This window comes from Sphingomonas faeni (genome assembly GCF_030817315.1).
GTDB lineage: Bacteria > Pseudomonadota > Alphaproteobacteria > Sphingomonadales > Sphingomonadaceae > Sphingomonas > Sphingomonas faeni_C.
The window spans coordinates 2501-60171 of the sequence record NZ_JAUSZF010000001.1 but is presented as its reverse complement, the minus strand read 5'-3'; the positions used below and the strand labels follow the sequence as shown (position 1 = coordinate 60171).

Sequence of the window (57671 nt, the reverse complement as noted above, 5' to 3'; positions counted from 1 at the left end):
GCGCACCGTAACGGGAGCATGAGCATGTTCGGTTTAGGCACCACCAACAGCATGACGATGGACAAGCCGCATCCGGACAGTCTTCTGGATACGGGCGTCCAGGGCGTCATCGGCAAGCCGCTCGACCGGGTCGATGGGCCGCTCAAGGTCACCGGCACCGCGACCTACGCGGCGGAATACGAGTTCGCGAACATGGCGTTCGGCGTGCTGGTCGGCACGAAGATTTCGTCGGGCAAGGTCGTGTCGATCGACGTCGATGCGGTGAAGAGCATTCCCGGCGTGATCGACGTCGTGACCGACTTCGACCGGTTCATCCGCGTTGCGGCGCAGGGTGGCGCTACCGACGCGCCGACGCAGGGCGTGAAGGACATCGCATTCTTCGGTCAGATCGTCGCGATCGTGCTCGCCGAGAGCTTCGAGGTCGCGCGCGATGCGGCGGCTCGGCTGCCGATCGAGTATCAGGCGAGTGAGGGCCAGTACGACTTCGCCGCGCACCGCGACGAGACCCGCAAGCCCGCCGATGACGCGACGCAGGCGCACTTCGCGCAGGGCGACGTGGACAAGGCGATGGACGACGCACCGGTGACGATCGACGCCACCTATGTCACGCCGAGCCAGAATTCGGCGGCGATGGAGCCGCATGCCTCGATCGCGGTGTGGGACGAGGACGGCTCGCTGGCGCTGTACGGTGCGTACCAGATGCCGACCTCGGACGCGCAGCAGTTGGCGAAGTCGCTTGGCGTTTCAGAAAAGAAGGTGCGGATCATCGCGCGCTATATCGGCGGCGGGTTCGGTTCCAAGCTTGGGATTGCGCCCGAGAGCGTCGCGGCGGCGATCGCGGCGAAGCAGCTTGGCCGACCGGTCAAGGCGGTGATGTCGCGGCCGCAGGTGTTCGAGGCGACCGTGCGGCGGTCGAACACCGAGCAGCATATCCGGCTGGCGGCAGGCGCGGACGGCAAGCTGACCGCGATCGGGCACGAGACCTTGGTGTCGAACCAGTCGACCGAGGATTATTTCGAGCCGGCCGGGATCGGCACGCACATGCTGTACGGCGGTGAGAACCGGATGATCACGCATGACATCGTCGACGTGAACCTGGTCGTGTCGGGCTCTATGCGCGCGCCGGGCGAGGCAGTCGGCATGATGGCGCTCGAAAGCGCGATGGACGAGCTGGCGGAAAAGCTCGGCATCGATCCGATCGAGTTGCGCCGGATCAACGACGTGACGATCGATCCGGAAAAGGACGTGCCGTTCACGTCGCGCAACCTGACGCGTGCGCTGGACGAGGGTGCGGCGAAGTTTGGCTGGGACAAGCGCCAGAAGGCCGGCACGCGGCGCGAGGGCGAGTGGCTGATCGGGACTGGCGTCGCGGCGGCCGTGCGCGGCAACATGATGCAGGAATCGTCCGCAAAGGTGGAGATCCATCCGGACGGCTCGGCGACGGTGTCGTCGGCGATGACCGACATCGGTACGGGCAGCTACACGATCCTGGCGCAGATCGCGTCGGAGATCCTGGGCATTCCGGTTGCCAATATCACGATGGCGCTTGGCGATACCAACGATCCTCCCGCCGCTGGTTCGGGTGGCTCGTGGGGCGCGACCTCGTCCGGGACCGCGGTGTATCTCGCGTGCGAGATGCTGCGGGGGAAGCTGGCCAAGGCGATGGGTGTCGACGAGGACAATCTGACGCTGAAGGACGGTACCGCGATCGGCGACAACCGGTCGACGCCGATCGGCGAACTGGTCGGCAAGGGTCTGGAGGCTACCGGGCACATCAAGCCGGGCAAGCAGGAGAAGGACCATACGCAGGCTTCGTTCGGCGCGCATTTCGCCGAAGTCGCGGTGAACGCGGTGACGGGGGAAGTGCGGGTGCGGCGGATGTTGGGGTCGTTCGCAGCCGGGCGTGTGCTGAACGCCAAGACGGCGCGGTCGCAGTGCCTTGGCGGGATGACGTTCGGGATCGGCGCGGCGTTGACGGAGGATCTGATCCACGACCTGCGTACCGGCAAGCTGGTGAACCACGATCTCGCGGAATATCACGTGCCGTCGAACGCCGACATTCCGCAGATGGAGGTGCATTTCGTCGACGAGCGCGACATCCATGCGAACCCGATCCACGCGAAGGGGATCGGCGAGCTGGGGATTTCGGGCGCGGGTGCGGCCGTGGCGAACGCGGTGTATAATGCGACGGGGATCCGGGTGCGGGAGTTCCCGATTACGCTGGATAAGCTGCTGGATCAGTTGCCGGCTGTTTGAGGGCGGAGGCACCCGGCCGCCTGCTAGTTCCCCCGCGAAAGCGGGGGCCCAGGAGCCACGGAAGATAACGCCCGTAACCCTGGATCCCCGCCTTCGCGGGGAAACTGAAAAGGTTGCGGGCGTTTTCTTTGACGTGTGGAAGCGCGGTCCGTCTCGTCAAAAGCCCCCGCCATCCCTATCTCAAACCCTCCACCCGAGGACCGCAGAATGAACGAACACGTGATGGATGCGGCGTTTCGGCCGGGTGGTCTCGACCGCGCGAAACAGGGCGTTCTGGGGCTTGGGCTCGACCGGATCGAGGGGCCGGCGAAGGTCACCGGCGTGGCGGACTATGCGTATGAGGGCACGCCAGAGGGCATCGCCTATGCCGCGATCGTTGGCACCCCGGTCGGCAGCGGGCGCATTCTTGGTATCGACGTGAGCGCCGCGGAAGCTTTGCCTGGCGTCATTGCGGTCATCCACGACGACCCGCGCATGCCGGCTGGCGAGTCCAATTCGCGGGCGATGCCGAAGTTCGATACCGACGTCATTCTCCATCTCGGCCAGCCGGTCGCGATCGTCGTTGCGGAGGATCAGGCGATCGCGCGCGATGCGGCTGCGCTGGTCGTGGTTCGCACCGAGGCGGGCGAGGATCGGTTCGACGTCGAGGCCCAGCCGGTCGATACCAAGCCCGAGATCGGCTTCCTGCCGCCGGTCGACAACGGCAATCTCGACGCGGTGATGGCGGATGCGGCGGTGACGTTGGACCGGACTTACACGACGCCCGTGCATTTCCCTGCCGCACTGGAGCCGCATGCGACCACCGCGTGGTGGGACGGCGACAGGCTTACCGTTCGCACCAGCAACCAGGTTATCGGCGGCGCGCGTAAGACGATCGCCAAGGCGCTCAAGATCGATGCGGACAAGGTGCGTGCGCTCGCTCCGTATGTCGGCGGCGGGTTCGGGGGGAAGACCGGCGTCGGCGCGGAGGCGATCTTGGCGGCGATCGCGGCGGAGGTCGTCGGGCGGCCGGTGAAGGTCGCGCTGCCCCGCCGCCAGACCGCATATATGGTGCATCACCGCTCGCACACGACGCAGCGGATCCGGATCGCCGCGGACGAACACGGCGTGATCCTCGGCATGGGGCATGAGAGTGTCGTCGCGCAGAACGACGATGGCGAGTTTCTCGAGCCGGTGCCGTTCGGGACGCTGCCGCTGTACCGGGGCGATGCGCGGCGGTTCAAGACCGACTTGGTGCGCGTCGACCTGCCCGCGAGCGGTGCGGTGCGTGCGCCGGGCGAGGCTGTGGGCACGTTCGGGGTCGAGTGTGCGATGGACGAACTGGCCGAGCAACTCGGGATGGATCCGATCGAATTGCGGCGGCGTAACGAGCCCGAGACCGATCCGGTGAGCGGCAAGCCGTTCTCCACGCGACGGATGCTTGATTGCTATACCCAAGGCGCCAAGCGGTTTGGTTGGCCTGCGAGCGTGCCGGCGCCGGGGTCGGCGCGTGACGGCGAGTGGCTGGTCGGGATCGGCATGGCGGCGAGCCTGCGTGGCAACTTCACCGTAGAGGCCCAGGCGCGCGTGCGGCTGGAGGCGGATGGCCGCGCGACGGTCGAGTGCGACATGACGGACATCGGTACCGGGACGTACACCATCCTTGCGCAGACCGCCGGCGAAATGCTCGGGCTGCCGGTGGCGGACGTGACCGTGCGGCTCGGCGACAGCGACTTGCCGGCGAGCGCTGGGTCGGGCGGATCGTTCGGTGCTGGCAGCGCATGTTCGGCGGTGGTGCTGGCGTGCGAGGATATCCTTGGCGAACTGGCGTTGCGGATGAACGCCGCGCCGGAGGATCTGAGCCTGCAGGATGGGTGCGTGAGCGCGGGCGGACGGTCGGTGACGCTGGCCGATCTCGTGCGCGGCGAGGCGATCGTGGCGATGGGCAAGACCGGGCCGGGTGCGGAGAGCAAGCGGACCAGCCAGGCGAGCCACGGCGCGCATTTCGTCGAGGTCGCGGTGAACGCCGTGACGGGCGAGACGCGGGTGCGGCGGATGCTGGGCGTGTTCGATGTCGGGCGCGTGCTCAATCGCAAGACCGCGACGAGCCAGATTACCGGCGGGATGGCATGGGGAATCGCCTATGCGCTGAGCGAGGAGGGGATCGTCGACACGCGGACCGGGGCGTTCGTGAACCCCGATTTCGGCGAGTATCATGTTGCGGTAAATGCCGACATTCCTCAGCTCGAGGTGCATTTCATCGAGGAGGTCGACACGTCCGCGAACCCGGTTGGGGCGAAGGGCGTTGGCGAGCTTGGGATATCCGGCGCGGGCGCCGCGGTGGCGAATGCGATCTACAATGCGACGGGCATAAGGGTTCGGGACTTTCCGGTGACGCTCGACAAGCTGCTCGAAGGATTGCCCTCGATTTAAGAGCTGTTCCCCCGCGCAAGCGGGGGTCCAGGATACCAAACGGAGCGTTCGTTGCTCCTGGGCTCCCGCTTTCGCGGGAGAACGACAAGAGAGACAACATGGCCGAAAACGATAGCGTGATTGCCGCGGCGAAGAGCTGGAAGGGCGAACCGATGGCGATCGCCACGGTCGTCTCGACCTGGGGATCCGCGCCACGGCCCAAGGGGAGCCATATGCTCGTCCATGCCGATGGGCGGTTCGAGGGATCGGTGTCGGGCGGGTGCGTCGAGAGCGACATCCTCGCCACCGCCGCCGAGGTGATTGCGGGCGCGCCGTTTCAGGTGCGCAACTACGGCGTGGCGGATGCGGCGGCATGGGAAGTCGGGCTGCCGTGCGGCGGCGAGATCGCGGTGATGGTGCAGCCGGTGTCGGCCGAGGGGTTCGATCCCGAACTGTTCGACCGGATCGCGGATGCTCGTGACCAGGGCGATGCGCTGACGGTGACGACCGATCTCAAGACCGGGCACAGCGATGCGCGGCCGTTGGAAACGGGAGAGATGTTCGTCAACCGCTACGATCCGCCGCGCCGGCTGTTGATCGTCGGGGCGGTGCAGATCGCGCAGGCGTTGGCGGGGCTCGCGCGCGAACTCGGGATCGAGACGGTGGTGATCGACCCGCGCGCGCGATTCCTGACCGAGGAGCGGTTTCCGGGCGTGACGCTCGACGATCGCTGGCCCGATGAGGCGATCGCCGCCTATCGCCCGGGTCCGTCGACCGCGGTCGTGACGCTGAGCCACGACATCAAGATCGACGACCCCGCGCTGATCGCCGCACTCGCGTCCGATGCCGCCTATGTCGGTGCGCTCGGCAGCCGCAAGAGCCACGCGGCGCGGCGCGAGCGGCTTGCCGCGGAAGGCGTTTCGGCCGAGAATATCGACCGGATCGATGCGCCGGTCGGGCTCGACATCGGCGCGATCGGCCCTTCGGAGATTGCGCTGTCGGTCGCGGCGGCGATGATAGGAGCGTTCAATGATCGCCGCTGAAGACGTCTTCCTCATCCTGCTCGCCGCCGGTCGTTCCGAGCGTTTCGGGATTCCGAACAAGCTGGAAGTACCGTTCCTCAACAAGCCGCTTGGGATGCACGTCGTCACCGCGTTCGAGAATATTCCGTTCAAGCGGCGGCTGGTCGTCACAGACGGATGCAAGCTCGACTTCCTCAGCCATCATTTCGAGGTCGTGCATAACGAAGACCCGTCGTCGGGGATGTCGCAGTCGGTGAAGCTGGGCGTGCAGCGCGCGAAGGACGAGGGGGCACAGGCGGTGCTGATCGCGCTCGCCGACATGCCACGCGTGACCGCGGCGCACATCTACCGGATGCTCGATGCCGCCGACAGTGCCGATGCCGTCGTCGCGTCGAGCGATGGCGAGAAGCCCTCGCCCCCTGCCCTGTTTGGGCGCGACCGGTTCGATTTCCTGCTGACGCTGGACGGCGATGCGGGCGCGCGCGACCTGGTGAAAGCGGGGCGGCACGTCGTGACTGCGCCCGCCGAGTTGATCGATATCGACACGCCCGAGGATCTGGACCGGCTGCAGGCGCTGGTCCACGATCCCAAGGCGGCGATCACTCGTGCCTTAACGCGTCGATAGGGTTCATCGCGGCAGCTCTCCGTGCGGGGAAATAACCGAACACCACGCCTATCACCGCCGAGATGACGAAGGCGAAGATGTTGATTTCGGGCACGAAGATCCACTGAACCTTGATCAGCGGCGCGATGATCGCGATCGCGAGCTGCGCGATGACGAGGCCGATGACGCCGCCTAGGCACGACAATGCTATCGCCTCGACGAGGAACTGCATCAGCACCTCGCGCGCGACCGCGCCGATCGCGAGGCGGATACCGATCTCGCGCGTACGCTCGGTCACCGACACCAGCATGATGTTCATGATGCCGATCCCGCCGACGACCAGGCTGATCCCCGCGACCGCGGCGACGATGCCGGTGAGCAAGGTCGTGGTGCCGGTCAGCGTGTCCGAAATCTGCTTCGTATCGAAGATGTTGAAGTCGTCTTCCTTGCCCGCGGTGATCGTGCGGCGTTCGCGGAGCAGGTCGGTGATCGAGGCCTGGACGGTCGCGGTCGAGAATTTCTGGTCGACGCCGACGAGCATCAGGCGGATGTCGCGGCTGCCGGTGAAGCGGCGCTGGACCGCCTTGATCGGCATGATGACGACGTCGTCCTGATCGCCGCCGAACCCGGCCTGGCCGCGGGCGGAGAGTATTCCGACCACATCGCAGCTGATCGCGCCGATCCGCATGCGCAGGCCGACCGCGTCTCCACCGCGGAAGAGGTTGGTGCGGACCGTGTTGCCGATGATGCAGACGGCCTTGCCCGCGGCTTCCTCGACTGGCGAGAAGATGCGGCCCGCGGCTAGTGGCCAAGGCTGGACCTGGAAATAGGCGGAGGTGGTGCCGTTGATCGTGGTCGACCAGTTCGCGCCTTCGTAGATTGCGGTCGCGGTGGCCTGTGCCTGCGGGGCGACTGCGGTGACGCCGGCAGTCTGCTTGGCGATGGCCTCGACGTCCTCGGGCTTGAAGTCGGGCGGACGCGGCCCGCCGCCGCCGCGGCCGAAGCCTTGTCCGGGGCGGATCTGAAGGATGTTGGTGCCGAGTGCGGAGATCGACTGCTGGACCGCCGCCGTCGTCGCCTTGCCGAGGGTCACCATCGTCACGACCGCGCCGACGCCGATGACGATGCCGAGGATGGTGAGGAACGACCGCAGGAGGTGGCGGCGGATCGAGCGGAGCGCGAGGGATAGGGTGGTGCCGAACATCAGACTGGTTCCCCGCGCGAGACTTCTGCCCCCCCGCCCGCTTGCGGGAGGGGGTTGGGGGGTGGGCTCGCGGGTGCGGCGGATACTGCCGTCGATGTTCGCGCGACTATCGCCGGCGGTGCGCTTGACGTGAGCGCGTGCCCACCCCCGGCCCCTCCCGCTTGCGGGAGGGGAGAAGATGGCGCCCCTCCCGCTTGCGGGAGGGGGGAAGAAGTGGCGGCGCTCACGATTCTACGCTTTCGCCTTGGCGGTGTTGGCTTTCGATGCGTTCCACCAGGCCGTCCTTGAAGTGGACCACCGTCCTCGCGAACGCCGCCATGTCGGGTTCGTGGGTGACCATCAGTACCGTGATGTTCTTCTCCGCGTTCAACCGCGTCAGCAATTGCATGATCTCGACCGAGCGTTCGCTGTCGAGGTTGCCGGTCGGTTCGTCGGCAAGCAGCACGTCGGGGCTGGTCACCAGCGCGCGGGCGATTGCGACGCGTTGTTGCTGGCCGCCGGACAGTTCGGCCGGGGTGTGGTCCCACCAGTCCGCCAGGCCGACCGTGTCGAGGCTCGCCATCGCCGCGTCCCTGCGCGCGCGCTTTTCGTCGCCCCGGTAGAGCAAGGGGAGTTCGACATTCTCCAGCGCGGACGTGCGCGAGAGGAGGTTGAAGCCCTGGAACACGAAGCCGAGATATTTGCGACGGAGCAGCGCGCGCTGGTCACGGTCGAGCGTCTCGACATGGTAGCCGCGGAACAGGAAGGTGCCGTCGGTCGGCACGTCGAGGCAGCCGAGGATGTTCATCGTCGTCGACTTGCCCGAGCCCGACGGCCCCATCACCGCGACGAAATCGCCCGCCGCGATGTCGAGATCGACGCCCTTGAGCGCCTGGAACATCGTCGCGCCCTGCCCGTACGTCTTGGTGACGCCGCGCAGGGAGATGAGGGGGGGCGAGATCAGAGGGGGCGGATTACTGGCCACCGCCCCCACCCTTGCTCGCGCCGCCCGAACGGCGTGCGCCGCCGCCGCTGCGCTTGGTGTCGTCCGACCCGCTCGCCAACTGCCCGGTGATGACCTGCGCGCCGGGCTGGAGATTGCCCGACAACACTTCGGTCATCGTGCCGTTGGTGTCGCCGGTGGTGATCTGCACGGCTTGCGGCGTGCCGTCCGCACCCTTGACGTAGATCGTCTGCTGCGCGCCGCGGCCGAGCGTTGCGGTCCGCTCAGCCCCGCCGCCGCCACGACGCGGGCGGAAGGTCAGTGAGCCGGCGATGCCGCCACCTGCATCGCCGGTCGCAGCGGTCGGCTTGAAGCGCAGCGCGGCGTTGGGGACGAGCATCACGTTGCGCTTGTCCGAGGTGACGATGTCGGCGGTCGCGGTCATGCCGGGGCGCAGCGTCAGCGACGGGTTCGCGACGGTGAGGTCGGCCGCGTAGGACACGACCTGACCGGTGGTCGACGTCGTGGTCGTGGTGCTCGACGAGGTCGCCGAGCTGACCGTCAGGTTCGAGCCGAGATCGACGCGGCTGATCGTCGCGGGGAAGGTCTGGCCAGGGAACGCGTCGACCGTGAAGCTGGCCTTCTGGCCGATCTTGACCTCGCCCACGTCGGCTTCGTCGATCGCGACCTCGAGCTTCATCTTGGTGAGGTCTTCGGCGATCACGAACAAGGTCGGCGTGTTGAACGACGAAGCGACGGTCTGGCCGGGGTCGATCTGGCGCGCGAGCACGACGCCGGTGACGGGCGAGCGGATGATCGCACGGGCGCGCTGGGTCTGGTTCTGCGCAAGGAGCGCGCGGCTGGCGGCGACGTTCGCTTCGGCGACCTTCTGCGCCGCGACGGCGCGCGCGTAATCTGCGCGGCCGGTCTGAAGCTCGGTCTTCGACGGCACGCGACCGCCCGACAGGCGCGAGACCTCTTCGAGGCGATTCAACTGCGCGCGGGCTTCGGCGACGGTGGCCTGCGCCTGGGCGACCTGCGCCTGGTTCGCCGCGAGCTGGGCGCTGGTCTGGCGGATCTGATCGTCGAGCTGTTCCGGATCGATCAGCGCGAGCGGCTGGCCGGCGACGACGCGGTCGTTGACGTCGGCGACGACCTGCGTGACCAAGCCCGACAGCTGCGAGCCGACCGTGACCTGGGTCGTCGGCGCGAGCTTGCCGGTCGCCGAGACCGTGACCGTCAGGTTGCCGCGCTGGGCGGCTTGCGTCGAATATTGGGTCTGTTCCTTCGCGCCGAAGCACTTGGCGAGCAGCAGGCAGAGCAGGACCACGCCGACCGCGATCACCACCCATTTTATGTAGCGTTTCCAGGGGGCCTGCGGCTTTACGCCGAGGAAGTCGTCGATCGATGCGTCGGCCATCATCGTGCCTCTGGATTGGATTGGGGCGCTTCAGGGATCACGGTGGAGTCCCAGCCGCCGCCGAGTGCGGCATAGAGTGCGATCAACGCGGTCGCGGCATCGGCGCGCGCTTGCGTCGCGCCGTTGCGCGCGGACAGGAGCGCGGTTTCCTGCTGGTTGAGCGTGGTGAAATCGGTGAGGCCGGTGCGGTACTGGCTGCGGCTGAGAATTGCGGAATTGTTCGAGGCGTCGAGCGCGATGGCGAACTGGCGCTCGCGTTCCTGCGCGGTCTGGAGCGCGACGACGGCGTTCTCTACGTCCTCCAGCGCGGTGAGGATGGTCGACTTGTAGAACGCGAACGCGCCGTCGGCGGCGGCTTCGCTGGTGCGGACCTGGCTTCGCAGACGCCCGCCGTTGAAGATCGCCTGCGTCAGGCCGGCGAACAGGCTGCCGGTGATCGCGTCGCCGATATTGCCGATCGAGGTCGCGTTGGTGTTGAGGTTGCCGGTGATCGCGAGCGCCGGATAGAGCTGCGCCTTGGCGACGCCGATCCGCGCGGTGGCTGCAGCGAGCGCGCGCTCGGCGGAGCGGATGTCGGGGCGCTGGCGCAGCGTGTCGCCGGGGATGCCGACGCCGACCGCGGCGGGGCCGGTCGGGATCGCCTTTGCCGGTGCCATCATCGCGCGGAGCGTGCCGGGGGCCTGGCCGGTCAGCACGCCGATCCGCGCGACCGCGGCGGCATATTGCTGGTCTAGGCTGGGGATCGTCGCGGCGGTCTGCGCGCGCTGGGCGCGGGCTTGTTCGGCGTCGACGCTGGAGACTAGGCCAGCTTGGACTCGGAAGCCGGCGATTTCGAGGTTGTCGTCCTGGATCGCGAGCGAGGCGCGGGCGTTGGCGAGTTGCTGTTGGTAGAGGCGAGCGAGGACATAGTTGCGCGCGACCTCGCTTTCGACCGAGATCAGGACGGTGGCGTAGTCGTAGCCCGACGCGGCGTACTCTGCGCGGCTCGCTTCGATGGTGCGACGGATCTCGCCGAAGACGCCGACCTGGTAGCTGGCGCTGGCGCCGAGCGTGAAGCTGTTGGCGCCGCCGCCGCCGGTATCGACGACGGTGCCGTCGGGCAGCGTGAACGACCGCCCGCCGCCGCGGACGTTCTCGTTGCGCTGGTAGCCGACCGAGCCATTGGCCGTGGGGAGAAGCGACGCACGGTTCTGGAGGAGGCTTTCGCGGGCCTGGCGGAGGCGCGCGACGGACTGTGCGATGTCGAGGTTGGCGGCGGCGGCCTGCTCGACGAGCTGCCCGAGGACGGGGTCGTCGAACTTCTGCCACCAGCGAGTGAGGTCTTCGGGCTTGGTTTCCGGGGTGACCGAATAGGCGTCGGGAACGCCGAGCTCCGCCGCAGCCTTGGGGTGGTAGTCCGGGCCGACGGTGCAGCCGGCCAAAAGCACTGGAACGATGAGGAGGGCGCTGACGCGGGACATGGGCGGCAGGCATGACCAACGGGCGTTTGCTAGTCCAGCGGTTTTGTGTCGCGAGGTGTCGCAGGTGGGGTGGATTGGAGGGGGTGCAGGGCGCCAAGCGATGCGTCGGCGTCGTTGATTACTATCCTATCGCTGGGGCCGGAAGACGGGATCGGGGAAGACGAGGCCCGTCTTTCTCGAAGGTGGGCCGGCGCCGGGTGTCGCTCCGCCCCAGTCACCCCGGCCTTCGCCGGGGTGGTGGTCTGGGGAGCGGCGGAACTTTGTCCCCGTGTTCGGCGCGAAGGCCGGGTGCCTTGAACCATGAGCGGTGCGCTGCTGGGTCATGTTCTCCTGCGTTCGCAGGAGAACATGACGGGAGTGCTGGCTGCACCTCAACTTCCATAATCGAACCGCACCCGTTCCAATTTTGCAGTGCAGCGGAACGTAGCGGCGGCGCTATGGGTTCAGGGATGATGCTAGCCGAACGCCAGCCCGCGACTGATGTCCTCGCGCCGCCCCTTGCCGTGCCCGACGCAGTGAGCCTTTTCTTCGATTTCGACGGGACGCTCGTCGACCTTGCCGCGACGCCGGATGCCGTCGTGGTGGACCGGATTCTGCTCGATACCCTCGATACGCTTGCCGAGCGCTTCCCCGGTCGGGTTGCGATCATCAGCGGGCGATCGATCGCGCAGCTCGATGCGATGCTCGGGCGTCACGCGCACCTGTTCGCGGTCGCGGGCAGCCACGGGGCCGAAACGCGCACGCCGGACGACGGGCATGTCGCCGCCGAACGCCCTGCCTCGCTCGAAGCCGCGGCCGACGCATTGCGTGCATTTGCCGATGCCAACGGCCTCGTCTACGAAGCCAAGAGCCTCGGCGCGGGGCTGCACTACCGGATGGCGCCGGGCTTCGAACCTGCCGCCGTCCGCCTCGCCGAAGACCTTGCCCTCACCCACGGGCTCACACTCCAGCGCGGCAAGATGATGGTCGAACTGCGCACCCCCGGCGACAAGGGCGCGGCACTCCGCGCACTGATCGCAGCGCCGACGATGGCGGGCAGCGTGCCGTATTTCTTCGGCGACGACGTCACCGATGAGGACGGGTTCGAGGTCGCGCGCGACCTTGGTGGGGCGGGCATACTGATCGGCGAGGAACGGCCTACCGCCGCTACCTACCGCCTCAACGACGTTGCTGCACTTCGCGACTGGATTGCTGCCATATTGGAAACACGATGACCGCACCTACTCAAAAAGCCGACATGAACCTCTGGCCGATCGGCAATTGCCAGGTCTCCGCGCTGATCGACAAGACCGGCACGTTCGTCTGGGGCTGCGTCCCCCGCGTCGATGGCGACCCCGCGTTCTGCGCGCTACTCGGGGGCGATGCGCCCAAGACCGGGTTCTGGGCGATCGAACTGGAAGGCGGCGCAAAGACGACGCAGAGCTATATCCGCAACACGCCGATCCTGGTGACCCGTCATGAGGACGAGGCCGGCAACGCTGTCGAGGTGATCGATTTCTGCCCGCGCTTCGTCCGCGAAGGCCGGACCTATCGCCCGACCAGCTTCGTGCGGATCGTCAAGCCGGTCGCCGGATCGCCGCGGATCCGTATCCGGATGCGCGTCGCGACGAACTGGGGCAAGCCGACCGAGCACACGCAGGGGTCGAACCACATTCGCTTCCTGATGGACGACCAGACGCTGCGGCTGACAACCGATGCGCCGGTTGGGCATATCGTCGGCGAGAACTGGTTCCGGCTCGAACGCCAGATGCACCTGTTCCTCGGGCCGGACGAGAGTTTCGCGGGCGTGTTGCACGAGGCGGCAGAGGCGATGCTGTCACGGACCAAGGACGAGTGGCGGCACTGGGTGCGCGGGCTGGCGACGCCGGTCGAGTGGCAGGACGTCGTCATCCGCGCGGCGATCACGCTGAAGCTGTGCCAGCACGAGGAGACCGGCGCGATCGTCGCCGCGCTCACCACCTCGATCCCCGAGCATGAGGGATCGGAGCGCAACTGGGACTATCGCTACTGCTGGATCCGCGACGCCTATTACACGGTGCAGGCGCTGAACCGCTTGGGTGCGCTCGACGTGCTGGAGGGGTATCTCGAATATCTGCGCAATATCGTCGACGCGTCGAAGGGGGGCCATGTTCAGCCGCTCTACGGCGTCGGCGGCGAGTCGACGCTGATCGAGCGGATCGAGGCGGATCTGCCCGGCTATCGCGGGATGGGTCCGGTCCGCGCGGGCAACCAGGCGTACGAGCAGATCCAGCACGACGCGTACGGCCAGATCATCCTTTCGGACGTACAGGCGTTCTTCGATCGCCGACTGTTCCGGATGTCGAGCGTCGAAGATTTCAAGAGCCTCGAACTGGTCGGCGACCGCGCGTGGGAGACGTACGACAAGCCCGATGCCGGGCTTTGGGAGCTGCGGACCAAGGCGCATGTCCACACCTATTCGGCGGCGATGTGCTGGGCGGCGTGCGATCGGTTGGCCAATGCCGCCGGAGTTCTCGGGCTCGAGGATCGCCGGACGTTCTGGAACGCACGCGCGGACACGATCCGCACCACGATCGAGCAGTCGGCTTGGCGCGAGGACACGCAGCGCATCTCGGCGACGTTCGGTGGCGACGATCTCGACGCGAGCCTGATCCAGCTGCTCGACCTGCGCTTCTTCGCGCCCGACGATCCGCGCTTCCAGTCGACGCTGACGGCGGTCGAGGAGGGTCTGCGGCGTGGCAGCCATATGCTGCGCTATGCGACCGAGGATGATTTCGGCCTGCCGCATACTGCGTTCAACGTCTGCACCTTCTGGCTGATCGAGGCGCTACATGCGACCGGTCGGACCGCGGACGCGCGTGAGTTGTTCGACGAGATGGTCGCGCGGCGTACCCCTGCGGGCCTGCTGTCGGAGGATATCGATCCGAACACCGGCGAGCTGTGGGGGAATTACCCGCAGACCTATTCGCTGGTCGGGCTGATCAATTGCGCGGTCCTGCTCAGCAAGCCGTGGAGTGCCGTCCGATGAGCCGCCTCGTCGTCATCTCGAACCGCGTCCAGTCGGTCGATGCGCCTTCGGGCAACCAGGGGGGCCTCGCCGTCGCGCTGCTCGCCGCATTGCGCGAAAAGGGCGGGGTGTGGTTCGGCTGGTCGGGCGAGACCACCGAGACCTTCACCGGGCACATCAATTTCCAGCAGGGCAAGGGCGTCACGACCGCGACGATCGACCTCGAAGAGCAGGATTTCGACGAATATTATAATGGCTATGCGAACCGGACCTTGTGGCCGCTGTTCCATTACCGGATCGACCTGACCGAGTTCGAGCGCGATTTCTCCAGCGGTTACGCGCGCGTCAACAAGCGGTTCGCGGAGACGGTGCTGCCGCTGATCGAGCCCGACGATCTGGTGTGGGTGCACGATTACCACCACGTCCCGCTCGGTCGTGAGTTGCGCAAGCTGGGCGTCGAGAACAAGATCGGCTTCTTCCTGCACATTCCGTGGCCGCCGATGGCGATGCTGCTGTCGCTGCCGAGCCACCGTGCGCTGGTCGAATCGATGTTCGCGTACGACGTGGTCGGCTTCCAGACGCAGGACTGGCTCGACAGCTTCCTGCATTACGTCACCAGTCAGCTCGACGGCGTGGTTGGCGAGGATGGCTGGGTGACGGTCGGCGATCGGACGATCAAGGCGATCACGACGCCGATCGGGATCGAGACGGCGGACTTCGAGAAGTCGGCGAACAGCGACGCGGCGCGGCATTCGAAGGAGCGGATGTATATGTCCGCGACCGGCCGCAGCCTGATCGTGGGCGTGGACCGGCTGGATTATTCGAAGGGTCTGGCCGAGCGGTTCGCGGGTTATGAGCGGTTCCTGGGCTCGCATCCGGACCATCGCGGTTTGGTCTACATGCTCCAGATCGCGCCGCCTTCGCGCGAGAAAGTGGACACCTACCAGGAGATCCGCGCGAACCTCGATTCGATGTCGGGGCGGATCAACGGCGAGTATTCGGACATCGACTGGACGCCGATCCGCTACGTCAACCAGGGGTTCCCGCGCGACGTGTTGGCAGGGATCTATCGCGCGGCTCGCGTCGGGTTGGTGACGCCGTTGCGCGACGGGATGAACCTGGTCGCGAAGGAATATGTCGCGGCGCAGGATCCGGAGGATCCAGGCGTGCTGATCCTGTCGCAGTTCGCGGGCGCGGCGGCGCAGTTGCCGGATGCTGTGCTGGTCAATCCGTACAGCCCGGAGGAGATGTCCGACGCGATCGCGCGGGCGCTGAAGATGCCGCTGGCGGAGCGCAAGGCGCGCTGGGAGAAGCTGATCGACAACGTTCGGAAAGAGGACGTTATGTGGTGGTGCGAGTTGTTCATCACTGCGCTTGAGGCTGTGCCGGAGCACGTCGAGGCCTGACTTCTTGGCCCCCTCCCTGGAAGGGAGGGGTTGGGGGTGGGTTGGTTTGGAATTGCCGCCCCGCCCGACAAGCGGCCTACCCACCCCCGGCCCCTCCCTTTCAGGGAGGGGGGAAGTTAGGGGCGCGTTGCCGGGTCCGCGGCCATCAGCAGGCGGTTCCGCGGGATCGCTTCGGGCATATCCTCGCGGATATACCTCAGCAGCGCCTCGCGCACGTCGCAGCGCAGGTCGAATGCGATCGCGGCATCCTTTGCGGTCATCAACCCGCGCAGTTCGATGCAGTCGGTCTTCACGTCGGTCACCTGGAGGTTGAAGAACCTTTTGTCCCAGCGAGGGTTCGTGGTGACGATCTCGCCCAGTTTCTCGCGAAGGCGCGGCACGTCTGTCGCCGGGTCCACGTACCAGAACACCGACCCCATCAGTTGGCTTGTCTCGCGCGTCCAGTTCTGGAAACTCTGCTCGAGGAACTTCGACACCGGCACGACGAGGCGGCGCTCGTCCCAGATCTTGATGACGACGAAGGTCAGGTTGATCTGTTCGACGCGGCCCCATTCGCCGTCGACGATCAGCACATCGTCGATCCGGATCGGCTCGGTGAAGGCCATCTGTACGCCGGCGATCAGGTTCTTCAGCGCGGGCTGAGCGGCGGCACCGACGACGAGGCCGGCGATACCCGCCGACGCCATCAGCGTGACGCCGATCGAGCGGATACCGGGGACGCTGAGCAGCATCAGGCAGACGCTGATGAAGATGATGAAGAACGTGCCGATGCGTCCGAGAATGGCGGCGCGCGTGCGCTTACGACGGGCGCGGAGATTGTCCTCGACCGAGATGTCGGCGCGGATCTCGATGACGTCCTGGAACGCGCGGAGAGCCGCGACCGCCAGCCAGCCGAGCAACCCCGGGACGAGGAAGCCGAGCAATTGTTTCCACAAATCCTCGATGTCGTTGTCCATTGGCAGGATCCGCGAGACGAACGCGACGGAAACCGAGACGAACACCGCACGCAATGGGCGGCGAACGCGGGCGAGGACCAGGCCGTCGGTCTTGGCGGTCGAGCGGCGCTGGGCATGGCCAGCGATCCGCATCGTCAGCCAATGCGCGACCAGCGCGACGAGGACGGCGGCCGAGACGACCGCGACACTCTCCAGCCAAACCCACTCGGGGGGTATGTGGAGCGATCTGAACATGCGCATTGGAGCGCAACGGTGGAACGCCCGAAGATGTTCCGCTGCAGTGCAGCATAGCCGTGCGGTACGTAACAGCTTTTTTCCTGCCACACTTCGTGCGTAAGTCCGCGCCCATGAAGGCCATCATCCTTGCCGCCGGCCACGGGTCGCGCCTGCTGCCGTTGACGCTGACGACGCCGAAATGCCTCGTGCAGGTCGGCGGCCGGGCAATCCTCGATCATCAGCTCGATGCCGTCGCGGACGCAGGGTTCGAGGGGGCGGTGATCGTCGGCGGATACCGGGTCGACCAGATCGCCGCGCATCTGGCGGCGCGCGAGTGCGGGTTGCCGACGGAACTCGTCTTCAACCCGTTCTGGTCCGCCGCCAACAGCATCGGCAGCGTATGGGCCGCGCGCACGCATCTCGGATCGCCGTTCGCGTTGATGAACGGCGACACGCTGTTCGATGCCGCGATCCTGCGCGCGGCGCTCTCCGATCAGGGCGTGCAGACCGGATCGGGCGTGACGCTGGTTATCGAGCCGCTGGTGACGCCGGGGCTCGACGACATGCTGGTCGAGGCGCACGGCGACCACGTGATCGCGGTCGGCAAACATCTGGTCGGGCACGAGGCCACCGATCGATCGCTCGGGTTGATCGTCTCGACCGGGGGCAGTGCGTATCTCGAGGCGTTGCGCGCGGTGATCGGCGAGGACGAAGGCATCCACGCCTATCACCACGCCGTTATCCGCCGTGTCGCGGAGACCGTGGGCGTCCGAGCGGTGCGGATCGCGGCGGATGCCCGCTGGCAGGAGATCGACCGGCCGGAGGATATCGCGCTGTGGCAGGACGACCATGACGTGCCGGCGGGAGGCCCTCCGCGATCATGACGCAGAAGGTCGCGTTCCTGTTTCTCGGCGAGACGCTGCTGATCCCGCATCTCTATCCGATCGTCGAGGCGCTGGTCGCGATCGCGCCGGACCTGCCGGTCGACCTGTGGGTGAGCACCTCGATGCACGAGACGTTGCTGAGCGCGTGGGTTCGCGACGCGGGCATGACGACGGTCCGCATACGACGGGCGCCCGGCTTTCGCAGCCTGGTGGGCTATGCCGACGGGCGCAATCCGCCCCTGCCCGCCAAGCTGCCGATGCTGTTCCGCCTGGCGCCGTATCTCGCGCGGACCGCGGTGGTCGTTTGCGCGGAACAGACGAGCCTGTGGCTGCCGGCGACGCTGCCGTTGCGGACGCGGTTCATCGACACCTTCCACGGGGCGGGATCGATGATGGCGCGCGGGCATTGGCGGCGGCGCGCGGGATGGCGGACGCTGGTTGCCGCCGAACGCGATCGCGGTGCGCTGATCGCAGGCGGTGACGATCCCGCGCGGATCGTGACGACGGGGTATGTGAAAGCCGCCTTTCGCCAACGCACCCCGCCTGCCCGATTGTTCGAGGATGCCAAGCCGGTGATCTTCTACAACCCGCACTGGCAGGCGCACCGGTCGTCCTGGTGGCGCTGGGGTCCCGAGACGGTCGAGCGGATCCTGGCGGATGGCCGCTTCAACCTGATCTTCGCGCCGCACCAGCGACTCGTGGAGCGTGCGCCGGCGTTGCGCGCGTTCGTTGCCGGGCTGGCCGGGCGTGACGGTATCCACTGCGACCTCGACAGCTTCGCGATGGTCGACGGCAGCTATACCGCCGCCGCCGACCTGTATCTCGGCGATACGTCGAGCCAGGTCGTCGAATATCTGACGCGACCGCGACCCTGCGTATTCCTGAACGCGCGCGACGCCGACTGGAGGAACGACGGCTCCTACGCGATGTGGGAAGCGGGCGAGGTCGTCGACACGCTATCCGCCCTGATGCCCACGATCGAGCAGGCATCGACCGTGCATCCCGAATACACCGCGTTTCAGCAGCGGTTCGCCCAAGAGGCGCTGGGCGACGTGTCCGGGCTGGCCCCCGATCGTGCGGCGCGAGAGGTGATCGCAGCGCTGCGGCGCTGATCCGGGCACGCCGGCGTTCGCAATTCGCCCATGATCGGCTATCGGCACCCGATGCACGACACGCCAGCTATCGTTCCGGTGGGCAACAATGCCACCTTGTTATGGGGCATGACCAATGCCGAACGCGTCCGCCGGATCGGCTTGGCGCAGGGCCTGCCCCCGGCACCGGACACGAGCGGATCGCCCGCTATCGCAGTGGGGCCGGTCATCCTGGCCAACATGGCGTTCGCGTTCGATCCGGTCTGGATCGCCCATCTGAAGACCCGCCCCGGCACGATCGTCACGCGCGCAGGGGTTCCGGTGCTGGCGCATGTCCGAGACGCCGCCGAGCGCAGCGCGGTCTCCCACGCGATGATCGACGACGTACCGCTGGTACCCGGTGCCGGGCTGACCGTGATCGCGGCCGAAGCGGAGGACGGCATTCTCAACGAAGCGCTCCGCAAGCGGGAAAAGCCGTTCGCCGAGTTGCTCACCCCCGCCGCCGTCCCGGCGATCGAGCGCGCGAGCTATGTCGGTGCGTATAAGGGCGTCACCGACCTGCTGACCAAATATCTGTGGCCGGAATGGGCGCTGGCGATCACGCGGATCTGCGCGCGTGCCGGGATCACGCCTAACCAGGTGACCGCGCTGGGATCGGTGCTGTGCATCGTCGCGACGATCGCGTTCTGGCATGGCTGGTTCTGGACCGGGCTCGCGACCGGGCTGTTCTTCATGGTGCTGGACACCGTCGACGGGAAGCTCGCGCGGTGCACGATTACGGCGTCGAAGCTCGGCAACGCATGGGATCACGGCGTCGACCTGATCCATCCACCGTTCTGGTGGTGGGCGTGGGCGGCGGGATGTGCGCCGTACGGGCGACCGCTGGAAGACGGCATGTTCTGGGCGGTGATCGGAACGATGCTGTTCGGCTATGTCGCGCAACGCCTGATCGAGGGGGCGTTCATCGTTCGGTTCGGGATGCATATCCATGTGTGGGAGAGGTTCGACAGCTGGTTCCGCCTCATCACCGCGCGGCGCAATCCGAACATGGTGATCCTGTTCGCCGGATTGCTGGTCACGCGCCCGGATTGGGGAATCATCGGCGTTGCGGCCTGGACCGCGATTTCGCTCGTCGTCCACATGGTGCGGCTGGTGCAGGCGATGGCGCGGAAGGCTCGCGGAGAGACGTTGACGAGCTGGCTGGCGTAACCGGCGGCGGGGTTCCGCGCTGCATCTCGCGAAGTCGTGCGCGCCCTCGGCGTGCAATTGGCGGTTCCTTGTACGGACGTAGCGGTCGATCGGCAGAGCGCGGTGCGCGTGCGACGGACGCCTCGTTCGCGTCGCAAATGTCATCTGCGCGCCGCTCTCCGGCCATCTTCTTCGCGCTAACGTCCGATCATGAAGACTGTAGTTTCCTCGATCCTGGGCGCGGCAATGCTGCTCATCCCGATGCAGGCACATGCGGCCGAGGCGTGCGAAGGCATGCCCGGTAACGGCAACGCCAAGCTGACCGTCGAGGCGACGACGATGCACAACGCCGTCGGTGAGGTCGCCTTCACGGTCTATCCCGATGACAAAAGACGGTTTCTGGCGAAGGGTGGAAAGCTGGCGCGAGCCCGTGTGCCGGCCGACAACCCCCGCGCATGCTTTTGGCTGAAGCCCGGGCATTACGCGATCGCGCAGTATCACGATGAAAACAGCGATCATGATTTCAATCGGACATTGTTCGCTCCGAAGGAAGGCTTTGGCTTTTCCAACGATGCGCCGACCTCGATCGGGCTCCCGTCGTTCGATGCCGCTCGGACGGCATTGGCACCATCGGGAACGACCGTGCGTATGAAGATGCGGTATCGACGTTGAGCCGGACCGCCGGTCGCAGCGGAACGGAAATCTTCCTGACACAAATTTGTAGCGGTTATGCGCCGCGACGGGTATCTTATATCGTGGCCGATGTTGTTTCGAATTTTCACGCCTTTGGCGGGCACCCCCTTTCGCCGCCGGCTCCTCCGGCATGGCTGCCCGAGGGCATGATCGATTCGGCTGGCCCCGAAAAGACCGGGGTAAGTGCGCGTGATGCCGCGGCGAAGATCCGTACCGGCATCATCTGCAACCCGAAAAGCCATCGGAACCGCAGCAGCGTCGAGGCGACCAAGCCGTTCCTGTCGGGCACCGTGCTGGCCGTGACCCCGCGTACGCAGGCCGAGCTGGCCGAAGTGCTGACGGACTTTGCGCGTCACGGCATCGAGCTGCTGGTGATCGACGGCGGTGACGGTACGATTCGCGACGTGATGACCGCGGCCGCGCGCGTCTGGACCGGCGCCGCGCCCCGCGTCGCGATCGTGCCTTCGGGCAAGACCAATGCGCTCGCACTCGATCTCGGCATCCCCGACGACTGGACGCTCGATCAGGCGCTTACCGCGGCGCGGGGCGGCAACGTGAAGATCCGTCACCCGATCGAAGTCGTCCGGAAGGATAGCGGTACGCGCCTGCACGGCTTCCTGTTGGGAGCGGGCGCGTTCGTCGATGCGACGGCCTTGGCGCAGCGCACCCACCGCGCAGGCGCTTTCAACGGCGTGGCGGTCGGCCTCGCGCTGTGCTGGGCGATCCTCCAGACCTTGTTCGGCGGCGCGAACAGCTCATGGCGAGCAGGAAACCGGATGCGTATCCGGTTCGACTCGCGTGGCGACGAAGGCGTTCACGCGGCGGGGGCGAACACCGATACCGATCGTGCACGCTATATCCTGCTCGCCTCGACTCTGAAGCGGATGCCGATCGGCATTCGACCCTTCGGCGTGCCCCGCGCCGGATTGAAGACCCTGCTGGTCGACGCGCCGCCCCGCTGGCTGGCCGCGCCGCGACGCCGTTGATCGTCGCCGGCTCGCCTGCCGCGTGGCTCGATCGCGCGGGGTATCACCGGATCGATTCGCCGAGCTTCGACCTGTCGATGGACTCCGGCTTCATCCTCGACGGCGAAGTCTATCCGGGCGGCGACCTGACCATCCGCGAAGCGCGCGCGCTGCGGTTCGTGGTCCCGTGATCACACTCGGCGACGTCGTCCGCCGCCAGCTGCACGTTCCGACCGTCCCAGCAGCCCGCGACGTCGCAGGACTGCTCGCGGAGGGTGCCGGCGAGACGCTGGCCGTGCTGTTCTATGGCTCGAACCTGCGCACCGGGGCGACCGAAGGGGTGCTCGATTTCTACGTGCTCACCGCCGGGCCGCCCGAGCGTGGCCTGTGGCCGACGGTCAGCTACCGCGAGTTCGACCTGCACGGGGAGACGTTGCGCGCGAAGATCGCGACGATGCGACTGGCGACCTTCGCCAAGGCGGCCGCAGCGCAGACGCTCGACACGACGATCTGGACGCGTTTCGTCCAGCCCTCCGCGCTCGTCTGGGTGCGTGATCCGGCGACGGCGACGCGCGTGGTCACGGCGATCGGCGATGCTGCAAAGTCCGCCGCGCGCTTTGCCGCCGCGCTTGGCCCGGAGATGGGTACCGCCGACGATTATTGGCGGGCGCTTTTCCGCCAGACCTATGCCGCCGAACTCCGTGTCGAGCGCAAGGGCCGCGAGGGCCAGATCCTGGGCTTCGATCCGGGCCGCTATGCCGAACTCCTGCCGCTTGCCTGGACTGCGGACGGGATCGCCTATCGTGACGAGGCGGGCATGCTGAAGCCCGATCTGTCGGCGGCGCAACGCCGCGCCGTGCTGCGGGCGTGGGGCCGTCGTCGTCGGGCCGGCAAGCCGCTTAACGTGGCGCGACTGGTCCGGGCCGCGTTCACCTTCGAAGGGGCCGCGCGCTACGGCGTGTGGAAGGTCGAGCGGCACACCGGGGTCGCGGTGCCGTTGACCCCGTGGCGCGAAAAGCATCCGATCCTCGCTGCGCCGGGCGTATTCTGGCGCGTCTGGCGCGCGCGGACGCAAACCGGGGCGAAGACCGTATGAGTGCGGATGTGCAGGGTTTCAACGCTCTGATCCTCGCCGGCTCGCGTGGCGGTGCCGATCCGGTCGCGGCCTATGCGGGCGTGTCGCACAAGGCGCTGATCGTGCTCGACGGCGAGACGTTGCTGGCCCGCGTCGCGCGGGCGTTGCGGGAGGCAGGCGCGCGCACGATCGCCGTATCGGTGTCCGACGACGCAGTGCGAGCCGCGGCGACCGCGCTCGGCCTCGTTGTGCTCGACGCAGCATCAGGTCCAAGTCGCAGCGTTCGAGACGGGATCGAAGCGCTCGGCGCGCCCTTGCTGGTAACGACCGCCGATCACGCGCTGCTGCAGCCCGAATGGGTGACGCGCTTTCTCGCCGACGTCCCCGCACGGGCCGATGTCGGCGCCCTGCTCGCGCGCCAGGACGTGGTCGAAGCCGCCGCACCCGGCACGCGGCGGACCTATCTGCGTTTCGCCGACGGCGCGTGGTCGGGCTGCAACCTGTTCTACTTCGCCACCCCGCGCTCGGTCGCCGCGCTCGATCTCTGGGCACAGGTCGAGGCGGACCGCAAGCGTCCGTGGCGGATCGTTCGCCGCCTCGGGATCGGCACGCTGTTGCGGTATCTGTCGGGTCGGCTGACATTGGTCGAAGCGATCGCGCATCTCGGTCGCCTCGCCGGCCTGGACGCAGCCGCGGTCGCGACTCCGTTCGGTCTGGCCGCGGTCGACGTCGACAAGCCTGCGGATCTCGATCTGGTTCGGACGTTCGTCGAGAAGGCGTGAGCGGGCGGTAGCCTGCGCCAAAGTCGCGAAGAATTAAGTTGGATTACCGTTCGCCCCTGTCCCCAAAGGCCGGCTTGGTGCAAAGCGCGCAGCATGCAAACGCTCGCGCCCCAACCCGCCCCATCCGCCATCTCGACGACCTCGATCGGCATCTATGGTAGCGCAGGACGCATGGGCCGCGCGATCATCGAGGCGATCGAGGCGGCCGGCGCATCGCTCGCCGGCGGCGTCGATGCGCGCGAGGACCCCAACCCGATCGCCCGGACCGCCGACGTATTGGTCGATTTCTCGACGCCCTCCGCAATCGAGGCACATCTCGCCGCCGCGCGTGCCGCTGGTACCGCTATCGTGATTGGCACGACCGGCCTGTCCCCGCAGCACCAGTCGATGATCGACGACGTCGCGAAGGACATCGCTGTCCTCCAGACCGGCAACACGTCGCTTGGCGTCACTCTCCTCGGCATTCTCGTGCGGGAAGCCGCTGCGCGGTTGGGCGCCGACTGGGACGTCGAGATCGTCGAGATGCATCACAAGCACAAGGTCGACGCTCCATCGGGCACTGCATTGTTGCTCGGCGATGCCGCCGCGAAGGGCCGCGGATCGTCGCTCGCCGAACTACGCGTCGATAGCCGCGCCGGTCTCGTCGGCGCCCGCACCGAAGGCACGATCGGCTTCGCATCGTTGCGCGGCGGGTCGGTGATCGGCGACCACAGCGTGATCTTCGCGGGCGAAGGCGAGCGGATCGAGCTGAACCATCGCGGCGACGATCGCTCGATCTTCGCGCGCGGTGCGGTGCGTGCGGCGATCTGGCTCGCAGGACAGCCTGCCGGCCGCTACCGGATGGGCGACGTGCTCGGGCTGTGAAGAAGGCCGACGTCATCGAATTCTACGCGCGTCTGGCCGAGGCCGACCCGCACCCCGAGACCGAACTGGAATTCGTCAACCCGTACACGCTGGTCGTGGCGGTCGCCTTGTCGGCACAGGCCACCGACGTCGGCGTCAACAAGGCAACGCGCGCGCTGTTCCATGAGGTCGATACGCCCGAAAAGATGGTCGCGCTGGGGCTCGACGAACTGAAGCGCCACATCAAGACGATCGGGCTCTACAACACCAAGGCGAAGAACGTCATCGCGCTCTCGCAGATGCTGATCGACGACTATGGCGGCGACGTGCCCAACGACCGCGCGGCGCTGGAGCGCTTGCCCGGCGTGGGGCGCAAGACCGCCAACGTCGTGCTGAACGTTGCGTTCGGCGCGGAGACGTTCGCGGTCGATACGCACATCTTCCGCGTCGGCAACCGCACCGGTCTCGCCTGCGGCAAGACCCCGCTCGCGGTCGAACTGAAGCTCGACAAGGCGACGCCGCAACCCTTCCGCCTGCACGCGCATCACTGGCTGATCCTGCACGGCCGCTATGTCTGCAAGGCGCGAACGCCCGAGTGCTGGCGCTGCATCGTCAGCGACCTGTGCGCGTACAAACCGAAGACTCCATCGCCCAAGGGGAAATCGGTTGCTGGTCCGGCGCTGCAGGCGGACACCGATCCGGCAACGAACGAGCCATGAAGGCGAAAACGTCTGGCGCGTACCGTTTTGCTTTGCTAGGCGAGCCATCCGGCACCCGTAGCTCAGCTGGATAGAGCGCTGCCCTCCGAAGGCAGAGGCCACTGGTTCGAATCCAGTCGGGTGCACCAAAATTCATTTATTTTCCCCTAATTCCAATGCCTTAGCGGCATCTTTGGCTAACCTTTCGGCGAGGTTAGCCAAAAGCTTTGTTGCGGCCGTGTCGGAAAGTGTGCGCTGGTCGGCTGCCGCTGTGTACCGCGCGACCTCGCTATCGGTCGTGTGACCGGTCCACGCCTTGATCTCTTGGTTCGAGCAGCCCGCCTTCGCGAAGCGACGCGCGGCGGCCTTGCGCAGGCCGTGTGCCGCGCAATCCGGCCTCGTCGCACCACTGCCGGAACTTGTTACCGAAACCCTTTACCGAGAACTGCTTGCCGAGCTCGGTGATCACGAGATCGCGCCAACCGCGGGCGCGGCGGGAATGGATTCGGCAAGGCCGGGCATAATGGGCAGTGAGACGAAGACCTTTGTCTTCTCTCGGGTGAGTTCGAGCCGGGTGTCTTGGACGCTGGCCGGACCCATCTTGCGGGCATCGCCGCCGCGCTGCCCGGTCCAGATCATCAGATCGAACGCGAGGCGCGCGACCGTACCGATCGCGTGGTGCTGTTCGTAGGCAGCAATCTCTTCCTCGGTCCAGCTATGGAGCCCGCCCCCGCTGACCTCGAAGGGTCGTGTGACAATGACCGCGTTCGTTCCGGCCATGCCGATGCGCATAGCGAACTTCATCGCGCCGAGAGCCGTTTGCGCAGCATGTTCGCCGACGTCCCGATGCGGGAACAGTTCCGCAAGCATTGCCTCGACATGACGGGGCGACAACTCGCGCACCATGATCTCGCCGTATCGCCGCCCCTTGCGGCTGCGTGCACGCCAGCGCTCCGCAGTGCAGCGATAGACGACCCGCGTACGCTCGCCCGGATCGAGGAAGTCCGGGTAGCGGTAGTAGCGGGACCGCAGGTCGTCGAACGTGCCGACGGCGGCATGGTTGGCGCCGGCTTCGATCTCCGGGGCGCTGACGCCGTCGTTGCACGCGCGAAACTCAGGCAGAAACGCCTCGGTCCCCGGTTCGTTTGAAATAATAGGTGACGAAGCCTGTGCGGCGATACCGGTAGTGGGCCTTCCCATGCCGGTCGCGGAACGTACCGACGTTCTTGGGTAGCCAACGACGCTTCACGCGAACATCTCGTCCACGCTGTTCGCACCGGCAGGCATGCCCCCTGCCCCAGTCGCAACGATGATCCGGCCAGGCTTGATCTCTACACGTACGGGAACGCCGACTTTGGCCGCCACGCGAAGAATGCGCGTGAGGGACGCGTCCAAACCCACGCCCGGGCGCTCATAGGCGAAGCGCTCGACGTGATCGATATGAGCGAGAACGATGCTCGCCCGCCCTAAAGGTGCGGCGGTTATCGCGTTGGACACTGCAGGCGATACCCCGGCTCGCAGCTTTTGCGCGTGCGCCAAGAGTCCCTCTGCACGGTCTTCTAGACCGCGAGCCGCGGCAACGATGTCTGCGTCACACGCGCCGCGCTCTCCGCCGATCTTGTAATTCAAGTTGCGGACCGTGGTGCATAGTTAATCAGCCACCTGACCCTCGCCAGGAAACCCGATCGGCGTCATCGGTAGGCCCGACCTCTACGTCGTACTCGTTTCAGGGCACTCGATGGAACCGCGTTGCGATTCGGGGCGTCGCGTATTGGTTGATCGGAAACGATCGCCGGGCGTTGGCGACGACGTCGTCGTTCAGTTGCGCGGTCCAACATTCGACGGTAAAGAAATCCGGCATGCGCGGATTAAGCAGCTAGTCCGCCGCCGGCCTGGCGTCGTGGTCCTACGCCAGTTTAGTCCAATCGTAGAATTCGAAGTGCCGAACGAATAGGTTTCGGCCGTACACCGCGTCATGCCCTGGGATGAAGCGCTTGAATTTTGACCGCGTGTAAGCGGCATCCGTCGGGGAATGATAGTTAATGCAAACTTTACGCGCTGTCCTCCGTCTTTGCGGACTAGGCTAAGGCAGGGCAACGATTTTAAGCAGTACCTCGCGGTATTGGGCGGGCGAAATCCGCTCGATCGCTAGAAGCCGGGTTGGCTTGATCCAAATTCATTCCGGGTTCAAAAGCGATTGTAAGCTTCTGATATATTTTAGTAATCGCCTAGCAGGCGCGGCAAGCGCTGACGTAGTAGGAATTCGCGTATGGTTGCCGTGTTGCTGATCGCTTGGACTGCAGTATCAACGGCAATGGCGCTTATACTCGGTCTGACAGCTCGTAAGCTAAAGCGATATTACCGTAATCAAAGCGGGGCCGTACCGACTGTTCGTGCCTGGGATCGATCCGTCCAAAGCCCTCGGCAAATACGGAAAGGCGTCTAAGACTGGGTCGCCAAGCCGCTCGCGACCGTCGCCGGCACCACGCTCGGGCTGATCGGGTTCGGGGCAATCGGCGAGGCAGTGGGGACGCGGGTGGTCGCCACGCGCCGCTCTGGGGGCGCGATCTTCTTACCCTTGCTTGCATCGAGCGCGACGCCGCTATACTCCTCGAACAGCGCGTGGTCGTCGTAGAAAGCGCAGAATCCTGCGTCAGCGGATCGAGCAGCCGGCCGAGCGAGACCATGCCTTGCCGTACAAGGAATGCGAATGCGCCGCTGCGGTCACGTCGGGCCGGGCCTTGTGCAGCGCCGAATCGATCGCAACGCCGCGCGGTTGAGGCGCAGGGGCACGCCCTTGGCCGGCTCGACAATCTCGCCGGTGTGGCTGACGAGCATCAGGTGCGACACCTACAATCTCGACCAACTATACCGAGCCCTATCACGTCGCCCGGATTTTTGCGTCGATTGATCATCTCAGCGGCGGTCGCGTAGCATGGAACGCGGTGACATCGGTCAGCGACGCCGAGGCGCATAATTTCGGCCGCGCCGAGCATTACGACCACGCCACCCGCTATGACCGCGCCGCCGAATATCTCGATGTCGTCCGCTGGCTCACCGGCTTCGATGGGTCGCGCACGATCAAGGTCGGCGATCCGATGCCAAACTTTCGCGCTGGAAGCTGTGAATGGTACGACGATACGACTGGATAGCCTGATCGCCACTGGTCCTGCCGTGCTGATCTTCTTCAGGTTCGCCGGCTGCCCCGCGTGCAACATCCCACTACCGCTCTATCAGCGCGTGCTCTGGCCGACCTTGCGCGAACTGGGTGTCCCGCTCGTCGCGATCAGCCCGCAGATTTCTTCGAAACTCTCAAAGATGCAGCAGCGCCACGCGCTCGACTTCACCATAGCAACCGACCGCGACAACCACCTCGCAAGCCAACTCGGCACCACCTTCGAAGCCAATCCGGCAATCCGGCAGGCCGCGTCAACACACTTGCGTGAGGTGACCGGCACCGGCACGTGGGAACTACCTTTCCCAACGACCCTTGTGGTCGACGAAACAGGCGTCGTTGCGTGGTCGGATGTAACGCCGGACTGGATGAAGAGAACCGAGGCGGACGCCATCACCGACGCCGTCCGATCGATCATCATCCAAGTCTAGAATTCCTCAAAAGATGGCAGCGATGCCATAGCCACCTCGCGCCATCGCAAACTGCGATGGTTTGCACATCTTGAGTTGATCGAAACGCTAGCGGTCGGCGCGAGCAATTTGCCGCGTTCAACCTAGGACCGAAAGCCCGGCGGCAGCAATACCTGCGAGCGCACACGCCTCGTCATTGTCCGAGGTGTCGCCGGTCACACCCACTGCGCCAACCAACTGGCCGTCTGCGTCGACGACGAGCACTCCGCCCGCCGCAGGCACTACGCCGTGCGGAGAGATTGGCCCGAGCGAGGCGACGAACGTCGGGCGCTCCGACGCCATCTCGGCAATCTTGCGGCTCGATATGCCCAAGGCTAGCGCCCCGCCCGCCTTGGCCATCGCGATCTGGGGCCGCAGCGTCGAGGCCCCGTCTTCACGCTGCAGCGCGACGAGGTGCCCACCGGCATCGAGCACTGCCACGCAGAGTGGCTTGAAACCGAGCTCCTCCCTCCTCTGCAGCGTCGCCGTGATAATCTTGCTGGCAAGTTCAAGCGTGATGCGCACCATTCATGGTTCCTTTGTATCGACCGCTATCCGCGACGACGGGTAATCGGCGTGAGGTTGGCCGGGATCATGGCCCATGGGGGATGCCTCTACTGCCTTTGACGATCCACGCGGGGCGGATTTAGGCGATTGCCGCACAGAAATATGCCCCGGTTGACCGGCCCAAACAAATGCTTTGCGGTCCGCGTCAGCGGTCACTCGTTAAAACGGTCATGCGGCAGTCGGCCCTCGTCGACTGCGAACGTGCGATTATGGAGTACGGATGATGGGCGATCTTCTGGCGAGTCGAGTTGGCCTCGAAATGGTCGAAACGAGAAGGGGCGTCGGCGCGGAGGTTCGGGGTATCGATCTTCGGACGCTCGACGATCGGCAGTTCGCCGACCTGCATCAGGCATGGCTCGACAATCTTGTCCTGCTCGTCTGCGACCAATCGCTGTCGGACGCGGACCTGATCGCCTTCAGCCGCCGGTTCGGCGACCTCGATCTTGCGCCCATCCAGGAGACCGGGCGCCGCTTCGTCGAGGGGCTGCCCGAACTCTATGTCGTCTCGAACGTGGTCGAGGGCGGCGTCCCGATCGGCAGCCTCGGCAATGGCGAGGCGGTCTGGCACACCGACATGTCCTATGTCGAAGTCCCGCCCCAGGCGAGCGCGCTCTATGCGCTGGAGGTGCCACCGACGGGCGGCAATACGAGCTTTATCGATATGTACGCCGTGTACGCGGCGCTGCCCGATGATTTGAAAACGCGCATCGCCGGACGCCGCGTAAAGCACGACGGCACCTACAATAGCGGTGGTTTCCTGCGCCAGGGCGTCACGCCGAGCGACGATCCGCGCGAGGCGCCGGGCAGTCTGCACCCGTTGGTCTACACGCATCCCGAAACCGGGCGCCCCGCGCTGTATCTCGGCCGCCGACGGAATGCCTATATCGATGGTCTGGATCTGGCCGAATCCGAGGCGTTGCTCGACGAGCTTTGGGAGCATGTCGACGGCGACCGGTTTGGCTGGAGCCATCACTGGCGCAAGGGTGACCTGGTGCTGTGGGACAATCGCTGCACGATGCACCGGCGTGATGCGTTCGATCCTGCCGCACGGCGCGTAATGCACAGGACGCAGATCAAGGGGACGGGCCGACCTGCATGACCGCCGGTGGCCTCAGCCGGTCCGAGGCGGTCGCTCGTCACGTCCCACGGTGGATGAGCATCCCGAACCGCATCCTCGCGGTGCTCTGCCTGATGTATCTGGTCCTCTACATCGACCGGGTAAACCTGGCGACCGTGGGCCCTCGCATGACCGCCGAACTGGGCATGAGCAACACCCAGTTTGGCCTGGCAATCTCCGCCTTTTCCTATCCCTATGCCCTGATCCAGCTGTTCGGCGGTCGGGTCATCGACCGCTTTGGGCCGCGACGCATGCTGCTGATCTGCGGCGCGATCGTCTGCGTGACGACGGTGTTGACCGGGCTGGTCGGCGGGATGGCGTCGCTGTTCGCACTGCGTCTCGCGCTCGGCATCGGCGAAGGGTTCGCCTTCCCCGCCGCGACGCGCGCCATGGCGACCTGGCTGCCACCGGCGCGCTGGGCCTTCGCGCAAGGGATCACGCACGCTGCCGCGCGGCTCGGCAATGCGCTGACCCCGCCGCTGCTGGTGGGGTTGATGGCGCTCGTATCCTGGCGGGGCGCGTTCGTCGTGCTCGGCCTAGCGAGCGCGGTCTGGGTGATCCTTTGGCTGGTCGTCGCGCGGGAGAACCCGGAACGGCACCCCGGCATGTCCGACGAGGAACGTGCCGAACTGGCCCCGGCCGCGCAACAAACCGCCACCACGCCGCCCGTCCCGTGGTGGCGGCTCGCGCGGCGGATCGCGCCCGTAACCGCCGTGGATTTCTGCTACGGCTGGACATTGTGGGTGTTCCTGACGTGGCTCCCCTCGTTCTTCTTCAAGAATTTCGGGCTCGACCTGAAGCACTCGGCGCTGTTCTCGGGCGGCGTGCTGTTGGGTGGCGTGATCGGCGACTGGGTCGGTGGGGCAGCCAGTGATTATATCTACCGCAAGACCGGCAGCCTGCAGGCGGCGCGGCGCAATCTGATCATCGTCGGGATGATCGGCGCGTTCGTGTTTCTCGTGCCCGTGGTCCTCACCCACGACCTGACGACGGTCGCCCTGTGCCTGTCGCTCGCGTTCTTCTTCTCCGAACTTGTGGTGGCGCCGATCTGGGCCGTCCCCATGGACATCGCGCCGCAATATGCCGGCACTGCCAGCGGCATGATGAACTTCGGCTTCGGGATCGCGGGCATCCTCTCTCCGCTGGTGTTCGGCGCGGCGGTGGACCTGACGGGAAGCTGGTCGATCCCGTTCTGCGCCTCGCTGGCGCTACTGCTGGTCGGCGCAGGCCTGTCGTTCTTCATGCACCCGGAAAGGCCTTTTCCGGTGGATGGACCTCGCTGAGTCGGAATGGGGAAAGCACCGCTTTGCAGGACGTGGTGACATATCGCATGAAATCTAATTGCCCTGATCTCGGCCGAAACCCGGGATAGAACGGTCTGGCGCGTATCTGTGCTGCTGCGTTGCGCCGCTGGCCGTAACAAGGCAGCTTGCGCTTTCACGGAAAGGGAGACCGGATTGTGTCTGTTGCTGTCCTGGATAGCCATCGGCTGACGCTCATCGCGCTCGTCCCCGACAAGGCAGTCTCCATACTCGAGCGGTTCCGGGAGTTTCCGCGGTTTGGCGATGCGCAGCATATCGCGGTTCGCAGCCGTACCGCGGCCGAGCGAACGGCGCTGGCGGCGCGGATCGATGCCGCCGTATCGGCGTCCGATCGTGCCGTCATGCTCCTGGCACAGGGCAGTGCCTGCGCGGCCGCCGCATGGTGGGCGCGACTGTCGCCGAAAGCCTATACCGCGAACGTTGCCGGCGCCCTGTTGGTCGCCCCCGAAGGCACGAGCTTGCACCAGCGTCATTTCGCGGCGCCAAAAATCGGCCTGCCCTTCCCGTCGATCGTCGTCGGCGCCGATGACGAAGCGCAGCGCCTGGGCGTGGAATGGGGCAGTCGCCTCATCGATGGCCCGCTCCTGAACGCGGCGACGGCGCCGACCAATCGCCTTCGCGCCATCATTGAACGCTTCACCTCCGCTGTCGTCGAGCGTGACGTTGTTGCCGCGTATCGCATTATCCAGGCAATCGGAGACGCCTAGCTGGACGCCGGCCGGTAAGTGAGACCGGCCGAACGTCGGGCAATGTGAGCGCTTCGTCGGAAATCACCATACTTCGTGTTTGGGGTCGGCGCGCTCGCGTATCTCGGTGACGAAGCAAACCTATCCCAGCCGCGCACCTTTGCTTGCTTTCAATTCCCATTGGAGTGGGGGATGTTAGCATTAGCCAAGGAGTGGGATATGCGTAATCTCTTCGCGAGGATGCCCGTCATCGAGTGGCCCACGCTCACGGTCGCGGTGCTGATCTACGCCGGCTGGATCACGCTTACCGCGGTTCATGCGCAAGTTCCGCTGCCCGTACTGATCGTCCTTGGCGGATGGCTGGTCGCCTGGCAGGGATCGCTGCAGCACGAGACGATCCACGGCCATCCGACCGGGATTGGCCGGATCGACAGCGCGATCGGATTTGCCCCCTTGTCGCTCTGGCTGCCGTATCGGCTGTATCGCCGAAGCCATATTGCGCATCATGGTGCCGAGGTGATCACCGATCCGCGACACGATCCTGAATCGCGCTACCACCTATCCCGACACGACGCCCTGATCGCCTCGCTACAATCGACCTTGGTTGGCCAGATGATCTTCGGCCCGGCATTGTCGATCGGACGATTCATATTCAGCGAGACGCGCCGCGCCGTTCGCAACCCCGGTTCCGTCGCGCGAGACTGGGTGCCGCATCTTCTCGGCGTAGCTGTGATCCTGTGGTGGCTGGATCATGTCGGACTGACGCTCGCCAAGTATGTGCTGGCATTCGTCTATCCGGGCACCGCGCTGACGATGCTACGCTCGTATGCCGAGCATCGCGCCGACCTCACGAGTCCCGGACGCGCCGCTATCGTCGAGCGCGGCGGCCTGTTCGCGCTGCTGTACCTCAATAACAATCTCCACGCCGCGCATCACGAACGTCCGGGGCTCCCCTGGTATCACCTCCCGTCCTATCACAGCAGCCACCGTGACCGGTTCGTGGCGCAAGGCGCGCCGGTCTATCGCGGCTATGGTGAGATCGTCCGGCGTTTCGCGTTTCGCTCGCTTGACGACATGCTCCATCCCGGTGCCCGGCAACATACCGTATGACCCGCCTGGTCGCATCGCTCGGAATGTACGATCATCCAACGCAGCAGCCCGCCAACGACCGGATCTGGTCCGCAATCGTCCGCATCCTGCGCATACGGGGGATCGAAGGCGTGCCCGATGTCCTCGACCGGGGGCGCCACGTCCATGATCTCTGGCGGGACCCTAATCTGGTGTTCGGGCAGGCGTGCGGCTATCCGCTGATTGCCGACGATAGCCTTGCCCTCCAAGTGATCGCCTTACCGATCTACAATATGCCGGGGTTCACGAGTAGCGACGCGACACATGCCAGCGTACTGGTAGCGCGCGCGAACGATGGACGGAGGTCGCTGGTCGACTACCGCGACACCCGCGCTGCGATCAACGATCCGCAGTCGAACACAGGCATGAACCTGTTCCGCGCGACGTTAGCGCCGATCGCCGAGACGAATGTCTTCTTCGCCAGCGTGGTGCAGACCGGATCGCACCGCGCCAGTGTCGCGGCGACCGCTGCCGGGGACGTAGATATCGCCGCGATCGACGCTGTCACCTACGCCACGCTGGTGCGTCACGAGCCCGATCTAACCGCCCCGCTCAGAATTGTCGCGCGCAGCCCCGCCTCGCCGACGCTGCCGTTCGTGACGTCGGCGGAAACAAGCATCGAGACGATCGTGGCGCTGCAGCACGCCTTGCAGCAGGTCATGACGGATCCTCGTCTCACGGACGATCGCGCCATGCTCGGGCTAGCGGGTATCGTCACGGCAAACGCTGACACGTTGGCTCCGATCCGCGCGCTGGAACGCACCGCAATCCGCTTCGGCTATCCGGACCTGCGATGACCACCCCGCCCCATCATCATGCGGTTAATCTCGGTTGCGTCATCGTGAGCCTGTGCGGCGCTCGCCCTGCTTTGCAGCACATCGATGCGGGAAGCGAAGAAGCGTTTAGACCGGAATGTCACCCCGTATCGTTACGCGTTCCATCCTGCGCCGCGCAGGCCAATAGTCTGCGACAGGATAATGCTGGGTCGCTCGATTGTCCCAGATGACGACCGCGTTCGGCGACCATCTGAAGCGAACCTGATATTCGGGCACCTTGAACCGATCGAGCAGATACCCGAGCAATTCTGTACTCTCACCCTCATCCATCCCGTCGATCTGACTGGTGAAGCTCGCGTTGACGAACAAGACCTTCTCACCCGTTTCGGGGTGCACGCGGACGATTGGATGGTGCTGTGGCGGAAACTCTTGAGCGAACGCCGCCCGTCGCTCGGGCGCGATCCGGTCTCCGAAATCGAACAGCAGGTCATGCGTCGCGGTCAGCCCTGCGATCCGTGATTTCACGTCGTCGGGAAGCCCAGCGTAGACAGCGGCGGCATCGGCCCACAACGTATCCCCACCAATCTCCGGGATTTCACGGGCGCGCAACACCGCCCCCATCGAAGGTGCGGCGCGGAAGGTTACGTCCGCATGCCACTTGTCGAGCGTCTGGAAGCGCTGGTTGCCGGCGTTGTCCTCGACGCGTCCCTCCGAACCGCGAATGTCGAGGATCTCGGGATATCCCGGCACATGCTTGATGACCGGATGACCTTCGAGGTCACCCCACACCCTGGCCAGCGTCAAATGCTGTTCATGGGTAAGATCGAGATCCCGAAAGAACAGGACTTTGTAGTGCAGCAGCAGATTACGAAGAGTCGCCGCCACTTGGGCATCGATCGATCCGTCGATGCGCAAGCCGGAGATCTCCGCACCCAGGACCGGACCGGATGGCGCAACCGATAGACCCGTAGTGTCGGTCACACCCGCTGGAACCAGCGTTTCCCGTTCGATATCAGCCAAAGCAATCCTCCAACGACGATCAGAACACCCAGCCGCGCAAGCTCGGCCGATGCCACAACGAGCAGCGCCCCACACACCAGGATCACGCAGGTGGCAACTGCCGCTCCAAGCGGCAAGTGAAAGCGCGCTTCCGGAATGCCGCGCTGGCGACGAAGACGGAGCAGCGCCGCGGCGCACCCCATGAAGATCAGCAACCGCGATGCGCTTGACGCTGCGATGCCCGTGACGAAATCGCCTCCGAGCGCCAGAAAAACGGCGACGATGCCCGTCGTCACGATGGCCACGTCCGGCGTCCCCCTGCCTGACGCGATGCGGCCGAATATCGCCGGCAATTGGCGGCTTTCCGACAGCGCGAGCATGAGGCGCGGCGCCGTGATCCATTGGCTGACGAGCGTACCGAGCACGATCACCGCCGCGGCAAGCTCGGCGCCGCGCGCGACCTCGCTCCCAAACAGACGACCGAGCAGATCTCCGACAGGACGCTCGCTCAGCGCGAGGTTCGGCACGCCGCGCCAGCATGCGGCGATCACGCCTGCATACAGCGCGGTGACCACCGCCATACCGGCAAGCAGGGCGAACGGAACTGCGCGGCGCGCGTCTACCACCTCACCTGCGACCGCGGTTGGTCGTTCGAACCCGACGAATGCGAAGAACATCAGGATCAGCGCCGTTACGGGCTGTGCAGCTGTAGAGGGTAAGGTAGCGGGAGCCGCTGATGCGGTAAGGCCAGCGATGGCCACCCCCGCCAGCAAACCGAGCTTGAGGACGGTCAACGCACCGCTCGCGATTGCCGAGCGCCCCATGCCTGCACAGGTCAGGACGGTCAGTCCCAGTCCGGTACTGACCACTATCAAGGTGTGTGCGTCAGGTGCCACCATCGTTGCGAAGAGGTTGAGCAAAGACGCTGCAGCCAAGACGGTCGCCGCCCACAATAGCCAGCCTGCCGCGAACCCCGCGACCGGACCGAAGGCCGCCGTGCAATATTCGACAGGGCCCCCGCTTCCGTCCATGCGGCTGCCAAGCTCCGCAAGGCATAGCGCGGCCGCTAACGCGAGGATGGCTGCACCGGCTACGACCAAACCGGTGGAGGCGCCTGCAAGCGCGTAGACCTTGCCCGGCAAGCCGAGGATCCCTGCGCCGACGACGCAATTGATTGTGAGCGCCGTCAGCCCCCACCGCCCGAGCGAGCGAACGAGACTGACCCGGTCTGGACTGACAAACTCATTCGCGTCTTTCGAACCCGGTCTCGTCACCGATCTGTCTCGAGCGCGGCCAGGCCGCTGTCGGGGAACAAAGCGTCGGTGAACCCGAATTTCGTCATGTCGGCGATCCGCTGCGGATACAGCACGCCGTTCAAGTGATCGAGCTCGTGCTGGACGACCCGTGCGTGAAAACCCCGGGCCTCTCGTACGAGCTCGCGACCGTCCTCGCCGATGCCACGGTAACGAATGTGCGTCGAGCGGGGCACCGATCCTCGCAGACCCAGGATCGACAGGCATCCTTCCCACCCGTCTTCGGTCTCGTCGGTCAGGATATCGACCTGCGGATTGATCAGCGTGGTCATGGGCACCGGCGGTTCGTTCGGATAGCGTGGGTTGTCGTCGAAGCCGAAGACCATGACGCGCAGCTCAACCCCGATCTGCGGCGCTGCCAGGCCGACGCCGTTTGCCGCGGCCATCGTCTCGTACATGTCAGCAACAAGCTTTCTCAACTTCGGGTCGGCGAGGTCGACCACCGGCCGCGCAATGCGGAGCAGGAGCGGATTTCCCATCTTCAGGATCGGCCTGATCATAGCAACCACGCCAGCTTGGTGACCATCTCTCAGCCCTCACCCACTCGATTGTCTGCAACCTGATCTGCAGGATGAAAATCATGCCATGCCATGCCAGGCACCGAAAGCCGAGCGATGCAGTGCAAAACAAAAGCTCTGTCCACAATCCCCACTGTCCGCATAGGGATATCGTCGTACAGGGCAAGCAGCGGCAAACGCTGACAAAAGGGGTATCATGGCAGCGCATCCGTCATCGAGGACGCGCGCGCTCTCGGCGCTTGCATTGATTGCAGGCATGGCCGCTTCCCCAGTTACTGCGCAGTCGACCGTGCCATCGCCTAATGCGCCTGAAGCCAGCCTTACAGACGACGTTGGCGAGATCACGGTTACCGCTCGCCGTCGGGTATTTCGGCGGCTTTGGCATCGACCGCTACACACCCGGTCGGCCGCAGGAGTTCGGTGTCGAAAGTTCGTTGCGGTTTTAAGGGGTACTACATCTGCGAACCCGGACCGGGCTATCCTAGAAAGCGCAATGTTCCATGACCCACATTCAGTCGTTCAGCGGCCGCAAAGCGTTTCCCAACTTCAGTCATTCATTCATGCTGGTAACCGGAGGCCTAACTTCGGTGATGGGCTGCGAACCCGACCGGTGTCGCAAGGCGGCGGCTATGGGTATCGGCGTCTCGGCATTTGGACTGGTCGCGCTGGAAGCCGTTCTGCCGCAGCGCAAACAAGCAAGCCGCCGACCGTGCCTAGCGCCACTAAAGCGTTGTGGACGGACGTTGCGGCACGCGCGCACCGGCAGCGGCGAGGCTTAGGCAGGGCGCCGGTCCGCCCTTAAACGACCGGGTTCGTGTGCGTTCGTCGTGCCCGATCGCGTTCTAAGACCTGACATGCATTCGAACCGGCCGTGAACCTTGCGCGTTTGCAGAGGTTGGACGGACGAATCTGAATTTTTTTGGGAGTGGCTATGAGCCTGTCAGCGTCATCGGCGAATGCCCCGGCATGCCTTCTTGGCCTAGCACTTTCGCTTGGCGCATGTGGCAAGATCAAGGAGAACAAGCCGTCCGAGACGGTACAGACGCGGGCCGAGGCCAAAAGACACAAGGCCGCCTGCGCGTCGAGTACAGCCTATGATCGCATGAAGCGCGTCATCTTCGATCAAGCACGGGAGCAGAGCAACCACCGCACCAACCTCGACACGCTCGAGGCATTCTCCTTCATCAGGATGGAAAAGCCGGTCGTGGAAGGCTGGGATCCGGCGCTCGACGTGACGCGCTGCAAAAGTCGCATTATCCTCGATGTTCCGCCGGGCTCCGAACAGGCGCTTGGGGGCGACCGCCGGCTGGCGGCGGACATCGCCTACACGGCTCAGGGCGCGGCCGATGCCAGCGGTTTAGTTTATGCCCTCACGGGCGCAGCGCCGATTGTGAACAAACTCGCCGCATTCAGCCTGTCCGACGCGACATACCGTCCGCTGCCCGCGGTCGATACTGAGGTCTCGAAGGCGCAGCCTCCAGGCCCGGATACGCTACCGACCGAGATCGCTGATCGAACTTCGGCTTCCCAGATCGAGGGTTCAGGCGCAGACGACGACCTTGGGGAGAAGGATGCGGCACGAGCCCCCCATTCCTCGGTTGCGAAGACATCAGAAGGACCCGCGAGCGCCTCTCGACCCGACACGATCGCCGGATCATCGGGTGAAGCGACGGTGCGGACCTTCTACAACGCCCTCGGTACCGGGAGCGGCGACGTGGCTTCGGCGCAGGTGATACCGCAGAAGAGGTCGAGCCGCGCCTACTCCGCCGATGCGATCTCGCGCTTCTACGGCCGGTTGCGGGACCCCTTGCGGCTGACCAGCATCAGCCCCCTACAGAGTGGCGCCTACCGGGTAACGTATCGCTACGCCGCGCCGGGATTGCGCTGCAACGGCAGCGCCATCGTCCGCCTCTCGGGAGGAACCCGACCTCTGATCAGGTCAATTGATGCTACGAACGGCTGCTAGGATGATCGATCGATCGATCGCCACGACCCCGTCTTCGGCCGGAAGGTGCTATCAGCAAAGTCGACACCCAACGGTGCAAGGCTCGGGTATTGGCATGTACAAGGCGACAAACACGGGAACTTGCAAAACCATTCCCCTGTTAAATCACAATGGCTGCCTCCTCCCTCTATAAGCTTCTGCGCTCAGCAATCGCTGGGCTCGAACGAGATGTCGACACGATCCAGACTGTCTTCGACATAGGCGAAGAACACGGCCGCAAGGTGCGGCTCCTCGCATATGCCGGGTATCGCAATGCCACGACCGTGCGCATGAAGGGCAGGATCGTCCGTTACGGAAAGCCGCTCGACGCAGGTGACGACATGCTCGTGCGGCTTCGTGCGATGCTGGCGATTTACAACAGCCAAGAGCTTCCCGGCGTGACCGTCCACGTGGAGGGCTATGGGCAATCGCAGGACATAGTCACTGACGAGGAGGGATATTTCGACATCGAATTAATAATCGATCAGCCGTTACCCGAGACAACGCGGTGGGAGACGGTAACGCTGTCAGTCCCCGACGGCGACGTTCCGGACACACAGGTACCCGTGATCGCGCCGGGGAAGGATCAGAATTGGGGGATCATATCGGATATCGACGACACCGTAATTGAAACGGGCGCCACCAATTTCCTAAAGAACTGGCGACGCGTGCTCATCGAACGACCGCAGGACAGGTTGGCGGTTCCGGGCGCTGCCTCTCTCTACCAGATGATTGCGCGAGACCATATCGCGCCCGCGAGACCGTTCTTCTACGTCTCGTCCTCGCCGTGGAATCTCTACGGATTCATTGCCGAGTTCCTGGAAAACAATTCCATTCCACATGGTCCGATGTTCCTGAAGGATTACGGTATCGATGCCGATAAACTGATCGATAGCGGACACGATGTGCACAAGCTTCAAGCCATCCGATCGATACTGGCCTTCTACCCCCAGCTTCGTTTCCTACTGATCGGCGATAATGGCCAGCGCGACGTGGCTATCTATACACAGGCGGTCAGGGAATTCGGACGTCGCGTAGCAGCAGTGTTTATTCGAGATGTTGACGGTTCCTGTCGCGAGGGGACGGGCGGCGCCTCGCTTGCCGAAATTGAAGCATGTGGCGTACCAACGTTCTGCGGAGCGGGATTCGAAAGCGCGCTGGCGGTGGTGACCTCGCTCGATCTTGACCGGCCACATGAGGCCGCTGGAGCCGTCGTTCAGCCGGCTAGGCCGTAAGCTATCGTGTCTAGCTACCCTAGGTCGTTGTTACTACGTCACGGCTTAACTGGAATTGCACTGTTAGACTGCTTTGCGCATGCTGCCAAAGCGACTTGCGAACGAACCGTCTACCTTACAACGGACGATTGAAAGTGATGCGCCAGAACGCCGTTTCCGCACCCTCCACGCAGAAATCGTTGTCGTTCACCAGGAGGAGTTGGTTCGCCGCCAGCAGAACCATGCCCTCCAAGTCCGCTGAAATTTCCGGATGATCGTCCGTATCCAGTACCAGAGACTTCGTCAGCGTCGGCAGCGGTAACGGCGCGGAAGACGCGCTCAGCTCTTCGAGCGTCGGACGGTGTGCGATGTCGAGGTGTTCCGCTCCGAGCACCAGTGTTGCATCGACCGCGCAACGGTAGACTTTCGTCGTCTCGGATCCGCGCTCCAACACCAATAGGTCGCCGCCTGGTAGCCACAGAAGCTCGCTGACCTTGATGTCGCTGCGCTCGAATTTCCCTTTGGCGATGTCGCGGTGGAAGGCGCTTTCTGGCTCAAGCGGATAGGCGTATTGAGCAACCACACGACCTGTCGGTAACGACACCCGCCACAGCCGCACGTGGCGCCCATGCCTGTGCGCCGCCTCGTCGGGATGCGCCAGTGGACTTTGGAACGCGAGGATCAGGCAGCTTTCGTCCGGCGACACCGCCAGGGCCTCGAAACCGCGATTGAGCTGACGCCGTGCTGCTAGTATCGGCAGGCCTCGTGCATCTGCCCCGGTCGGATCGGAAGAGCCCGGCAGCAGGCGCGACACCATGTGCCCGTTGATATCGAAGCGCACCAGTGCCGGACCGAATTCGTCCCCGACCCAGAAGCTGCCGTCGGACATCGCAACAAGCCCTTCGGTGTCCATACCCTGCGGATCGGGGGCAAGCGGCGCTCCGGACAAATCGAAGACTGGTTCGGACAGCAGCGCATCGCTGCCGGGGTGCGCAAGGCCGCTGATTGGCATTCCATCTTCGGTCGTCAGCCGCAGCTCGCGCACCAATTTAACCTCGTCTCCCACAATCCGAAACTGTGCGATTGCCGGGCCAATGTCCGGCCGTGGCATGACCTTTGCCCCGGCAACGCTGCGCAATGGCTCCAGATGGACCAGTCCGTAACGCTTGATGGCGGCAGCAACCTTCAAGTTGGGTCCTCGATCGCCGATCGCCCAGAAGGTGTCGGCGGGATCCGACGGTCGTCGGCCAAGTCCCGAGCCGAACCCGCTTCGCAAGGTGAGTTTGCCGGTGGGCACCGGCACATCGGCGATCACCGGATCGGTCCAGACCATCCGCTCCACTGTCGTGACCTTCATCGCCCTACTCCCTTTTTTGTCATCTATTCGCCGCAGCAGACGCACCAAGCCGTAGGCGGGTTTCTGCCGGAACAGCGATTACCCGTTTACAGGTATCGCCAATTTCAGGCCTTTGCTCGGATCCGAAGCTCGACTTTATAAGGCGTCAGCAGGACTAATTTTGGCGAAACGCAAGCTCGTATGCGAATAGGCCTGGCAAGCCGCCTGTCATGACGAACAACACGGGCTCCTCATTGGGCCATGCGCCTTCTCGGATAGCAGCGATGAGGCCAGCAAAAGCCTTCCCACCATAGACCGGATCGAGCAGCAGCCCTTCAGACCGGGCAACCACTTTCACTGCTTCGAACATCGTGATGCGCAGTTAATATACGGCCAGACAATTGGAACCCAAGCCGTTCAAGAGGCGTCTCAGCGCTATTACGAAGAGAAAATCTCTCCGTTTTTTGCGACTGGCAAGTATCGTATGGCGCTTGAAGAGCGGTCATCGATATACTCATTGAAGGAGCTCCTTGAATCGATCGTGAACCGCGCCCGAGCCGTTCGCCAAGAAGGGTCACGCGATAGTGGATCCGGGCGAAGCCGCCCATTCGCGAGCCATTTTTTCGTTTCTCACGAGTTCGACGAGCTCCTCCAATCTCTCGAGATTTCGTTCTTTGTTACTAAGTATTTTGAGCAGTCTGACCGGGAGGGTGTTCGGGTATCGATATACGCGCTTAATTTCGGGCTGTGCGTCAAATACCAGATCAGCTTCGGAAGGCCTTCCGATAAACGTGAGGACAGACTTTATTTTGTCGATCGGCGATTTGACCATAATGCCCTTGCAAGAAGCTACCTGCAGCAAAACCAGGAAATAAAATGTAACAAATGCAACGCCGAATTCGACCTGACGATGTTGGCCGCAATAAAAATGTTCAATATGCGATGTCCGACATGTCAAGATGGGCAATGCAAGGTTGTCAACTTGTCAAAGAAGTACGAGGACGTATAGAGGCCGTCAGCCCAGAGTTGCTGCTTCCCGAAACTGAGTTGGGTATAATGCAATCGCTCTTTAACGAGAAGAAGTCCATGGTCGCAACGGAGATTGCCGGAGATTTAGATTGTTCCGGACAGCTCGTTGGCCGACGTGGTAAGAATCTTGCGGAGAGAAATCTAGTGACTCGTATACAGACCGGTCAGGTCTATCAATATAGCCTTACTGATCAAGCGAAGGCAGCTTACTTTATTAATAATACAACAGAGGATCTTAAGGTAACACCCGAAACTCGGTAGTGATTCGGTTGCATGTCCAACCGCGCGGTGCCCGTAATGCCTGCATGGCGAACAGCATCGCCGCGAGCCTAAAGTGCCGAGTAGATGCTCGCAGCCAGGTCGTAGTCTATCGCGTGCTTTCCATGGGGTGTCGCCACCACGAACCCGCCGATTTCAGATGGCGAGAAGGAGAAGTTTTCAGGCAATTTGAGGCGTCGCTTGGCCGCGCCGTCCGCAGCGTTGCACTGGTCGCAAAGGATCGTCGGTACGAACCGCGCCTTGCCAACACCGGTCCAACTGCGGGCGTGATCGTGATGCTCATGGAGGCCGGCCATCCAATCCTCAAACCTGTTGGCAGTGCGAGGGAAGCGCATGGTCCAGCGCAGAATTTCGAACTTCGATCGGCGACAACTCGGACATGTCCAATCCGGACCAACGCGAGCCCATAGCTGATGACAGTGCGCGCCCTTGTATGCCGCGAAGTCCTCAAGACTTGGCACCTTGACGGTTTTAACTGTCCTCATCGATAATGGCTCCGATCACACTTCGATTGGTATTTCCGGCGCGATTTTGGCGCTGATCTCGGTATATAAGTCGACCCCTTCCGCAGACCGGATGCTCGCGATCAGACTGTACCGGGCGCGGTCGCCGACCCTTCCCTGCGCAAGGTTCTCCCGCCACCAGCCCCCCGTAGGGTAAATGATGATACTGTTGCGCTCGGCGAGATCGGTTGCCGTACCTTCCCAGATATCAGCGTGGAGTGACCCGCGGTGCCGCAGCTGCGGGCCAATTGTCCAGCCGGCGTCGCTCCCTTGACGTTTCGGCGGTCGCGGGCCCGCTTCCGAGGTGATCCGCCGGAGGAACACGTCGAGCTTCTCATCTGCCGGCTTTAGAGCGAACCGCAACCCGTGGCTCGCGTAACTGTGCCGGCGGGATTGCCCGCGTTCGCCCGGATTGGGCTCGACAAAATAGCTGAGCGTGATCCGAAGCTCGACGACTGTGCCGCCCAGTTCGAGCAGGCGCTCTCTCGGCCAGATCAGTTCGTGAACCACTAGCTCGTCCGAGACGGCCTTGCTGCCCAACATCTTGAACGGCGACAGGCTGTCTTCGACGACCATCGTCACGTCGTTGTCGAGACTCCCGATCGCACGCGCCAGCGACGGCACGCCGAAACCATAGCGCCGCACCAGATTGGCCCGATTGATAGTCCCCAGATAGCCGGTCATGGCCGGCGTCCATTGGGCCGAGTGGACGATCAGCCCACGCACTGTCACGGGCCACAAGGCCGGGCGTTCAGCGAGAATGCGCGCGGCCATTCTCGCCCCTAGAGCGGTTGCAGCGCTGGTATCGCCGGTCGTCGTGAAAGGGCGATCGCCAATGTTCCGATAGGTTGTCAGCAGCGCGAGATCGTCGACATGGTCTCCGTGGCCGGACGCAGGATCAACTCCGATATTGCCGCCTTCAAACATGACATCCGGTTTGAGCGGCCAGTCCCGATCCCACGAAACCGAGGTTCGGCTGCGAGCCGCGATATCGCCGACCGCCGCCAAGGCGCTCCAGCCGGCAAAGCTCGTGTCCGCTATCACCGTCTTCTCGGTGAATGCCCCCACCGTGAGCACATTCCAAGCCTGGGCCGGACTCTCGATCGGCATGATGTCATTGCGATCGGGATAGTCGGACGCAACAATGGCGTCGCGAATGTTGCCCGCCGAAACGGTGATTAGTCGCGCGGTTTCGTCCCGTCCGAAGGCAAGTGCGTCGAGCTTAGCGGACCAAGACGAAGGGCGTCCACGCCAATGGTTGCCGAGGCTGGTAATTGCCAGGCACACCGCCCGGGGCCGCAGCGGAGCCACGATCTCTGCGCGCGCGATCGCCTGGGCGGTGATCGCGCCGAAGAGGTCTGGATCATTCGCTCCATGGTCGGGCAGGATCTTCACCGATTCCAGACGATGCCTGACGCTGATTGGTCCGACCGACGTCAACACGTCCGTTAGATCGCCATACAGGGCGATCCCGGAAAGCTGCGTCCCATGTCCTCCATGGACCAGCGTGCTGATGTCTTCGACAGCCCAACCAGCGTCATAGGCGTGCTGATCTACAGCATTGAGCAAGGGGGCAATGAGCGGGTGGGCGATCGTCGATCCGGAGTCGAGCAGGCAGACCGCCGGTGCCTCCGCGTTGCAGGGTTCTAGCCGATCCGCCAGTTCATCAGACCAGAGCCGCTGCTCGGCCCCCTCCAGTCCCATGAAGAAGCCCGGCGCATCGCGCGCCATGCGCAATTCCGCGACCGTATCCGTGTTCGCGATGATGCGGCCGAGATCCTCGGCTGTCGCATGGACGACGACGACATCGCGCTCTGCGAATTCCAGGACGTTCTCCCGAACCGTCACCGCAAGCAGCTGCGCAACCGCCTCGAAGCGGGAACGCGTTCCCTTTCGGAGCCAGACCTCCCACCAGGCCTGCGTGGTCGGCGGCGGAAACAGCTCGGTAGCATCGGTATAAAAGGACCGCGCAACTGCCAGGCGGGCTGTCTCGATCGACGCGACGAGGCGTTCGTTTCTCGGCGTCCGGCTTTCGACGACCGTTCCGTCCTCCAACGTCTTCTCTTTGACGTTGTCCTTGGTCGCGTAGGCCTCGACCTTGCCGAGATAGTAGCCCCGCTGTGACTCCGGCACGAACACCGTGGCCGCGACATGATGCTCGTCCGCTGGCTGTACGCTGACCAACTCGATCGGAAACTTCCCCTTCCGCTCAAGCTTGTCGACCATCCCCGCCTGATCTGCCGGCAGGATGAAATCGACGTAGAAGCCTGGCGTACCGGAGGCGAGTTGCGGGTCGCGATTGGCGAGCACGGTCTCACCGGCCGCAACGACCTGCGTGAGTACCTGGGTCAGCTGTTGCGCGTGTGTCGCGCGATCGCGCTGCGGCGGCGCCGATCCACCCCCGCCTCCCGCATGCGCAGTATAGCCAACGGGTTTGCCCGAGGCAGGGAAATAAAAGTGCGGGTGTGGCCTCGCCGGTCCGTCGGCCATCTTTATCGGCGCGCCGCGGCCTTGCGTTCGCTAACCGCTCTCAGCAGATCGTCTGCCGAGACCTGCTCGCGATCAGCAAGCAGAGCGTATTTAGCAGCGTCATCCGCTATCCGCGCGAGATCGGCCTGACTGAGGCCGGCTGCTTCGGTGACGATCATGAGCCAGTCGACACCGGCGGTGTCAAAGGTCGACAGCCGGCTTTCTAAGATGGCTTTGGCGACGCGTTCATTGGGCAACGAATATTCTATGACGTCGTCGAAACGCCGAAATAGAGCGGGGTCCAACAGCTCGGGGTGGTTGGTCGCAGCGATAATCAGGCCTTCGCTCTCGTCCTCTTCGAGGAATTGAAGAAAGGAGTTCAGGACACGGCGGATTTCGCCAACGTCATTCCGCTCGCTGCGGCGCGCGCCGATCGCATCAAACTCGTCGAAAAAATACACGCCGCGCGTTTCGGTCATGGCCGAAAACACAGTGCGCAACTTCGATGCTGTCTCACCAAGGAATTTGGTCAAAAGGCCGTCCAGCAGAACCGTGAACAGCGGCATCTTCAGCTCGCCCGCCATGGCTGCGGCGGTCATGGTCTTGCCGGCGCCAGGCGGCCCGATCAGGAGCAGCTTGCGCCGAGGCTGTAGACCATGCTGACGTAGCCTATGCTGCTGGCGCTGCTCGACAAGCACGCGGTGCAGCCGATCGCGCAAATCGTCAGGCAGAACCATGCTCGACATGCGCGTATCGACATATTTGACCGCGATCAGGTTTGCGAGATCACCTCTCGGCTGGACCAGCGGCACGGCCTTGCCACGCGCCGGCGCCTTCTTTCGCGCACGGGCCTCGTCGACGAGGTCGCGCAGCTGCTGCGCAAGCTTGCCGTGGCCGCGTCGCGCCTCACTCGCGGCCGCCTGTAGCGCGATCGTGTAGAACTGATCGTCGTCGCCCTCGAAATGGCTTTGGAGCAGCGCGATAAGATGGGTTGCCGTCGTCACGGGCGTGTCACGTTTGCAGCGGTGCTGACTAACTTCATGATCAACATCCGCGCTGTCGTGTTACGGCAAGTCCCTGATTTCCGAGAAAACCGATCGCCCCAATCTTGCCCTTTTTTTCTACTGGCGTTGGCTCACAAAAGCAATGTCGGTTTCGCGGGAGACGCAGATTTGCACGGGTGATCGTGCCTGGTTGGCGTCAATAAATGGCGGCTTTCGTGCTTCACTAGCGACTCAACGAATGACCAATCCTCAGGCGCGCACCCCCGGTTGCGCTTTTACCCCATGCCCGCCCCGCATGAACGAAGGGCCGTTTACGGCGACTGCCACCCGAAAGCGGCCAGGCGGGCTTCCTGAAGAGTTTCGGATGCCGGCAGGCGTACGAAAGTCTTGGAAGCCCGAACCCGCGGGCCGCAAGAGATGCGCTATGGGGTTTTCGGTTTCCGGCCGGTTTCGGTGGCCCGCGCCATGGCGGATGTGGGCGCGGGCCTCGAAGCAGACTGTCCGGATTTAGGCGGGCATAATGGGTTCGCGAGCGCGGACAGCGCGGCTTTGCTCGATGTGGCGGCCCCTCTGATGGCTATTGGCGCAGGTGACATCGCCCCCGCAAGCATGGGCACTGCGAGATAGATTGCTCCCTGGCCGTGCCGGGTCACGACGCCTGTATCCCGGATAGTGGCGCAGGAGCCGGTGGTGCACGGGCCTGGCGCTGGCGCTGGAAGGTCTCAACGACGACCATGCGCCCGCCGCAACACGGGCATGATGGCCGGGTCTCATCCGCTTCGACCGGTGCACCGGCCGCGGCGGGCGGCGCTACCTCGAGCAGTTCGCGGGCACGTTCGAGATGCCCCTTGCGGGTGGCGCCTGCGAGCAGGCCGTAATGGCGGATGCGGTGGAAACCCTTGGGCAGGACATGGAGCAGGAAGCGGCGGATGAACTCGTCGGTGGCCAGTGTCATGACCTGCTGCCGGTCGGCGCCACCCCGGCGATAGTCCTTATAGCGGAAGGTGACGCCGCTCTGGTCGAAGCGCAGGAGCCGGCTGTTCGAGATCGCGACGCGGTGCGTGTAGCGAGACAGATAGGCGAGCACCGTCTCGGGGCCGGCAAACGGTGGCTTGGCATAGACGACCCAGCGCTTCTTCCGGACCGACGATAGGTGGCGCAGGAACCCGCGGCGGTCGGCGAGGTGCGCGAGGCTGCCATAGAAGGCGAGGCGCCCAGTTTCGTGCAACGACATCAGCCGGGTCAGGAACAGCCGACGGAACAGCTTGCCAAGGACGCGCACCGGCAGCAGGAACGCCGGCCGTGCCGACACCCAGCGACTACCGTCGGGCGAAAGTCCGCCGCCTGGGACAATCATGTGGATGTGCGGATGGTGGGTCATCGCCGAACCCCAGGTGTGGAGCACCGCGGTGATGCCGATACGCGCGCCCAGATGCTTCGGGTCGGCGGCGATGGTCGTCATCGTCTCTGACGCCGCCTGGAACAGCAGGCCGTAGACCGCCGCCTTGTTCTGCCACGCGACATCGGCAACCTCGGCGGGTAGCGTGAAGACGACATGAAAGTAGCCGACCGGCAGAAGGTCGGCCTCGCGCTCGGCGAGCCACGTGCGTGCCGTTGCGCCCTGGCACCGCGGGCAGTGCCGGTTCCGGCAGGAGTTGTAGGCAACCCGCCAGTGCCCGCAGTCGGTGCAGGCTTCGACGTGACCGCCCATGACGGCGGTGCGGCAGGTCTCTATCGCCGACATCACCTTGAGCTGGTCGAGGCTCAGGTGCCTTGCGCGGGCGGCCCGGTACGCAGGACCCGCAGCGCGGAAGATGTCAGCGACCTCGATGGAGGCGGGCATCCCAGCTTAGCCGCTGGGCGCTCTCGCCTCCATGGCAGTCATCGCCAGCCTGTCGAACGGACTGGTCACGTTGCGCAGCACCCGGGTGGCGACCTGCGTGTAATAGGCGGTGGTTTCCAGCTTGGCGTGCCCCAGCAACGTCTGAATGATGCGAACGTCGATCCCGTCCTCAAGCAGGTGGGTAGCGAAACAGTGCCGCAACGTGTGCGGCCCGACCCGCTTGTCGATGCCCGCAGCTTGTCCCGCCTCGACCACTACCCGGTAGATCTGCCGCGTGCTGAGCGGCTTGAGATAGTGCTGACCGGGGAACAGCCAGCCATCGACATGCAACACGCCCTCCCGTCGACCAACCCTCCACCACTCCCGCAATAAAGCCAGTAGCCCGACCGGGAGCATGGCGTTGCGATACCGTCCGCCCTTGCCGCGCTCGACCCGCAGCAGCATGCGCTCGCTGTCGATGTCACGTACCTTAAGAGCGGCGACTTCGGCCGCGCGCAAACCCGCGCCATAGGCCACAGACAACGCCGCCTGGTGCTTGAGGCACGTGGTCGCAGCCAACAGCCGCGCGACCTCGTCATGGCTCAACACTACCGGCAGCTTGCGCACATGCCGCATGCGGACCAGCTTACGCGCCAGATCGGGCCGGTCGAGCGTCTGGGTAAAAAAGAACCGCAGCGCCGACACGATGGCGTTCATGGTCGGTGCCGGCACGCCCAGGTCAACTTGCTCGATCTGGAAGCGCCGTACATCTTCCGCCGTCGCGGTGTCCGGCGGGCGCCCGAGAAACGTTGCGAACCGAGCGACGTCGCGAATGTAGTTGCGCTGCGTCTCGTAGCCGAAGCGGCGTATCTCCATCTCGTCGATGAGACGCTGGCGTAGCGGGCTGACGGCAACAACCGGGGTGAGAATGGTCATGGCGGGACTCCTCCTTGTGGAGTCCCGATGCTCTGCCTGCCTCCCGCAGCGTTCAACCGCCGCGCTACGCTCGTTGCCTCACCTCAACCGCGCCACACGCGCCCCTCCCGCGCAGCGGGTTCGTGCTTCCACCAGAAAAACGTCCCTCATTAATAGCTCTTGACAAAAATGGCGTTCTCGCACCACTCTTAACGTCAATCAGTCGAGCCTATGACGCAAGTCGGACGGCGGATTGAGCGATCCGGTATGCTTCGATACCGCGGAGAGTCGACGAGGCGCAGCGAGCCTCCTCTTTCTCACGGGCCTCCCTCGGCAAGTGGAGGCATGTTCCCCGCCTGGGACGACCGAGATCGCGCTAAGCCGCGATCTCCTCATCTGTCTCAGGAGGTCGTCATGGTTAACGCAGCTATTCGCTCGTTGGTTATCAACGTTTCATCGTCAAACATGCCATCAGGCCCGCCACCCCCTTTCACGGGGGCGGACCGTCTCACTGGCATAACAAGACAAGAAGCAGCGGAAGCCGCAACGCGCAACGTTATCGACAGCCAACACGACGTAAACATACGTCAACTGGTCGATGATTTAATACGGTCAAAGGGCCGCACTTCGGCAAAGTCTTTAAAGATTCTAAAAAGGTTTTCTAAAGATAATTCATCGCAATTTAAGATAAAACCTTATCAGCCGTCGATATTGATCGACCCTAAAAATCTAAATCACGCAGTCCATATAAATGAAGCACTCTCGACTTCATCCCGCTCGCTCACCTTGGAGCCTATCATTGAGGAGGTCATGAAAGGTTATCTCTGTCAACATAGTGAAGACCTAGACTGGTTACGTGAGCGATATCCCGACGCACACTCTCTCCTCGTTCATGGAAGAACAAAGGCAATAGTTGCCTATCTCCTTGCCCATCCCACCACTCCCCGGGATATGGCGAAATTTACGCAAATCATCGCAGACCATCTCAAGTTATTTGCTGTTAGAACAGCTCAGGATTTGGCGGCCATGATAGGTAGCATGTACACACACCCTTATCGTCATTGCTTCTCGGGTTACAATCTATGGAAGTCGACATCGCATGTCGTTCTGAGCACTCTGGCCGCACCCGCATCTGCGCTTCAGCGTCTAATATATGACGTTTCTAAAGGAACCTATGCACCACTCGATGATACCAAGTTGGTTGCGATGGCGGTCGAAAACAAGATACTTCCAGAAGCGCACGCGTCGGAGATAGTTGCCATGGCAAAAATGACATGGTGTTGGGAAAAGCAACAATCGATGGGAAATCAGAATATCATTATCAGGAACACGCTGCATAAAATATCGGAACGTGCCCAACCCGCAGCGTCTTTAAAGATTGGTGATATGCGTGCTGAGAATTTCATAGAGCAGCAGTATGTCGAACACCATCTACTCCTGACCGCAGCGGAATCAGTGACGTACGTGGCAGTCCAATTGCTCAAAGCATGCTCTGAAATCGATCGAGCTATTCCCGCGATGGTAAGTGGCGGTCCCGTGCCCGCAAAGGTTCCTGAGCCATCCATAAAGGCCTCGGGGAACGTTAGTTTTCTTCTGAGAGCTGGCGGCAGATCTGACCCAAGTGCCGCGGTCCTTATGGATCGTCGACAGCTCAAGGCTAAGGACTTCGACCGATGCAGTTTTCCAGGCCGTGGGCATTTTGCATCGATGAAAAGAAAACTGTCTGATCCGTCGATTGCGGATTCAGCAGCCCGCCATCTCAGCATCGACGCAAAAGCATGGCTGCTACGCTGATGGAGCGTTGAAAGTGCAGTTTGGCGTACCCCCCTAAGGTCTAACGCCTCACGCTATTCGGGACGGGATGCAACCCGCTCCGCCCTCCCCTGCAAGCAAAGACGTCCCACCGGACGACCTGGCCGTGTGGGACCTGACGGACTTGGTGCGCCTGCTGGCGCGGCAGGCCGCGGCGGAGCAGCATCGCTCAAACCGAGAGGATATGAAGCCATGAACGACACCGCAGTATCGGACGCGACCACAACCCTAGCTGCCATCGCCGCCCTTCCCAGCCACTTCACGCTGCAGCCGTCTCGCAACGGCTTCTCCGGGAAGCTCGCTGACGGCGGCAGACTCGACATGATCCTCTCGCCTCGCGGTCCGGTCATGACCCTTCGTGGACAATATGGGGAAGTGCAGCAGAATCTCGTTCTGAATGTCATGGGAGATGCGCACAGCCCTGCCTATTGGTCACCTACCGGGCAGATCGATCCCTGGCACCGCGGCGAAGACTGGGGAGACATCACGACCCTCAACCTGTCCTCGCTCATCGAGCGCCTACGTGCTCTGCTTCAGAAGGTGACCTTCGTGAACGGAGACGGCGCGATTTCTCTCCGCGGAAAGGCCAACACCGCCATGCGCTACATCAGGTCCATGAGCGGCTTCCCTCATCCGTGGCTGGTCTCATGCGCCTCGCCGTTCGAAGTGTTTGCAGAAGACGACCCAAGCGGCGAATGCACGTTCGAGATGGACACACTGCCACCAGGCTTGTGTGAGATAGGAGAGTGTGCGGTCGTAAGCGTTGATCAGGACGGTAATCAGACGATCGTCACGGTGCGGCCAGCCATGCTCGAATTCAAGACTATGGTTTCCGGTACGAGGACGGATCAGGCTCGCGCCCGAAAAGCGCTCAGCAATATCGGCTTTACCGGTGACGAAATCGCCGCGCTCGATGCCGCCTCCGCCACGGCCAGGGGATACCTTCCAGCTCGTTACTGAGGCGGGATCCTGTAAGCGGGCTGGCTTGGCGACAAGCCTGCTCAGCCCTGTTACTTCAGACTATTGTGGAGATCTGCATGAAGGCGAACCCGCAGCCGAGGATCATATTGTATGGACGCCACTCGACGAGCATGCAAACCGCCACGTCCAGCGTCGATCAGGTGGCATCCTGCGTCTCACTGGTCGACCGCCTCGGCGGTGTCGTCATCGACACCTTTGTAGATCCTGAGCTCTCAGGTTACCGGCGGAACCGCCCTGGACTGACGAAGATCATTCAGGCCGCAAAGGCCGGTATCGTCGACATCATCGTCTGCGAAAGCCTTGATCGCCTCGCACGCGATGCCGAGGATGTCGCGTGGATTGGCAAGATACTCGCGTACCACCGCGTCCAGCTGCATACGGTATCCGAGGGTCATGTCGACGAGATCAAGTTCGCAGTCGCAGGCCTGCTCGGTACGATCTTTCTCAAACATCTGGTCGACAAGACTATCCGCGGCATGGAGGCAGCCGTGCTTGCTGGTCGGTTTGCCGGAGGGCGTGCCTACGGGTACAAACGTGCCGCCAAACTCGATGCCAAGGGCGAGGTGATCCCGGGCATCCTGGAAATTGATGAGGAAACGGCGGAGGTCGTACGCCGGATCTTCGCCTGGTTTGCCGCCGGCTTGTCCTCGATCCAGATCGCGACGCGCCTCAATGAAGAAGGCGTACCTGGACCTCGAGGTGGCCAGTGGAATGCATCCACCATCCGCGGCGACCCGAAAAAGCTCGTCGGCATTCTCAACAACCCGCTCTATGAGGGCCGACTGGTATGGGGGCGTCGGCAATGGCGCAAGAACCCGGACAGCGATCAGCGCGAACGACGCTATCGGCTACGTGATCCGTCGGAATGGGTCGAAGTCGACGTTCCCGATCTGCGCATCGTGGGCGAGGCCGATTGGCAGGCCGCGCGTTTGGAGATGACCCGACGCCGCCGGCAGCCGAGTTCAGCGGCTCAGGCGGGCAAGCCGCGCGCAAAGCATCTGCTCTCCAGCCTCATCCGATGTTCGATCTGCGGGTCGAGTTACACGATAAGTGGCAAGGACTATTATCGGTGCGCCGGCCAAAAGGAACGTGGCACCTGCACGAACACGATTTCCGTTCGCAAGGAACCCATCGAGACGGCGACCCTCGCCATCCTGCAAAGTCATCTCCTTTCGGAGGAACACGCGCGGATCTTCGTCGAGGAGTTCCAGCGAGAGGCAGCGCGGCTGGTTAGGCTCGACAGCCAAGCGAACGAAGCCGGGCAGGTCCGGCGCCAGCAGCTCGAAATGGAGCTTTCCCACCTTACACAGAATTTGCTCGGCGGTCTCGTCAGCCCCATCTTGATGGACATGATCTCGGACCGCGAAGCGGAACTCGCGCGGCTGTCGGCTCAGACTGTCGGCGCGACGGCGCGCAAACCCGCGGACATCCTGCCGCATCCGGTTCTGCTGCAGCGCTTCAGCGAAAAGGTTACCGCACTACGGACGTCCCTGGACGATGTGACCATCCGATCCGAGGCAGCGGGTGCGCTTGCAACGCTCATCGAGAGTGTAACGATCTACCCGCACGGCGAGCATGGTCCGGAGGCGGAGGTTGTAGCGAGAGTATCGGATTTGCTGGCCTGGGCCACAAACGACAACGCCGCCCCGAAGGGCGGCGGTTGTAGTTCTATGGCGGTGGTTGCGGGGACAGGATTTGAACCTGTGACCTTCAGGTTATGAGCCTGACGAGCTACCGGGCTGCTCCACCCCGCGACGGTTCTCGTTGGAGAACGTGGGTAGAAGACATGGTGAATGGGTTTTCAGCGTTTCCTGTTACGTATCGCCGCACGGGCTTCAATGCCTGGCGACGACCTACTCTTCCATCGCTTGAGCGATAGTACCATTGGCGCAGGCGGGTTTCACGGCCGAGTTCGGAATGGGATCGGGTGGGACACCGACGCTATAGCCACCAGGCAATGGAGCCGGTGCGACGATACGTTGGGAATGCTTTGGGTACCCCACCATGCTTGACGCCTGGTGGGGTTTTAAAATCGATACCGTGCAAGGTTGTAGTGGTATTTGGACCAATCCCTCGACGGCGAGGGGATTGGCAATCTGGCGTTCGACTTAATCATCCGCACGCATCTGACGCGTTGGGTTACCCCAGTGTTGTCATTGATGGTGTGAGACTCTCAAGCGCGAATAGAGCAATTAGTATCGGTTAGCTCCATGCGTTACCGCACTTCTACATCCGATCTATCAACGTCGTGGTCTCCGACGGCTCTATGAAATCTTATCTCGAGGGAGGCTTCCCGCTTAGATGCTTTCAGCGGTTATCCCGTCCATACATAGCTACCCAGCTGCGCTCCTGGCGGAACGACTGGTACACCAGAGGTATGTTCAACCCGGTCCTCTCGTACTAGGGTCAACTCCTCTCAAATTTCGACGCCCACGGCAGATAGGGACCAAACTGTCTCGCGACGTTCTGAACCCAGCTCACGTACCACTTTAATTGGCGAACAGCCAAACCCTTGGGACCTGCTCCAGCCCCAGGATGTGATGAGCCGACATCGAGGTGCCAAACAACCCCGTCGATATGAGCTCTTGGGGGTTATCAGCCTGTTATCCCCGGCGTACCTTTTATCCGTTGAGCGATGGCCCTTCCACGAGGGACCACCGGATCACTATGACCGACTTTCGTCTCTGCTCGACTTGTCAGTCTCGCAGTCAGGCGGGCTTATGCCATTGCACTCTAACAGACGGTTTCCGACCGTCCTGAGCCCACCATTGCGCGCCTCCGTTACTCTTTAGGAGGCGACCGCCCCAGTCAAACTACCCGCCACAGAGGGTCCCTGTTCCGGCTTACGGAACGAGGTTAGACATCAGAAACAAACAGGGTGGTATTTCACCTATGGCTCCACATCAGCTGGCGCCAATGCTTCAAAGCCTCCCACCTATGCTACACAGTTTCTTCCTAATGCCACTCTGAAGCTGCAGTAAAGGTGCACGGGGTCTTTCCGTCTAACCGCGGGTACTCCGCATCTTCACGGAGAATTCAATTTCGCTGAGCATGTCCTGGAGACAGTGGGGAAGTCGTTACGCCATTCGTGCAGGTCGGAACTTACCCGACAAGGAATTTCGCTACCTTAGGACCGTTATAGTTACGGCCGCCGTTTACCTGGGCTTCATTTCAGAGCTTGCACCCCTCCACTTAACCTTCAGGCACCGGGCAGGCGTCAGGCCCTATACGTCGTCTTGAAGCCGACTTAGCAGAGCCCTGTGTTTTTGCTAAACAGTCGCTACCCCCTGGCCTGTGCCCCCTCAAAGTGCTTGCGCATAGTGAGGGCCTCCTTCTTCCGAAGGTACGGAGGCAATTTGCCGAGTTCCTTCAGGACACTTCTCTCAAGCGCCTTGGTATACTCTACCTGACCACCTGTGTCGGTTTCGGGTACGGTCTATACGGTGGGGCTATTTCCTGGAACCATTTCGAAGCACGTCCAATCCGATAAGGACGCACAACACACATGATCCGTCACACACCACCAGGCCCACGAATATTAACGTGGTTCCCATCGACTACCCCCTTCGGGCTCGTCTTAGGGGCCGGCTCACCCTGCGCGGATTAGCCTTGCGCAGGAACCCTTGGTCTTTCGGCGAGAGGGCATCTCACCCTCTTTATCGCTACTCATGTCTGCATTCGCACTTCCGATACCTCCACGACCCATTACCCAGATCGCTTCACAGGCTTACGGAACGCTCCGCTACCGCGTACCACATAAGTGGCACACCCTAAGCTTCGGCACGTATCTTGAGCCCCGTTACATCTTCGCCGCAGGACCTCTTGTTTAGACCAGTGAGCTGTTACGCTTTCTTTAAAGGATGGCTGCTTCTAAGCCAACCTCCTGGTTGTTTTGGAAGTCCCACATGCTTTCCCACTTAGATACGATTTGGGGGCCTTAGCTGTAGGTCAGGGCTGTTTCCCTTTTGACGACGGACCTTAGCACCCGCCGTCTGTCTCCCGCATATCACTCTTAGGTATTCGGAGTTTGGTTAGGTTTGGTAGATCTCGCGACCCCCTAGCCCATCCAGTGCTCTACCCCCTAAGGTGTTCGTGCGAGGCACTACCTCAATAGTTTTCGCGGAGAACCAGCTATTTCCCGGCTTGATTGGCCTTTCACCCCTAAACACAACTCATCCGGTAACTTTTCAACGTTAATCGGTTCGGACCTCCAGTGCATGTTACTGCACCTTCATCCTGGTCATGCCTAGATCGCCGGGTTTCGGGTCTAATACATCAAACTCTGGCGCCCTATTCAGACTCGCTTTCGCTGCGCCTACACCTAACGGCTTAAGCTTGCTTGATACATTAAGTCACAGACCCATTATGCAAGAGGTACGCTGTCAGGCCATAAAAGCCCTCCAACTGCTTGTAGGCAATCCGTTTCAGGTACTGTTTCACTCCCCTCATCGGGGTGCTTTTCACCTTTCCCTCACGGTACTAGTTCGCTATCGGTCACATACGAGTATTTAGGCTTGGAGGGTGGTCCCCCCATGTTCAGACAGAATTTCACGTGTTCCGCCCTACTCGAGTCCTGATGTTTCATTTTCGCATACGGGGCTGTCACCCGCTATGGCGCTACTTTCCAGAAGCTTCTGCTAATTCACCATCAGGCACTGGCCTGGTCCGCGTTCGCTCGCCACTACTAACGGAATCTCGGTTGATGTCTTTTCCTCCAGCTACTGAGATGTTTCAGTTCGCCGGGTTCGCTTCACGAAGCCTATGTATTCAGCTAAGTGATACCTAACCTAATTAACTCTACCCCAGCATTGCTGCTCAAGTAGAATTAATCGGGATAGGTGGGTTTCCCCATTCGGAAATCGTCGGGTCAATGCTTGCTCACAGCTCACCGACGCTTATCGCAGCGTGCCACGTCCTTCATCGCCTGTATGTGCCAAGGCATCCACGAATTGCCCTTACCTCACGCTTGAGAGTCCACACCACCAACGACATCACTGGGTGCCTCCGAAGAGGTCACCAACTCGGCAGAGCAGTGCGCGTTAGCTTTTGTCAGGTGCGGATGATTATAATCTCAGCCAGATTATTTAAGGCATCCATCAAAGTAATACTTTGATGGAACCTGTATTATGATGATGTCGATATCTGGAGCCTCGAACCGCTCGTTTAGCTCGCGTTGCACCGAAGTGCCTCACGAACCGCCGAAGCAATCTT

At 63.4% G+C, this 57671-nt stretch carries 52 protein-coding genes, 2 tRNA genes and 2 rRNA genes (1 of these 56 cut by a window edge); 32 read left to right on the top strand and 24 right to left on the bottom strand.

The annotated features are described in order from the left end of the window. From QFZ54_RS00285 to QFZ54_RS00265, 5 genes are all read left to right on the top strand, one after another. Positions 1-22, top strand: partial view of an FAD binding domain-containing protein gene (locus QFZ54_RS00285; RefSeq protein ID WP_307083298.1) — the 3' portion only. Its footprint begins 959 nt before the window's first position; only the last 22 of its 981 coding nucleotides appear in the window; its start codon lies off the left edge, out of view; its stop codon occupies positions 20-22. Next, positions 19-2256: a xanthine dehydrogenase family protein molybdopterin-binding subunit gene (locus QFZ54_RS00280; RefSeq protein ID WP_307083296.1), complete on the top strand. Its 2238-nt coding sequence runs from the start codon at positions 19-21 to the stop codon at positions 2254-2256. The genes QFZ54_RS00285 and QFZ54_RS00280 overlap by 4 nt, the downstream gene beginning before the upstream one ends. Before the next feature lie 207 nt (positions 2257-2463). Then, positions 2464-4668 carry a xanthine dehydrogenase family protein molybdopterin-binding subunit gene (locus QFZ54_RS00275; protein ID WP_307083293.1) on the top strand — a complete coding sequence of 735 codons (2205 nt, stop codon included), beginning with the start codon at positions 2464-2466 and terminating at the stop codon, positions 4666-4668. A 98-nt stretch (positions 4669-4766) separates the two neighbouring features. Continuing rightward, positions 4767-5690: an XdhC family protein gene (locus tag QFZ54_RS00270; RefSeq protein ID WP_307083291.1), complete on the top strand. Its 924-nt coding sequence runs from the start codon at positions 4767-4769 to the stop codon at positions 5688-5690. Continuing rightward, positions 5677-6294: a nucleotidyltransferase family protein gene (locus tag QFZ54_RS00265; protein ID WP_307083289.1), complete on the top strand. Its 618-nt coding sequence runs from the start codon at positions 5677-5679 to the stop codon at positions 6292-6294. Before QFZ54_RS00270 ends, QFZ54_RS00265 begins: the two co-directional genes overlap by 14 nt. Here the strand turns inward: QFZ54_RS00265 and QFZ54_RS00260 are convergent. The 4 genes from QFZ54_RS00260 to QFZ54_RS00245 form a co-directional block, all read right to left on the bottom strand. Beyond that, the gene (locus tag QFZ54_RS00260) at positions 6269-7477 is read right to left on the bottom strand and encodes an ABC transporter permease (RefSeq protein ID WP_307083287.1); all 1209 of its coding nucleotides are present in this window, start codon (positions 7475-7477) and stop codon (positions 6269-6271) included. The two genes, QFZ54_RS00265 and QFZ54_RS00260, sit on opposite strands and share 26 nt — an antisense overlap. A gap of 223 nt (positions 7478-7700) precedes the next feature. Beyond that, positions 7701-8357 carry an ABC transporter ATP-binding protein gene (locus QFZ54_RS00255; protein WP_373458572.1) on the bottom strand — a complete coding sequence of 219 codons (657 nt, stop codon included), beginning with the start codon at positions 8355-8357 and terminating at the stop codon, positions 7701-7703. Between the two features lie 73 nt (positions 8358-8430). Then, positions 8431-9819, bottom strand: a complete 1389-nt coding sequence (locus QFZ54_RS00250; protein ID WP_307083285.1) for an efflux RND transporter periplasmic adaptor subunit — start codon at positions 9817-9819, stop codon at positions 8431-8433. Next, positions 9819-11279, bottom strand: a complete 1461-nt coding sequence (locus QFZ54_RS00245) for an efflux transporter outer membrane subunit (protein WP_307083283.1) — start codon at positions 11277-11279, stop codon at positions 9819-9821. The genes QFZ54_RS00250 and QFZ54_RS00245 overlap by 1 nt, the downstream gene beginning before the upstream one ends. A gap of 449 nt (positions 11280-11728) precedes the next feature. On the opposite strand from QFZ54_RS00245, the gene otsB reads away from it, so the two are divergent. The 3 genes from otsB to QFZ54_RS00230 are packed head-to-tail and all read left to right on the top strand — an operon-like array spanning position 11729 to position 15671. After that, positions 11729-12493, top strand: coding sequence for a trehalose-phosphatase (gene otsB / locus QFZ54_RS00240; protein WP_307083281.1), 765 nt, complete (start codon positions 11729-11731; stop codon positions 12491-12493). Continuing rightward, entirely contained in the window at positions 12490-14286 is a 1797-nt protein-coding gene (locus QFZ54_RS00235; protein ID WP_307083280.1) for a glycoside hydrolase family 15 protein, read from the top strand. Before otsB ends, QFZ54_RS00235 begins: the two co-directional genes overlap by 4 nt. After that, positions 14283-15671 (top strand): alpha,alpha-trehalose-phosphate synthase (UDP-forming), encoded by a 1389-nt coding sequence (locus QFZ54_RS00230; RefSeq protein WP_307083278.1) that lies wholly within the window; start codon positions 14283-14285, stop codon positions 15669-15671. The genes QFZ54_RS00235 and QFZ54_RS00230 overlap by 4 nt, the downstream gene beginning before the upstream one ends. Positions 15672-15787: 116 nt before the next feature. Here QFZ54_RS00230 and QFZ54_RS00225 read toward each other — a convergent pair whose 3' ends face one another. Beyond that, complete coding sequence (locus QFZ54_RS00225; RefSeq protein WP_307083276.1) at positions 15788-16867, bottom strand: mechanosensitive ion channel family protein; 1080 nt, start codon at positions 16865-16867, stop codon at positions 15788-15790. 107 nt (positions 16868-16974) lie between these two features. Between QFZ54_RS00225 and QFZ54_RS00220 the strand changes: the two genes are divergently transcribed. The 11 genes from QFZ54_RS00220 to QFZ54_RS00170 all read left to right on the top strand — a co-directional run bounded on the left by QFZ54_RS00220 (position 16975) and on the right by QFZ54_RS00170 (position 25211). Further along, complete coding sequence (locus QFZ54_RS00220; protein WP_307083274.1) at positions 16975-17727, top strand: phosphocholine cytidylyltransferase family protein; 753 nt, start codon at positions 16975-16977, stop codon at positions 17725-17727. Continuing rightward, the gene (locus QFZ54_RS00215; protein WP_307083272.1) at positions 17724-18839 is read left to right on the top strand and encodes a hypothetical protein; all 1116 of its coding nucleotides are present in this window, start codon (positions 17724-17726) and stop codon (positions 18837-18839) included. The genes QFZ54_RS00220 and QFZ54_RS00215 overlap by 4 nt, the downstream gene beginning before the upstream one ends. 30 nt (positions 18840-18869) lie before the next feature. After that, the gene (locus QFZ54_RS00210) at positions 18870-20027 is read left to right on the top strand and encodes a CDP-alcohol phosphatidyltransferase family protein (protein WP_307083270.1); all 1158 of its coding nucleotides are present in this window, start codon (positions 18870-18872) and stop codon (positions 20025-20027) included. 189 nt (positions 20028-20216) lie between these two features. Continuing rightward, entirely contained in the window at positions 20217-20678 is a 462-nt protein-coding gene (locus tag QFZ54_RS00205; protein ID WP_307083269.1) for a DUF2141 domain-containing protein, read from the top strand. A gap of 167 nt (positions 20679-20845) precedes the next feature. Next, a complete protein-coding gene (locus tag QFZ54_RS00200) occupies positions 20846-21685 on the top strand; it encodes a diacylglycerol/lipid kinase family protein (protein ID WP_307083267.1) in 840 nt (279 codons plus the stop codon). Next, the gene (locus QFZ54_RS00195; protein ID WP_307083265.1) at positions 21682-21855 is read left to right on the top strand and encodes a hypothetical protein; all 174 of its coding nucleotides are present in this window, start codon (positions 21682-21684) and stop codon (positions 21853-21855) included. The genes QFZ54_RS00200 and QFZ54_RS00195 overlap by 4 nt, the downstream gene beginning before the upstream one ends. After that, positions 21852-22760, top strand: a complete 909-nt coding sequence (locus tag QFZ54_RS00190) for a hypothetical protein (RefSeq protein WP_307083263.1) — start codon at positions 21852-21854, stop codon at positions 22758-22760. Before QFZ54_RS00195 ends, QFZ54_RS00190 begins: the two co-directional genes overlap by 4 nt. Before the next feature lie 8 nt (positions 22761-22768). Continuing rightward, the gene (locus QFZ54_RS00185) at positions 22769-23521 is read left to right on the top strand and encodes a nucleotidyltransferase family protein (protein ID WP_307083261.1); all 753 of its coding nucleotides are present in this window, start codon (positions 22769-22771) and stop codon (positions 23519-23521) included. 93 nt (positions 23522-23614) lie between these two features. Then, positions 23615-24385 carry a 4-hydroxy-tetrahydrodipicolinate reductase gene (gene dapB / locus QFZ54_RS00180; RefSeq protein ID WP_307083260.1) on the top strand — a complete coding sequence of 257 codons (771 nt, stop codon included), beginning with the start codon at positions 23615-23617 and terminating at the stop codon, positions 24383-24385. Further along, positions 24382-25083 (top strand): endonuclease III, encoded by a 702-nt coding sequence (gene nth, locus QFZ54_RS00175; RefSeq protein ID WP_307083258.1) that lies wholly within the window; start codon positions 24382-24384, stop codon positions 25081-25083. Before dapB ends, nth begins: the two co-directional genes overlap by 4 nt. 51 nt (positions 25084-25134) lie before the next feature. Then, positions 25135-25211, top strand: a tRNA-Arg gene (locus tag QFZ54_RS00170). 4 nt (positions 25212-25215) lie between these two features. Here QFZ54_RS00170 and QFZ54_RS20305 read toward each other — a convergent pair. Genes QFZ54_RS20305 through QFZ54_RS00155 form a run of 4 tightly spaced genes read right to left on the bottom strand, consistent with a single transcriptional unit; the run spans position 25216 to position 26559 of the window. Next, the gene (locus QFZ54_RS20305) at positions 25216-25437 is read right to left on the bottom strand and encodes a hypothetical protein (RefSeq protein WP_373458571.1); all 222 of its coding nucleotides are present in this window, start codon (positions 25435-25437) and stop codon (positions 25216-25218) included. Beyond that, positions 25352-25531 (bottom strand): hypothetical protein, encoded by a 180-nt coding sequence (locus QFZ54_RS00165; RefSeq protein WP_307083256.1) that lies wholly within the window; start codon positions 25529-25531, stop codon positions 25352-25354. Before QFZ54_RS00165 ends, QFZ54_RS20305 begins: the two co-directional genes overlap by 86 nt. Beyond that, entirely contained in the window at positions 25528-26262 is a 735-nt protein-coding gene (locus QFZ54_RS00160; RefSeq protein ID WP_307083254.1) for a hypothetical protein, read from the bottom strand. Before QFZ54_RS00160 ends, QFZ54_RS00165 begins: the two co-directional genes overlap by 4 nt. 45 nt (positions 26263-26307) lie before the next feature. Continuing rightward, positions 26308-26559, bottom strand: a complete 252-nt coding sequence (locus QFZ54_RS00155; RefSeq protein WP_307083252.1) for a hypothetical protein — start codon at positions 26557-26559, stop codon at positions 26308-26310. A gap of 187 nt (positions 26560-26746) precedes the next feature. On the opposite strand from QFZ54_RS00155, the gene QFZ54_RS20300 reads away from it, so the two are divergent. Continuing rightward, complete coding sequence (locus tag QFZ54_RS20300; RefSeq protein WP_373458570.1) at positions 26747-27016, top strand: S24 family peptidase; 270 nt, start codon at positions 26747-26749, stop codon at positions 27014-27016. A gap of 699 nt (positions 27017-27715) precedes the next feature. On the opposite strand, the gene QFZ54_RS20295 is transcribed toward QFZ54_RS20300, so the two are convergent. Beyond that, complete coding sequence (locus tag QFZ54_RS20295) at positions 27716-27928, bottom strand: class II aldolase/adducin family protein (protein WP_373458403.1); 213 nt, start codon at positions 27926-27928, stop codon at positions 27716-27718. Between QFZ54_RS20295 and QFZ54_RS00150 the strand changes: the two genes are divergently transcribed. Together QFZ54_RS00150 and QFZ54_RS00145 are read left to right on the top strand one after the other, a co-directional pair. Beyond that, positions 27918-28214 carry an LLM class flavin-dependent oxidoreductase gene (locus tag QFZ54_RS00150; RefSeq protein ID WP_307089190.1) on the top strand — a complete coding sequence of 99 codons (297 nt, stop codon included), beginning with the start codon at positions 27918-27920 and terminating at the stop codon, positions 28212-28214. The genes QFZ54_RS20295 and QFZ54_RS00150 overlap by 11 nt on opposite strands. Then, entirely contained in the window at positions 28102-28668 is a 567-nt protein-coding gene (locus QFZ54_RS00145) for a peroxiredoxin-like family protein (RefSeq protein ID WP_307089188.1), read from the top strand. The genes QFZ54_RS00150 and QFZ54_RS00145 overlap by 113 nt, the downstream gene beginning before the upstream one ends. A 117-nt stretch (positions 28669-28785) precedes the next feature. Here QFZ54_RS00145 and QFZ54_RS00140 read toward each other — a convergent pair whose 3' ends face one another. Next, complete coding sequence (locus QFZ54_RS00140) at positions 28786-29214, bottom strand: GlcG/HbpS family heme-binding protein (RefSeq protein WP_307083249.1); 429 nt, start codon at positions 29212-29214, stop codon at positions 28786-28788. Between the two features lie 259 nt (positions 29215-29473). Between QFZ54_RS00140 and QFZ54_RS00135 the strand changes: the two genes are divergently transcribed. The 5 genes from QFZ54_RS00135 to QFZ54_RS00115 all read left to right on the top strand — a co-directional run bounded on the left by QFZ54_RS00135 (position 29474) and on the right by QFZ54_RS00115 (position 34303). Further along, positions 29474-30352 (top strand): TauD/TfdA dioxygenase family protein, encoded by an 879-nt coding sequence (locus tag QFZ54_RS00135; RefSeq protein WP_307083247.1) that lies wholly within the window; start codon positions 29474-29476, stop codon positions 30350-30352. After that, complete coding sequence (locus QFZ54_RS00130) at positions 30349-31653, top strand: MFS transporter (RefSeq protein ID WP_307083244.1); 1305 nt, start codon at positions 30349-30351, stop codon at positions 31651-31653. The genes QFZ54_RS00135 and QFZ54_RS00130 overlap by 4 nt, the downstream gene beginning before the upstream one ends. Before the next feature lie 146 nt (positions 31654-31799). Further along, entirely contained in the window at positions 31800-32399 is a 600-nt protein-coding gene (locus QFZ54_RS00125; RefSeq protein WP_307083242.1) for an alpha/beta hydrolase, read from the top strand. Between the two features lie 198 nt (positions 32400-32597). Continuing rightward, complete coding sequence (locus QFZ54_RS00120; RefSeq protein ID WP_307083240.1) at positions 32598-33488, top strand: fatty acid desaturase; 891 nt, start codon at positions 32598-32600, stop codon at positions 33486-33488. Then, a complete protein-coding gene (locus tag QFZ54_RS00115; protein WP_307083237.1) occupies positions 33485-34303 on the top strand; it encodes a phosphate/phosphite/phosphonate ABC transporter substrate-binding protein in 819 nt (272 codons plus the stop codon). Before QFZ54_RS00120 ends, QFZ54_RS00115 begins: the two co-directional genes overlap by 4 nt. A 105-nt stretch (positions 34304-34408) precedes the next feature. Here the strand turns inward: QFZ54_RS00115 and QFZ54_RS00110 are convergent, their stop codons facing one another. Genes QFZ54_RS00110 through def form a run of 3 tightly spaced genes read right to left on the bottom strand, consistent with a single transcriptional unit; the run spans position 34409 to position 37094 of the window. Beyond that, positions 34409-35302 carry a TauD/TfdA dioxygenase family protein gene (locus QFZ54_RS00110; protein ID WP_307083236.1) on the bottom strand — a complete coding sequence of 298 codons (894 nt, stop codon included), beginning with the start codon at positions 35300-35302 and terminating at the stop codon, positions 34409-34411. Beyond that, positions 35260-36555, bottom strand: coding sequence for an APC family permease (locus QFZ54_RS00105; RefSeq protein WP_307083234.1), 1296 nt, complete (start codon positions 36553-36555; stop codon positions 35260-35262). The genes QFZ54_RS00110 and QFZ54_RS00105 overlap by 43 nt, the downstream gene beginning before the upstream one ends. Further along, the gene (def, locus tag QFZ54_RS00100) at positions 36552-37094 is read right to left on the bottom strand and encodes a peptide deformylase (RefSeq protein ID WP_307083232.1); all 543 of its coding nucleotides are present in this window, start codon (positions 37092-37094) and stop codon (positions 36552-36554) included. Before def ends, QFZ54_RS00105 begins: the two co-directional genes overlap by 4 nt. A gap of 1120 nt (positions 37095-38214) precedes the next feature. Between def and QFZ54_RS00095 the strand changes: the two genes are divergently transcribed. Continuing rightward, the gene (locus QFZ54_RS00095) at positions 38215-39078 is read left to right on the top strand and encodes a hypothetical protein (protein WP_307083230.1); all 864 of its coding nucleotides are present in this window, start codon (positions 38215-38217) and stop codon (positions 39076-39078) included. 149 nt (positions 39079-39227) lie between these two features. Then, a complete protein-coding gene (locus QFZ54_RS00090) occupies positions 39228-40331 on the top strand; it encodes an App1 family protein (RefSeq protein WP_307083228.1) in 1104 nt (367 codons plus the stop codon). Between the two features lie 115 nt (positions 40332-40446). Here QFZ54_RS00090 and QFZ54_RS00085 read toward each other — a convergent pair whose 3' ends face one another. The 7 genes from QFZ54_RS00085 to QFZ54_RS00055 all read right to left on the bottom strand — a co-directional run bounded on the left by QFZ54_RS00085 (position 40447) and on the right by QFZ54_RS00055 (position 49688). Then, positions 40447-41667, bottom strand: a complete 1221-nt coding sequence (locus QFZ54_RS00085) for an esterase-like activity of phytase family protein (protein ID WP_307083226.1) — start codon at positions 41665-41667, stop codon at positions 40447-40449. A gap of 154 nt (positions 41668-41821) precedes the next feature. After that, complete coding sequence (locus tag QFZ54_RS00080) at positions 41822-42016, bottom strand: hypothetical protein (protein WP_307083223.1); 195 nt, start codon at positions 42014-42016, stop codon at positions 41822-41824. A 988-nt stretch (positions 42017-43004) separates the two neighbouring features. After that, positions 43005-43250 carry a hypothetical protein gene (locus QFZ54_RS00075; RefSeq protein WP_307083221.1) on the bottom strand — a complete coding sequence of 82 codons (246 nt, stop codon included), beginning with the start codon at positions 43248-43250 and terminating at the stop codon, positions 43005-43007. A gap of 204 nt (positions 43251-43454) precedes the next feature. Next, a complete protein-coding gene (locus QFZ54_RS00070) occupies positions 43455-45947 on the bottom strand; it encodes a S8 family peptidase (RefSeq protein ID WP_307083219.1) in 2493 nt (830 codons plus the stop codon). Between the two features lie 2 nt (positions 45948-45949). Further along, complete coding sequence (locus QFZ54_RS00065; RefSeq protein WP_307083217.1) at positions 45950-46930, bottom strand: AAA family ATPase; 981 nt, start codon at positions 46928-46930, stop codon at positions 45950-45952. 649 nt (positions 46931-47579) lie between these two features. Then, the gene (locus tag QFZ54_RS00060; protein WP_307083215.1) at positions 47580-48773 is read right to left on the bottom strand and encodes an IS91 family transposase; all 1194 of its coding nucleotides are present in this window, start codon (positions 48771-48773) and stop codon (positions 47580-47582) included. Positions 48774-48779: 6 nt separating this feature from the next. After that, the gene (locus tag QFZ54_RS00055; RefSeq protein WP_307083213.1) at positions 48780-49688 is read right to left on the bottom strand and encodes a site-specific integrase; all 909 of its coding nucleotides are present in this window, start codon (positions 49686-49688) and stop codon (positions 48780-48782) included. Positions 49689-50081: 393 nt separating this feature from the next. Here QFZ54_RS00055 and QFZ54_RS00050 point away from each other — a divergent pair, with 393 nt between their 5' ends. The 3 genes from QFZ54_RS00050 (at position 50082) to QFZ54_RS20290 (ending at position 54181) form a co-directional block, all read left to right on the top strand. Continuing rightward, positions 50082-51461: a hypothetical protein gene (locus QFZ54_RS00050; protein ID WP_307083211.1), complete on the top strand. Its 1380-nt coding sequence runs from the start codon at positions 50082-50084 to the stop codon at positions 51459-51461. Positions 51462-51671: 210 nt separating this feature from the next. After that, on the top strand, positions 51672-52439 hold the full coding sequence (locus tag QFZ54_RS00045) for a hypothetical protein (protein ID WP_307083209.1): 768 nt from the start codon (positions 51672-51674) through the stop codon (positions 52437-52439). A gap of 77 nt (positions 52440-52516) precedes the next feature. After that, on the top strand, positions 52517-54181 hold the full coding sequence (locus QFZ54_RS20290; RefSeq protein ID WP_373458569.1) for a recombinase family protein: 1665 nt from the start codon (positions 52517-52519) through the stop codon (positions 54179-54181). On the opposite strand, the gene QFZ54_RS00030 is transcribed toward QFZ54_RS20290, so the two are convergent. The 3 genes from QFZ54_RS00030 to QFZ54_RS00020 form a co-directional block, all read right to left on the bottom strand. Continuing rightward, positions 54138-54214: transfer RNA gene (locus QFZ54_RS00030), tRNA-Met, on the bottom strand. The two genes, QFZ54_RS20290 and QFZ54_RS00030, sit on opposite strands and share 44 nt — an antisense overlap. Positions 54215-54300: 86 nt before the next feature. After that, positions 54301-54415 (bottom strand): 5S ribosomal RNA (gene rrf / locus QFZ54_RS00025). 217 nt (positions 54416-54632) lie between these two features. Continuing rightward, positions 54633-57429: ribosomal RNA gene (locus tag QFZ54_RS00020) — 23S ribosomal RNA — on the bottom strand. Between the last annotated feature and the right edge of the window lie 242 nt (positions 57430-57671).

Bases quoted from the DNA above. Each gene is read 5' to 3' on its own strand.
- QFZ54_RS00280 (WP_307083296.1), top strand. From the start codon at position 19: ATGAGCATGTTCGGTTTAGGCACCACCAACAGCATGACGATGGACAAG.
- QFZ54_RS00275 (WP_307083293.1), top strand. From the start codon at position 2,464: ATGAACGAACACGTGATGGATGCGGCGTTTCGGCCGGGTGGTCTCGAC.
- QFZ54_RS00270 (WP_307083291.1), top strand. From the start codon at position 4,767: ATGGCCGAAAACGATAGCGTGATTGCCGCGGCGAAGAGCTGGAAGGGC.
- QFZ54_RS00265 (WP_307083289.1), top strand. From the start codon at position 5,677: ATGATCGCCGCTGAAGACGTCTTCCTCATCCTGCTCGCCGCCGGTCGT.
- QFZ54_RS00260 (WP_307083287.1), bottom strand. From the start codon at position 7,477: ATGTTCGGCACCACCCTATCCCTCGCGCTCCGCTCGATCCGCCGCCAC.
- QFZ54_RS00255 (WP_373458572.1), bottom strand. From the start codon at position 8,357: ATGTTCCAGGCGCTCAAGGGCGTCGATCTCGACATCGCGGCGGGCGAT.
- QFZ54_RS00250 (WP_307083285.1), bottom strand. From the start codon at position 9,819: ATGGCCGACGCATCGATCGACGACTTCCTCGGCGTAAAGCCGCAGGCC.
- QFZ54_RS00245 (WP_307083283.1), bottom strand. From the start codon at position 11,279: ATGTCCCGCGTCAGCGCCCTCCTCATCGTTCCAGTGCTTTTGGCCGGC.
- otsB (WP_307083281.1), top strand. From the start codon at position 11,729: ATGATGCTAGCCGAACGCCAGCCCGCGACTGATGTCCTCGCGCCGCCC.
- QFZ54_RS00235 (WP_307083280.1), top strand. From the start codon at position 12,490: ATGACCGCACCTACTCAAAAAGCCGACATGAACCTCTGGCCGATCGGC.
- QFZ54_RS00230 (WP_307083278.1), top strand. From the start codon at position 14,283: ATGAGCCGCCTCGTCGTCATCTCGAACCGCGTCCAGTCGGTCGATGCG.
- QFZ54_RS00225 (WP_307083276.1), bottom strand. From the start codon at position 16,867: ATGCGCATGTTCAGATCGCTCCACATACCCCCCGAGTGGGTTTGGCTG.
- QFZ54_RS00220 (WP_307083274.1), top strand. From the start codon at position 16,975: ATGAAGGCCATCATCCTTGCCGCCGGCCACGGGTCGCGCCTGCTGCCG.
- QFZ54_RS00215 (WP_307083272.1), top strand. From the start codon at position 17,724: ATGACGCAGAAGGTCGCGTTCCTGTTTCTCGGCGAGACGCTGCTGATC.
- QFZ54_RS00210 (WP_307083270.1), top strand. From the start codon at position 18,870: ATGATCGGCTATCGGCACCCGATGCACGACACGCCAGCTATCGTTCCG.
- QFZ54_RS00205 (WP_307083269.1), top strand. From the start codon at position 20,217: ATGAAGACTGTAGTTTCCTCGATCCTGGGCGCGGCAATGCTGCTCATC.
- QFZ54_RS00200 (WP_307083267.1), top strand. From the start codon at position 20,846: ATGATCGATTCGGCTGGCCCCGAAAAGACCGGGGTAAGTGCGCGTGAT.
- dapB (WP_307083260.1), top strand. From the start codon at position 23,615: ATGCAAACGCTCGCGCCCCAACCCGCCCCATCCGCCATCTCGACGACC.
- QFZ54_RS00160 (WP_307083254.1), bottom strand. From the start codon at position 26,262: ATGGGAAGGCCCACTACCGGTATCGCCGCACAGGCTTCGTCACCTATT.
- QFZ54_RS00145 (WP_307089188.1), top strand. From the start codon at position 28,102: ATGTCGTCCGCTGGCTCACCGGCTTCGATGGGTCGCGCACGATCAAGG.
- QFZ54_RS00140 (WP_307083249.1), bottom strand. From the start codon at position 29,214: ATGGTGCGCATCACGCTTGAACTTGCCAGCAAGATTATCACGGCGACG.
- QFZ54_RS00135 (WP_307083247.1), top strand. From the start codon at position 29,474: ATGATGGGCGATCTTCTGGCGAGTCGAGTTGGCCTCGAAATGGTCGAA.
- QFZ54_RS00130 (WP_307083244.1), top strand. From the start codon at position 30,349: ATGACCGCCGGTGGCCTCAGCCGGTCCGAGGCGGTCGCTCGTCACGTC.
- QFZ54_RS00120 (WP_307083240.1), top strand. From the start codon at position 32,598: ATGCGTAATCTCTTCGCGAGGATGCCCGTCATCGAGTGGCCCACGCTC.
- QFZ54_RS00115 (WP_307083237.1), top strand. From the start codon at position 33,485: ATGACCCGCCTGGTCGCATCGCTCGGAATGTACGATCATCCAACGCAG.
- def (WP_307083232.1), bottom strand. From the start codon at position 37,094: ATGATCAGGCCGATCCTGAAGATGGGAAATCCGCTCCTGCTCCGCATT.
- QFZ54_RS00095 (WP_307083230.1), top strand. From the start codon at position 38,215: ATGAAGCGCGTCATCTTCGATCAAGCACGGGAGCAGAGCAACCACCGC.
- QFZ54_RS00090 (WP_307083228.1), top strand. From the start codon at position 39,228: ATGGCTGCCTCCTCCCTCTATAAGCTTCTGCGCTCAGCAATCGCTGGG.
- QFZ54_RS00085 (WP_307083226.1), bottom strand. From the start codon at position 41,667: ATGAAGGTCACGACAGTGGAGCGGATGGTCTGGACCGATCCGGTGATC.
- QFZ54_RS00080 (WP_307083223.1), bottom strand. From the start codon at position 42,016: ATGTTCGAAGCAGTGAAAGTGGTTGCCCGGTCTGAAGGGCTGCTGCTC.
- QFZ54_RS00075 (WP_307083221.1), bottom strand. From the start codon at position 43,250: ATGGCCGGCCTCCATGAGCATCACGATCACGCCCGCAGTTGGACCGGT.
- QFZ54_RS00070 (WP_307083219.1), bottom strand. From the start codon at position 45,947: ATGGCCGACGGACCGGCGAGGCCACACCCGCACTTTTATTTCCCTGCC.
- QFZ54_RS00060 (WP_307083215.1), bottom strand. From the start codon at position 48,773: ATGCCCGCCTCCATCGAGGTCGCTGACATCTTCCGCGCTGCGGGTCCT.
- QFZ54_RS00055 (WP_307083213.1), bottom strand. From the start codon at position 49,688: ATGACCATTCTCACCCCGGTTGTTGCCGTCAGCCCGCTACGCCAGCGT.
- QFZ54_RS00050 (WP_307083211.1), top strand. From the start codon at position 50,082: ATGGTTAACGCAGCTATTCGCTCGTTGGTTATCAACGTTTCATCGTCA.
- QFZ54_RS00045 (WP_307083209.1), top strand. From the start codon at position 51,672: ATGAACGACACCGCAGTATCGGACGCGACCACAACCCTAGCTGCCATC.
- QFZ54_RS20290 (WP_373458569.1), top strand. From the start codon at position 52,517: ATGAAGGCGAACCCGCAGCCGAGGATCATATTGTATGGACGCCACTCG.